The following is a 49,119-nucleotide window of genomic DNA, read 5'->3' on the forward strand; positions in this document are numbered from 1 at the left end:
TCTTCACGGAGATGTGAAACAGTTCAAATTAAAACCCAATGACTCGATGACCATTAAAACGTGGTTAGAAGTACCCGAAGATGGAGCGGTAGGCTCACACTCCGACTCTCTTCGCATTGTGGCTGATGGGGGCGAAGTGAACAAAGCCGCCATTGAAGCCGTTGTCATCTATGAAGTCAAAGAAGGTCCTTTTTGGGTGAAGATAACATCTGCTTCTTCCAATGGTTCGAGTGTTGTAGCCACAGCCGGAGGATTTTTGGTTCTCCTAGTAGGAGTGGGAGTTGTTGCATTCTTCGTGTTCAAACGTCGTAAAGAAGGATACACTCCAAAAATCAAAACTCCGAAAGCACCGAAGCAACCACTTTCTCCAACCAAGTCAAATCTACTTCAAGATGATTCGATGTATTACACCGCTCCTTCTATCCCTTACCCTCCTCAACCTCACTATCCCGTGTATCAACCAGTCACTCCGCAGGTCATGTATGGTCCTCAGCCTATGGCTCAAGAAGAAGAGTCTGTTCAAACTCCAGAAGTCTCTACGGCACCGTCTGTTCCATCATCCCCTTCATCGTATCTTCCAGTTCCAACCCAAGAAGCCCCACGAGGATCTTTAGTAGAAAGGTTCTACAACCAATCGAAATAGGTTCAACTCTTAATAGAACAAGGGAATGATTGTATAATAAAGGTATAAAAAACATTCCCTTTGTTTCTATTTGTTCAACAAGTTGTGCATTTTGGGAACAGGAAATCTCCTCCTTATCTCGAACATGAGAGAAATGAGGGCCTTTACACGATCATTCTACTAAAGCAGATGGCTGGTATCTGAATTCGAATTTCTTGTAAAAGAATTTTGACATTCCTACGGTTGTCTGCTTTTTTATTCGGCACTTTTCTTCTAGCGAATCAGCCGCTCTGAATGTCTGTTTCGCATGGTAGACGGGATGCCTTTTCATTTGGGTACAGGAAGACATTGTCTTCAGAATATAGAATCCACGAAGCAGAAGGCATTCACTTCCTTTGTATCATCACTAATTTCATTAATTTGTAGGAGAGTGAAAGAATGAGAGGATTAAAATGGTTGTTGGTAACACTTGTCGCATTTGTCATGTTTTCTGGTGGGTTGTCGGTGGATGCAGGATTTTTCCCATCCAAAACGGTGTTTAGTCAAAAGCAGCAGGAAGCCTTGTCACTAGCCAAGAGTCACGATTACACACAAGCGTTGAAAACCTATACGCTCTATAACAAAGGAGAGAAATGGGCGATCATTGGAAAAGCGTCTCCTGAAGACCAAAAAAGAGGCGTGTTGCATGTTGTGGCCTTTGACCCAAACGACCCAAAGAAGGATGTGTATGTAAACATCCAAATCCCGAAAAATGGTCAAGTTCAATTTGCGTTTTCGACTCCAAAGATTAGTCATAAAAATGGATTTGTCATTCTCATGGATGGTTCGGGATCCTACAAACTAACCTTTGCTGAATCCTTCTTAAACCCAACGTACATGGCTCCAAGCACCGATAAGGCGATGGTTGATTTGGCTAAGAAAATTACCAAGGATAAGAAAACGCCACTGGATAAATCGAAAGCCATCTTCTATTGGGTGACGCAGAATATTGCCTATGACTGGAACAAAGGTCAAGCCAAAATATACAACGCCACGGAAACCTTAAAGAACAAAAAGGCTCAATGTACGGGGTACTCCAATCTGGTCGCAGCCCTTCACCGAGCAGTAGGCATTGAAGCCAGTGTTGTGTATGGCCAAAAGATGGAACACGTTTGGAACGAAATCTACATTGGGGACAAAACGTACTTTGTCGATGCAACGTGGGGTGCAGGATACGCTGATAAGAAAGGCAAATTCATCAAGAAATACAACCCGAACTACTATTCTTCAACACTCTGGAAATCTCACAAGAAAGACGAAGTGTGGTGCTTCTAGCATCCATTAGAAATCCCTAGAAGAGCGAGGCGAACCTTGCTCTTCTTTATGTCTAACGATGGTTAGGAGGATGACCATGGATATTCAAGAACTCAAATCTTTACTTAAACCTGGTGACCTCGTCACCGTACAAACCCCTATGTTTCAAGGCGATGGGGTGGTGTTTGCTATTTTCCCCAAAGAGCGGTTTCCGATTCAACTGGAATTAACTCAACCAGACGGGGATGGTCATGCCATGAAGCGAGTCGCATGGGCAGAAATCAAATTCTGGCAACCAAATTGAATACCTTGTCACTTGAATGAATAACGGTATCATGGTATACTAATGGTATGCTTCATTAGCCATCCTATCGTGAAAGTAGAGTAGTAGATGCTAGCGGGAAACTAGAAGTCTACAGGAATCTAGCGGGAACTAGGTTCCATTATCTCTCCCATGCCCTCTCAACGAAGAGGGAGGGTGTTTATAGGAATCTTTTTATGAGAACCAGATGACGACTATTGTACAGTGAAGCGGGTGCAAAGAATAGGCAAAGCCGAGATTCTGAGCGGAGGCGACACGACCCGTGGGTATCCTTAAGTGTTCCCTCGCCTTGATCCATGGTCGTTCCATTTCGGGCAAGAGTTCTGGTTCTTTTATTTGGAATGTTGAGGTGAAAACCTTTGAAACGATATACATGCGAATGTTGTGGATTCGAAAGCAGTCAATACAAAAAACGATTTGTCGGTCACGTCCGAGTGGAAATCAAAAGCGTGAAAGCCTGTAAAAAGTGCAACTGGTTTTTAACCGATGATGAGGAAGAGAAAAAACAGGTCATGGAACTCTACCACCTAAAAGTCTAAGGAGGCTCAGAGAATGGATATTCGGTACGGAAAATCAAGAAGATGGTATACCTCCGCGTCCTTTCGATTGATGAAACGAGTTCGTCTTCTTCTTGTCATTCTTCTTTCTCCCCTTTGGCTTCCGCTTTACGCGTTAGCCACCATCGGAGATTGGTCAGGAAGGGTAGTAGACCAACTGGATAGTGGGTTGCAAAGAATACTAGATCATATCATTCCCCAGAAGAAGTGAAACTCATAACGAACTAATCTATTTCTCTCTCTTTTAGCGGAAGGAAAGAGAGGGGTTGGGACTCGCTCCCCCGCACATTCCGAAATCTCTACGGGAGAATTCGGATATAGAGTGCATGCTTCCGCTTTTATGTAACTCGGGAAAGGGTGTTTCTCATGCTGTTAGGTTCATTCATTTTTACCATTTCTCTCATTGCTTCTGTCTCGTGTGGGGTCATCTTGGTCTTAAACCTAGAGGATTTTTGGGGAAAGAATCGAGTGTGGAAAAAGCGACTTCAAGCCGTCTTGGGAATCTTCGTCCTGAGTACCCTATCTCTGGTTGGGATCACGATGTTGTTCATCGACTACCTGAATTAAGGAGGAGGATTTTAGTATGACCACCTTGAGCCATGAATCAAAGGTTCCAAAAGAAGATACAAAACAATTAGTAGAGAGGGATCAAGAGATTCGAAAACGAATTGCCCGTACGATCCTCATTCAACAAACCCTCAAAGACAACAGAGAAGCCTTAAAACGATTAGGGGATAGGTAATGTGAAGACCATAAAACTTTCAGAATTACAACAACAGATTCGAAAAAACCAAGAAACACACCAAGAAGCCCTCACGCTTCACCAGCAGATTTTAGAAGAACGTGGGTTAAAAAAGGGAAGAGTTCGTCCACGAGATCCAGAGGAGCAAAAGATATTGGATTCCTTTACCCGAAAGTGAGCGATTACCATGGTCATTTGTCCGTATTGTCAAAACCAAGCCAAACTCTTGAGTTTTTCGGATTAATGGATACAGGACTCGATGAATCTGACCCGTGAAGAGGCTCATATCGGCTGTTTCAATGAGGAACAGTGCGAAGAAATCATCTTTTTAGCGAAAGAATACCGATACTTACACGAAAGGAACGAAAGAACTCAATGAAACCCACCACTACATCGCTAAGACTACAACGACAAGTCCGTATAAAACGTCGGCTCTTGGCTTGTTCTGTTCTGGTCCTGTTGGCTGGGGCTTATTTCGGAATCACACTCACCAAACAATACTTCCAACTCAAAGAAGCCCATAAAGAGCAAAAAAGCCTTCACCTTGCCTTAAAAGAGGTAAAGCGGGAAGAGCAGCGTTTACAAGAAGAATTGGTTCGCTTAAACGACGATGAATACATTGCCGACCTTGCAAGAATTGAGTTTTTCTTTTCAAAAGAACAAGAAATCTTGTTTGTCTTGCCAAAATCGAAGAAACCATAGGAGGAAAACTATGAACTCAACCTCATCTACCTCATTGCACGACTTCCAAGAAGGGGAGTATGTGTATAGCACCCAATATCGCTCCGTGTTTACCATAGAAAAAGTGTTTACCTCTCATCTTTACATCTGTGATGAAAAAGGAAAGAAGCATGGCTATTCGAATTACGGAGACTTGAGACGTGCCACATGCGAGGAAATCCAAGCCTTTCAAATCAAACGTCATTCCGCTCACACTCTGGTTGAATCTCCATCTATCTCTCACCCTATATCCCTGTAATCCATAGAGAGGAAAACTCCTCTCTTTTTTCATTTCCATACTTGGTAGATTCTGTAATAATAGAATCATAGAAATTTAAAGGAGAATACCTATGAAAGGTTGTTTCAGTCTATTATTTGGAGTCATAGTGGTGTCGATGTTATTCAGCACTCCTGCTTATGCTCATCCAGGGAATACCGATTCAAGCGGAGGGCATACGTGCCGAACCAACTGTCACGAGTGGGGACTCAATTACGGAGACTACCATTACCACGATTCATACGGAGGTGGTGGGGGAACCTATGAAGAAGGCTACGATTTGGGCTATGAATATTCCTATTCTTACACCTCGGAGTGTGAGGAGGAGTACGAATGGTGGTGGGAAGGTTCTCAAGCGTTTGGAGATGGCTATGAACAAGGAATTGCGGATGGCCACGAAGAAGGGCTAGAGGTCTGCTACATGAATAGTTACAACTCAGGTTACGAGTGGGGCTACTCCGATTACCAAGAGGGTCTTGAGTATGATGGCACCACCGTCATCTATGACGAAATTACTTTTGAAGAAGGCTATGCCGATGGCTGGAATGATTCCGAAAGCGAAGACACTGCACAAGCGGAAGAAACAGAAGAAGTCGTCTCGGTCACTTCCAATTCCACCGATAACGATTCGGATAACGATCATGTGCTGAACTCTTCCCAAGAGCAAACCGTCTATGAGAAAGGGTATTCGGAAGGGCATTGGGATGCCACGAATGAGTACATCTTTGAAGACTATGAACGAGGCTTTACCGAAGAGGAACTCTCACTCTTTCAAAAAGGCTACTATGCTGGATGGGTGGAAGGGGGAGGTGGTGGATCCCTTGAAACGATTTGGTATGAAGGTATAACATTTTTCACAAGCCATCCGTTGCTCGTGATCCTCTCACTGATTGGAGTCCTTTGGGGGATTCGAACACTCCTCCAAAAGAAACCGAACACCGCACATACGAATATAGCAAGCAAGGTGGTAAACATATTGCTTTGGACTGGTTTCCTCGTCCTGCTTTATTATCTAGTAAGTTAGAGATAACCTTTTTTCTGTTTTTGAAATCCGCTTGGATTCAAAAAGGAGAAGGGTTTTTCTTTTCTTCCAAAACTTTTTTAAAAAAAATCCATTTCACCGCTTGACTGAATATCGGTATTAATGTAGTATAAAGGTATACCAAATGAAAAGGAGTTGAAAGACATGTTCGGAATGATTGGAAAGAACACAACACATGAACAACCGATTTACGTTGACATGGTCTCTTTGACTCTATTTGAGAATACTTAATCCCGATTCTTTTTCCCTCAACTATCCCTGTTGTCTGTTGGCTGGTTTTGTGGCAAAAGTGTATATCGTTTATGGGAATGTATTCTCTGCCCCCCTTCAGAGAGTGCATTCCCCTTTTTTGTTCATTTTGCCGGTGTAGTTCAATTGGTAGAACGTCTCACTTGTAATGAGGGTGTTTGCGGGTTCAAGTCCTGTCACCGGCTCTTATGTTTGACCTACATACCTTGAGAAATGAGGAATGAAAACATGAGTCAAGTACAAATCGAAAAAGAAAAAGACATAACGAACATTGTCATCTTGTACTCCGATGGAACCAAAGAGGAGATCCAAAAGGGATTTGTCGCTCAAGTGGTTCAAGAGGAGGACGAAACGACCATGAAAATGAAGTTTGTGAATACTTCTGGTCCTGAATTGATGGATATGGCGTATGCGGTTTGTGTAGGGATGGCTCAGTTCATTCCGCCTCACATGTTAGAGGAAGAAGAAGAATAGAAGGGTAATAGATTCCCCCTACAAGGATGCGTCCTGTTTAAGTAGGTTAAAACTCTTGAGTGGCTTAGTCATACGGGTTCAAGCACTCTTCTATCCGAATTTCTTTTTGAAAGAATTTCGGACTAATCATTGCGGTGGGCTAGGCGTGGTCGTCTGATAGGTCTCATAAGCCTGTAACGAGGGTTCAATTCCCTACTCCGCAACCAAATTCTATGAGGCATTGGTCAAGTGGTGAAGACACCGTCCTTTCACGGCGGGATCGGGGGTTCAATTCCCCCATGCCTTACCAAATGGACAGGTTTCTCGACGGTTCGGGAGTATGGTCTGCAAAACCATATGAAAAGGGTTCGAGTCCCTTCCTGTTCTCCAACATCCTATACCGATGTAGCTCAGGGGCAGAGCGTTCTCTTGATAAGGGAGGGGTCGCAAGTTCGAATCTTGCCATCGGTACCAATTTCAATCACATCTTGCCCTTAGCTCAGTGGGTAGAGCGTTCGGCTGTTAACCGAAATGTCACCGGTTCAAATCCGGTAGGGTAAGCCAAATGGAGCAGTAGCAATGATGGTTCATGACAGCCTAACGGCTGGCACGAAAACGATTTTCAATCGTTTCCGCACAACTCATTCAAAAGAATGAGTTTCGAGGCGGGCAGAGCCCATCATGCAGAGGACTGAAAATCCTCGGATGTTGGTTCGATCCCAACCTTCTCCACCAAATTCGGAGGTATGGTCTAGTGGCTATGACGCTGCACTGTCCATGCAGAGACCGGGGTTCAATTCCCTGTGCCTTCGCCAAAAAGAATGCAAAGGCACGATATAATCAATCCGAAATCATAGAATTCGGAAGCCTTTCGCCAACTATAGCCCGTTGATTCCATTGGTTACGAGTTCTTCCTTACAAGAAGAATAAGAAGGTTCGATTCCTTCACGGGCTACCAATCTGAAATCTTCAACAAGGAGGAATACACATGAACAAGAAAAAAGTAGGAATCATTGGTGGACTATCTGCTTTAGTGTTAGTGCCTGTTGCCATTCTAGTCAAGCACAAGATCAGCAAACAAAAAGCCTAACCTTAAATCATAGATTGAACAGGAAAATAGAACACCCCTCTATTCTTCTGTTGAGGCTATGGCGTATGGGTAACGCGTCGGTCTGTGGAACCGATTAAGAGGGTTCGAGTCCCTCTAGTCTCCCCAAAATGACGGGATGTAGCTCAGTTTGGTAGAGCACTTGGTTTGGGACCAAGGGGTCGCAGGTTCAATTCCTGTCATTCCGATTATATGTCTAAAGGAGGAAATACCAATGGGATTATCAGGCTGGTTAGATCCAGAAGGACAATTTCACCCATGTTCGTATGGGAGACATCATGAATTTGCTCAAGACGAAATGGAACGTCTAGCGAATTTAGGAGACTATCCGTACGAAAGCGTGGACCAGTTACGAGAACGATCTTACATTCCGATGGGAGGAAGTTCTACAGGCTGGTACGTATTTCTCCCTATTAATCATGAAACCTATAAACCTATGGTATCAAAAGCCCAATATGCATGGTTTCAAACCCACTGGCATGAATTGGATGCCGAGCAACAAGAAATGGTATCCGATTGGTTAGAAGGTTTCCCTACATTAACAGAAAGGAAGAGAAGAAATGGGAGTAGCAAGTAAAGTACGATTCATTGGAACCGATGATGTCGATGCATTTTTAGAGCCAATGAACCGAGAAACCGAGTACGAGATTGTAAAAGACAATCAACACCTATACGTATTGGCTCCAGTTGGCACAAAACCGGAAGTGTTAAAAAACGAACTTCGTGTGGTATCAAAGTCCGATGTAGAGCCTTGGCAAGAGTAACCTTCTTGCTTTATGAGGAATCATTCCTCGCCTTTTCTTCTGGGAGGATAGACCGTAAGTGGAAGCGGGGCGGTCTGTAAAACCGTTGTCATCGACCTTGGATGTTCGATTCATCCTCCTCCCACCAAATATATGGGCATGGTGTAGTGGAAACACGTCGGTCTCCAAAACCGAAGCCGGAGGTTCAATTCCTCCTGTCTGTGCCAAATCTTTAAATATGGGGTCATGATGTAGTGGCTAACATAGCCGACTTTTAATCGGTCTACCCTGGTTCGAATCCAGGTGGTCCCACTTATTTGAATTCATTTGAATTCATTTGAATTCATCTATCTGAATTTCTTTAGGTATCCGAATTTCCACTGAATTTCGGACTAATTCAGACTATATGGGCCTTAAGTGTTAACGGGTTCGCACGTTTGCTTTGCAAGCAAGTAGAGGGGGTTCAATTCCCCCAAGGTCCACCAAATTCCTTTAGGGAAATACCCTCATCATACATCCTACGTTATTTGCAGATGTCCCCCCAAACAGAAGCCGTACCCAACTTTCGGGTCACGCGTTGTGAGCTGAGACTCACCATCTGCACTTTTTCCTTGTACCCCCGTAGCATAACGGTTAATGCAACGGACTTTGACTCCGTTGAAGGTGGTTCAATTCCATCCGGGGGCGCCATTAATCTGAATGATCCGAATTCCCATGCGATTTCGGAACTTGAACAAGAATTCAGAATCATGCCCCTTTGGTGTAACGGATAGCATGCAAGACTACGGATCTTGCGATAGAGGTTCGATTCCTCTAGGGGGCACCATCTGAATCAACCTATTTGGAGAGTTACTCAAGAGGCTGAAGAGATTCCGTTGCTAACGGAACAGGCGAGAAATCGTGCGGGGGTTCGAATCCCTCACTCTCCACCATATACGGAGGCATACCCAAGTCTGGCTATAAGGGAACAGTCTTGAAAACTGCTAGGGGTGTAACAGCCTGCGGGGGTTCGAATCCCTCTGCCTCCGCCATATTGCCCTTTGGTGAAACTGGTTGAACAGTCCGAATTCTGTTAAAACAGATTTCGGATAACACGCCTTTCACGCGTGGATGTACGGGTTCGAATCCCGTAAGGGTCATTTATCTGAATTCCATAGAATTTCAGACTATGAATAAGAGCATACACAAGTATGTGGAATCTCCCGAGGGAAACGAAAGAAGTACCGAAGTCTTATTCTTTCTCAAGACGGTAGTGGCGGAATAGGTAAACGCTCATGAAGTGTAAGAGTAGATACATGGGTGGAGTGTTAAAAAGAAAACACATAAAAATGGAACCAATCCATGTCACAACATGCTACTCCTATAAGGTGCAAATCCTTATCTACTGTCTTTATCTTACTTTGACTCCTTCTGTGAGGACACTCCTCGTGAATGGTCGAGTAAGAAAACCCGGTCGAGCAAGTTGTGGTTGAATGCGACCGAATAGGAGCGGAAAAAGCGCACCCGTCACCCTATTGAAAACGCTCTTTGGGTGCCACAACACCCGAAATTAACAGGACCAAGCGAAGGGTTAGGAGGTCCAGTTTTTATCGCTCTTCCTTATACACGCCAGAGTCTTCTTACACTTCCCTCTCGTTTCTTGGTATCCACGGCACTACTAGATGGGGGAGCGGAAGAGAAAGAGTGATTCCCGTGGGCGTGTTTTATCTGAAATTCTTAAACAAGAATTTCGGTTCTGATATTCTAACGAAAATCAGATTTTAGTCCGATTTTCTTGCAGAAATTCGGATTGATTCCGAAATCCCAAAGGGAATTCGGATTATCACACGTATGGCTAGGATAACATTAGGTTCGAGTCCTAACTCCCCTTTCCAATCTGATTTCTTACCCTGGGCTATGAGAAAAAGGGGCGGGAAGGTTTAGACACGGTTCAATTCCGTGGACGTGTGACTTATAAAAAAAGGGGTGAAGTAGGATGAAAGTAGGTTTTGTCGTCGAAGGATTCAACGATGAAACACTCGTCAAGCAGTTGTTTCCTGATAGTGTGGTCGTGGTCGCAAAAGGCACACGGGTTAACAACCGAGTGAAACAGGAGATTCAATCCGCTTTAGACGTATGTGATCAAGTGTTTTTACTCACCGATCCAGACCCAGCCGGGGATTGGCTCGCCAATAAAGTGCAAGAAACCTTTCCTCACCTCACTCGAATCCCGATTGCCCCTCAAAAAGCCTCGTGCTACCGTCATCATAAGTGGAAAATCGGTGTAGAGCATTGCGATCCTTCCTATTTGCTTTCTCAAATTTCTCTCTACTTGAATATGGGTGTGACGACATAACTTCACCCTCTTATCGGCTGGTATCTGAACTTCCAGTGGAAAGGCAGATACCGGATTCCGTAAGAATTGACAGGAGGGAAAATCATGTTCATTCCAACTGTAACGCTTTTGAAAGCCGAAGTAGCGTATCGCCAAGAGCGAGTATCTCGATTCTTTAATCCGAATTTCTTTACAAGAATTTCGGAACGGAGACAAAAAGGGAGGTAGTATGATCCCTTTATGTCTGAATGTTGTATTCAGATCTTTTTTGCCCCAATAGTCCAATCGGCAGGAGACAATGGACTTAAAATCCATCCAGTGCAGGTTCGAGTCCTGCTTGGGGTATATCAGTATGCGGGCTTGGTCTAGCGGTTAAGATGGCTGGCTTCCAACCAGTTGACACGGGTTCGATTCCCGTAGTCCGCTCCAATTTTGCCCCCGTAGCCCAATTAGGCAGAGGCACACGGTTTAGGCCCGTGACAGTGTTGAGTTCGAGTCTCACCGGGGGTATCTTATAATCTTATCTCCCAAAGGGAAATAAGACTCAATCTTTTTTCCTAAAGGGAAATAAGACTCAATCTTTTTTCCTAAAGGGAAATAAGACTCCCAACCTTGAAAGGAGGGATTCCGATGAATAGGTATATCGTCGAGTGGTGCAGCCATCACGGAACCGAGGAACCGCTATGTGTTCGCTCCCTAGTCAAAGCCTCTTCTCCTGAAGAAGCCGCCGTAAAGATTCTTCAAGAACGTTCGAGAGTGTTTCGTCTGAGCCAATCCATGATTACGATTCTTGGAGTCTATCCTTTCCCATATCCTGTTTAATACAGTCTGAATTCACCGAATGATTTCAGATTATGTACCTTTGTTTTAGTACCAGCCCAAAGTAAGGGGGGTGTGTGGAGGTGCGAGTCCTCGCATTCAGGTAACCTTGAATGGCAAGTGCAGCGTAGGGAAGACCCACCCTAGAGAGAGGTGCAAATCCTCTGAAGGTACATTTTCAAAAAGGAGTGGTTCAAATGGGAGCCAAATTGAAACCTTAAAAGTAACCTACAAACAACTCGTTGATTTCTCCGATTCCATGCAAAAATCCAATTTCAAATTCGTGGATCACTACATTCGGAGGCAAACCAAAAAGAAGGAAGTTGGATGGGAAAAAGAGGTGGAATCGTTCTTACGAGATGTCATCGAGATTCACCAGAGGTTCTTGCTTCAACGAGAGGCAACCTTCAACCGATTGAAAGCATAAGGGGAGTACCCCTTGATGGAGTTCGCCTTGATAAGGTCGCAGACCAATAGAAGAAAGCAAGAAAAACTCTCCAAGCAATCTGCGTTGGAGAGTCTTTTTTTGGTCTTTGTTTATCGTTTGGCTTTTCGGTACCCGGCATTCTTCGCTTCTTGTTCCGTTTTGAAACACGCTTCTGGTTTCACGCTGTTGTAAGAAGCACCGCCTTTGATGTGGTAGATCTTTTCTCCACTGGAGGCGATGTTTCCTTTCACCACGCAGCTAGAAGAAGGGGATGTCTTAGGGGTGGAGGTTTTCTTCTTGATCACCTCTGGATGAAACCCATCTTCTTGCACATAGTTTTCAATGGAGTAAATGCCCACGCCTTTTTTCATCGCTTCTTTCTGGAGGCTGCGGTACTTGTCGACGTACTTCGTATTCGGGGCGTACACATACGCCACTCGAACCAACCCACGCTTTAGGAGCTCTTCTTGAACACTTTTCCCGTCTGCATATACGTAAGCCAGAAGTCTTCCGTACTTATCCCGCTCACTCACATCAAACTCAAGTTCCAGTTTCTTTGCCTTTTGAACCACAGAAGCATTAAAGTCTTTTGCCTCTTTTCCAAACGGCTGAACCCCTAACTTCGGGTGAGACGTTTCAGGAGCGTCGACTAACAAGTAGCGTACCTTTTCGGTCTTTTTCCCGATGACGACCTCAATCGTATCGCCATCAATCGGTTTAGACAATTTCACGTTTACTCGTTTCGAAGACGGTTCTTCTGCATAGGCGGTCTCACTAGAATCGAGTGACACCGACGGAGCCGAGCAACCGACCAATACCAAAGACAGAAGAACAAACAACCATTTTTTCATATTCCTTCCTCCTCATGCTATTCTTTTTTCCTTAAAGGAAAAAAGATTGAAAGTGATAGACTTGTCTTTAGTATAGCATGTTTATTACGAATAAAGGAATATGTCATTACCAAAGGAACCTATTATAAGAAAGCATGAGCCTGCATCATGTACATCTCTTCACAGCCGTCATCCTCTGGAAACTTTCCATTGGGATCCGGCAGAATCACTCTAAGCAGCTCCCGCTCATCCTCTTCCACTCGTTTCATTTCGACTTCAAAACCGGTTATCACCCGGGCATAACGTTTGCCTTCTTGAAACACAGTCCCTTCGGCCACTAAATCAACTAAGCGACTGAAGATTTCTTGTGGAATCCGTGGGTCCACATCAAGCACGAGCTGAAAGTCATCATGATCAAAGTTTTCGGCAAGACCGTGCGTATGATGATTCGCGGTTTTCCCGTCTGGTGAATCCTCATGGTGAGCAATCCATCCATAATCCTGCAGCTGAGACTCAAGTTCCAGCATCGCATCCATTGAAAAGTTCTTCATATCATTTCCCCCTTTTGCACACAACTTACCTCTTTTACCTTTTAGTATAGCGCACACACGTTCTCTCATGTAAGGAAAATAGACTGTTAGTTTCATTGATGAGAACATCGGAATTATGGTATAATATATGCATTATTAACTCGTACAAAGGAGGGTTCTTCATGCTGCCAAATGCCAGACTTGCTGATACCTGTATTTACTGCGAACATCAGACTTTCCGTATGAGAGGAAATATTCGTTGCTCCAAACACCGAGCGGAACTTCCAGTACAATCGGTGTGTGATGATTTTACGCCTGTATCCTCTAGTCCCCACCGTGTAAGAGGGAAAGTTCAAACCGAAGAACGTATCCCAAAGAGATTACGCTCATGAAGAACTCCTCTTTTAAAAGAAGAGTTTCTACTAGACTGCTTCGCTCCGCAGGAGGAAAAGCGGAGTGGCCATTCCTCCCTCAAATGAATTCTTCGAAGGTATCCAAGGTCACGGTCATGAACAGCAAATATCGCTTGTTGCTTCATCCGTTGCTCATTCCTTGTTGGATTCTAGGCATCCTCAATCTATTTGTCTTTCATGTAGACCTAGAAATGCTTTTGTTGTTCATCAGTCTTTTGTTTCTCGGTGCCTACTCGCTTTGGAAACGATTAAAGGTCGCCTATCGAATCTGGAAAGGGCGGAAGGAACTTTCTATGAGGGAAATCGCTGAAATGGAGCATGCAACCAGACAACTCAAGAACAATCCCGAAGTAGGCGTCTGTTTTCTCTTGCTCCTGATCAACCTCCTCCTTACCTATATTCAAGTAACCTTTTAATCCGAATCATCCGAAGGGATCCCTTTACTAGACTAAGATGAAGAAAGAAGGAAATCTCATGATCCTTGAAAAAATCGCCAAACGTATTGAGGACTATCAATCCTTACAAATGATTCACCCTTTAACCTGTAATCTGAAATTGTAGATTTCAGAACAGAAACCAGCACACATCAAAACCTTGAACCCAAAATCGAGGGAGAACAGGTCATTTTGGTTTGCAAAGACTGTACGTACCGTCAATCCGAATTTCTGAAAGAAAATCGGACTCAAACACATCTTCCGGATATGTTCTTTGATGATTCGTTTGATGAATTAGTCTTAAATTCTCTCAAGGAGAAATTAAGATATTTGGAACAACAACAGGCATTTGAAGCAGATTTTTTAGGAAAAAGGAAGAGGTGAACCTTTTTAATGGGTTCACTTTTTTACGTTTAAAATAAAGCCTATTATCCTTGATTGAATATCGGTATTTTGATAGAATAGTAACATGATATACTTTGCGGTTGTGGTGGAAAGGCAGACACGCCATCTTGAGGGGGTGGTGTCCATCGTGACGTACGGGTTCAAGTCCCGTCAACCGCACCAAACGCCGGCATAGCTCCAATGGTAGAGCAATTCCATGGTAAGGAAGAGGTTACGAGTTCGAGTCTCGTTGTCGGCATTATTTTCTAAGGGGAAGTAGGGATTTCTTGTGTTACATGACTTAAAAACAAAATACCATGACGCAGGACTATTCGATAAAATCTGTATCTTGTGGTATCTCGTGAACATGGTAGAAGCCCCGTTTGAAGCCATTAAAGGAAACGTAGGCGCCTTCTGCGGAAATGCCTTGTTTGCCCTCGGTTTAGCCTACTACTTAAAGAAGCGTTACCAAACAGCGTAGCCCATCTACGAATCTCTTAGAAGAAAGGGGAACATTCAATGTGGAATGACTTGATGAAGATGTATCATTCAAGAGGATTACTGGTGAAACTCATCATCATTTTCTATGTATTCAACATGGTGGAAGCCCCACTTCTTGCTTTTACGGGAGATTGGAATGGTTTCCTCTTTGATGCGACGCTTGCTTCCTTGTATGCCTACTTATTGCAGAAGTGGCATCTCGAATCCGCCGATCCGAATTCTCACTAACATTCGAGAAGGGGGCTTCGGTTATGTGCGTTTAAGGGAGGGGTTTTCCATGTTTGTGATTTGGTTTGTCTTTGGGATTCTCACCTTGACAGCAGAGCTCGCCACGGGCGCCTTTGTCCTTTTATGGTTCTCGCTCGGTGCCTTTGCTGCAAGTGTTTCCACCTTTCTCACCGATTCTTTTGCTATTCAAGGAATCATCTTCATCCTTTCTTCTCTCATTCTCTTTTTGACCCTCAAGTCTTACATAAAAAACAAAACCCACAAGGAAACAAAAAAATAGCACAAGAGGAATTCCTCTTGTACTCTCTTATGATTCTATATACTCAAACTGACCACGAACCGGCTTTTGAATAGAAGGGTTTAGTTTCATGATTCGCTTGATAAAGTGGTCAAAGTTTGAGGTATTCAGGAGTCCTTTCTCTTCAAGTATCCGCTTGAAATCTTTTTGTTGAATCTTGCCTCCTGCTTTCTTTAACACTTGAGCCACTTGAGATGCCAAGTCTTCATCAATCCCAAGGAAGCGTGAACTTCGTTTAGGCTTCTCATCCTTTGAAACAGCTACTTCTTCTACGTTTTGGTGAAGGGAGATCAATTGGTCTATAGGTGTTTCTTCTGTCTCTGGTTTTTTTTCTATCTTTTCCACTGTTTCTTTAACGGCTTCTTTTATGGGCAATGCGTGTTCATACGACGGGAAAGGGTTGGCTTGTTGCTTTCGAACGTACTCTCGCTCATCCAACTCTCGTAATCTTTGAAACAACTGTTGATACTCTTCTTGTAGCATTTCTCGTTCTTGCATGATTTGTTGCATTCTCATTTGAATCGCATAACGCTCTGTAAACACGAGAATTCCTCCTGGGTATTGAAAAATCACACTCTGTTTTCAATATACAAGAAGTGGTAATGGTGGGGAAGAGTGGAAATCGTAACACTTTATGAACATTTATTCCTCAACGACTCCGACATTCCGAATTCTGTTTAACAGATCTTTTTTCCCATAGGGAAATAAGACTCGATTTCGGATCATTCTTAGAAATTGCTGTAGAGAGAGGGAGTCAAAACAGAAAGGAAGGTGAAGCGTTTGATGATTCCATATGGATTGGTTCACTAAGGGTGATGGTTTCGGCTTCTGTTGACATTCGTTTGAACAGAAAATCATGCCCCCACACTCTAGGGATACTATGATCAATCAAGAAGAAAACATTCAATGGGAAGAAGAACAACTTCAAAAGGCTCACGCAAGATACGTGAATCCAAAAGGAAGAGCCTTCGACCCACGAAAAGATGCACTCATTCGCCATCGAAAACGAGAGCACACCCGCACGTCTCCCGGACATGAAGATACGTGGATGAAAAAAGTCACGCAGCGAAAATTCCGGAGAAAAATGAAACAACATCTCTATAGGGAAGAATACGTCAATCCCGTGCCTCACGATTACAAAACGTACGGGTATATGACCTGGTAGAGAGAACATAGGGAACGAAGGTCAAGTAGAACGGGGACCATCGCACGTGCCTAGACGGGGTTAGAGGCACACCATTTTTAGGAAAGGAGTGTTTATCGTGTCTGACAAACGAACAGCAGAATGGCTATTAGGCTTAGGCGTGTTGTTGCTATTGGCTTCGGTAGGATTTTTGCTCTTTTTAAAAGAAACTCCTAAACAAACAGATACCGCCCAATTCCCGGTGGAAACCATTCAAGGATCAGGGGTATGCGGCGTCAAGGAGCAAATTCCGTTTACGAAAGAAACCGCTCACCCAGCACTATTGGACTATGATTGGCAATCCAACGGGAAAGACCGAAACTATCTAGTGAGAGCCTACAAGGGAACCGTTCAAGCGGGCAAAGGAGTTGTGTTGTCGGATGAGAATTGTCTTCCTGACAAGGAGGGATTAAGCCATTGCCTCAATGAAATTCGTGTGAGCAAAGAAACCTTCACGGTTCTCATGACACACAACCTAAAAGAAAGTCGTTGCTTAAACCAAGGGGAAACCGTTCACATTACCCTATTAGAAGACGACTATGCGATGCTCACTATCTCTAAAAAGAAATAACTCATTAGCCTAGCAACTGAACACGAATCAACGCTTCCAACTCCACTTTCTCCAACTCCTCTTCCGTTTTGAGTTCCAGTATTTGTTCGTGGGTTCTCACTCCCCGAATCCAGCCTTCCACATCTCTTTCAAATCCTCTTTCGTGCAGGGTCAATCTTACTTTCCAGCGATTAAGCAGAGCTGTTTGAATCGTTTCGTTCATTTCCTGCATTTCGTATTCATCCAACAGAGGTTTCTTTGTTTCTTTCATCTCCATCTCCATCTCCCTTAACGCTCGAATATGTTCAGGCATGAAAAACCCTTGCCATTTCATCTTTCCACGATCTCGTAACATTGCTCCCACCTCTTTAAAATCGAATGTATGTTCTGATTTTAACACTTAAGGGTAAGAAACTCAATTCAAATATGGAGGTTTTCCCTATGTCCTATGTTGCCCCGTCACACCCCAAACAGTCAACTGTTGACTTAATCCCCCTCATGAAAGAAGTTTTCCCTTGCCACCTACCTTCCTCTCAAATCGCCTTTGTATGCATTGGCACCGATCGTGCGACAGGGGATTGCCTCGGTCCATTGGTCGGCACATTCCTTAAAGAAAAAGGGTACCCTCATGTGTACGGAACGTTAGATTCTCCGGTTCATTTCAAGAATATCCAACAGATCGTGTCTTCCATTCCGAAAGGTAAAACCGTAATCGCGATTGACTGTACACTAGGAAAGACCTCAGAAGTGGGGGATATTCGTCTCTTTAAAGGAAGTGTTTCAGCAGGAGCGATTACTCAAAAACAAGGCATTGTGGTAGGAGATTACGGACTCCTTGGAGTGGTCAACATTGGAGGATACATGGAACCCTTCATGCTGCAATGTACGCCACTGAACTTGGTCATGAATATGGCTAAAACTATCGCAGAGACCATTTCGAAAGCCATTGTGACTAACCGCTCTTCCTTGACTCAAAGGAGGAGTGTATCATGACAGGTGCATTTGCTCTCATTTTAATCATTGCGTTGTGCATGCTTGCTCATGAATACAGCAAGGAGTACGAAAAACAAGAGAAACAAAAGAAAAAACAAAACGGTTTGGAAACAGATGACATCTGGCCAGGCAATCCTTCGTAAAGGGAGGGAAGAAACATGGATGGAAGAAAACGGGCTTGTGTGAAGCCCGGAATGACCGTAGACATTGTGTTAAAAAAGGACCAGCCGACAGGAATCCTCACAAGAGGAGTGGTAAAAGACCTGTTAACAAACAGCTCCTATCACCCCAGAGGCATCAAGGTGCGCCTAGAATCCAATCAAATTGGGAGAGTTCAGCATATCCTACAACAGAGTGAAAATACGAGTGCCAGCCAGCCGAACGCACTATATGGGTATTGTGAAGAGGAGTAGTCAACCTCTTCTTTTTTTATGTGTTCATCCCTCGAAACACAATGAATATCGTGATATAATATGAATATAACGGACAGATATGGAGGTTTCTCATGCCGAAATTGACTCGTGAACAACTCATTACGCATTGTGTCCATGGATTACAAGATTTTGGCTATTCGGCTGTTAACCAAGAGAACATCTTTACCGATTTCGTGTATAGCCAATTTTTCATACGCATGCTAAAAAACGGATTAGGAGAGGGGTATGATGATCTTATCCAATCCCTCATTCAAGAAGTAGAAGAAAAACAATCAAAAACACTATAAATCTTAATTCCTTAATCTTTTTTCATGTAAGGAAAAAAGATTGAAAGGATTTAAGACTAAGGAGGAGATATTTGTGAACACTCAAACCGTTGCATCATTCCCGGAGATTCAAGAAGGCTTAACTGTCTATGTAGTAGATCCGTCGTACATCTGGTGTCCGATTCAACCGTGGACCTTGAAGAAAAACGACAAGTACGAATCTGGGTACTGCTTAAAAACCACGATTGAACACCTTTCCTACTACACGCTTGCTTGGCCGGTTACGTGGGAAAAACATGTAGGCTCCCTCTACTTCTTTTCAAAAGAAGAAGCGGAACAACACCTTGAACAGCAAATCAACAAGTGGAAGAGCATGCTTCAAACAAAAGAAGGGCTCATCCAATCCTTGTTTACGGGATGGCAAGGAGAAGAAACACACCCTGAAGTGGTAAAAGAAGCGAAACGTCGCATCCTTGAAGAATTCGGCGTTGTCGTAGAATAGGAGGGGATGTCATGCCATTTTACGAAACCCCTGAGTATACTCTTTGGTCTATGACCGATTTGGGTTTTGTCATGTACGTGGGAGATAAAAAGACAAAACAAGTCTACCCTTGCACCCTTGAGTGGGGAGAGGTAGACGGAAGTTACGAGCTCCATGCCAAAGAAGGAGAAGAGGTATTCCTCGTCATTGAGATGGATGGCGATGAGATGGATGCTTTTTTAACCCAAAGTGAAGCCGAACGGTTTGTTCAAACGTCTTACACCCTTCAGCTAGAAAAGGAGGAATACTCTTGATTGCTCACTGTCAATTTTGTGATACCGAGTTTCTATCCATAGAACAAGAAAGTTGCCCAAAATGTGGGACGGAAGATTTCATTCCGATTACACCACCGACACACACGTTCATTCTTCGTTTAAAAGACGATAGAATCGAAGAAGACGAAAAGAATCTCCTTCAGTACGGAACCATTTCCTATCAAAGTAAAATCCTACCCATTTTCTTCTTAGAAACCACTCATCCCTTGTCTGTCATCCGAGCTCTTCCCTATGTTGAAAGAGCCAATGTTCCTCGAACCGGGAGACTCCTATGAAAGAATGCCAACTATTTGTTCCAGTTAAAACCTTCTTAGAACAAGCGGGTTACACGGTTTATTCCGAAGTATGCCCGTTTGGAGGCGGTTGGAGAGCCGATGTGGTAGGGATTTCAGGTAAGATAGTCACCGTGGTTGAAATGAAAAAAAGCCTCAACTTTGAGGTTATTCATCAAGCCCTACAGTGGAAACCCTATGCTCATCACGTCTACATTGCTATACCAAGAGGGAGGAAGTGGATTCATCCTTACGTCAAAAAACTATTGCTACAAGAAGGGATTGGGTTGATAGAAGTTCATCCACCGAACCATCTAACATCAGAACCTTTTGCTGCTGGTTACCTCACTCCGAAACTAACTCGCTCCATTCAATCTGACCTTCGTGACTTTATTGGTCACGATGTATTAGCCAATCCAGTAGGCGGAACGAATGAAGGGGGCTATGTGACTCCTTACAAACGAACCATGGAGCAAGTTAAAACACTATTAAGGAGAAAGCCTCGCAAATGGTTTTCCTTAAACGAAATCATCGAGGAGGTTCATACCCACTATCATTCCCCAAAGTCCTCCTTGGCTCAAGCCCTGCTTTCCCTTGAAAAGGATTGGTGTGAAACCAAGTTGGAAAACCGAAGACGATACTATCGTTACAAGGAGGGATCCCAATGACCTTTTTCAGGCAATATGAATACACCATCTTCTTTGACCGTTCCCATGAATCCACAGTGAAAAACATTTTAGAAGGAATAGGGGGTGTGTCAAAATCTCCGTTCATCGCCTGTTTTTACTTGAAAACTGCGAAGTTACAACCCCGGCTCTCTCGCATTCGAGGGGTCACAGGAGTTTTTTTAATCTCATCTCCCACCGAAAGGAGAATTCCCCATGCAACCTTTTAACCTACAACCGAAATACCCCAATGCTCAACTGCTGGAACAAGATTTACTGAACAAAGGCTTTCGATACGATATGAACATGAAAGCAAAAGGATTTGTTGTTCTCGAAAAAGCCAATGTCTGCAAACTCTACCTCGACTACCACACGAATATTTGGATTTTGTACCCCATGGGAGAGAAAGAATCATTGGAAGGAAAAGTCGAAAACATTTCTGAACTCATGGATTGGCTTTCAAACTCAAAAAGGACATAAAGAAACCACTTCTATGAAGTGGTTTTCTTCTTTCATCTCTTATTCTGAACATGTCTCGGTTTCTCAGCCAATCGATTCTCGACAAAGCAAACTGGCGTGAGTGCGTAATCCGAAAAGGCAAAGGAATCTTCATATCCATACAAACAAGTCTCTTGCCGCTTCAAAGAATCTTCTCGGTTTTCTCGGTACACGAGTAACCTTCCATTAAGGTCGGAGGCCACAATATCACCGGTTCGATACTCAAACACCCTTCTTCCGGCTGCTTCAAAAATAGGGCGAAGAAGTTCTTTTTTCACCTCTCTGTACTCGGCTTTTCGGACTTGATCCCACCGAACTCTTCCTTCTTTCACCTTTTTATGTAAATCGGTCACAACAAACGTTTCTTCATGGACATCCGAAGCGAGTACGTACCCAATGCTTCCTGCTAGGTAGGTATGTTCTTTGAGGATGCCTACTTTTACTTTTGTGTCTTGCAAAAAGACGACAAAATGACCTTGCTGAAGGTAGTGACGGTCTTTTTCACGTTTAATCTCTTCTCTTAATGACTTGATTTCCGCTTCTTCCTTTTTTCGCAACTCCGTTAGTTGCAGCAAGGAGGTTTCTCGGTCTTTCAATCGAGATTCCAGTTCTTGAATCTTGTTCATCTTCATCACGCTCCAACGTTTTGTATATCTTTATTATACATGAATATCGGAATTTATGTTACAATATTGGTATGTATCTCTCTATCTCCTTCCATGGAAGATAGATATTTGTTCGATTGATATAGAAGGAGGAGTGACCATGAATGTCACATCATCAAAAGAAAAAATAGACACGATTGCAAGGAAACGTCAGCAGATCCTAGAGACTTTCTTTACGCATAACTGGAAACCCAATCGAGCCTATTGTTCTCGAATTGACTCGGTGACGGGAGAGTTTGAAGGGGAATTTTACTTGATTTCGCCTTGTAAAGAATTTGCGGTGACAATTAAGAAACGAGTCATCCATGTTCATGAATGCAGACGCCAATTTGCGAAAGTGTTAAACCTTGAGATTTTGACAGCCGTGATTTCAGACGATGGAATTGCGAATGGTCTCATTCAGTTGAAATGGCAGTAAAAAAGGAGAGAGAAAACGATGACGAAGGCAAAGGAAAAACGAAAACAAATCATTGAAGCCTTGCTGTCGAACGGCTATCAGGCAAATGAAGCCTATTTAGCCAATTGGCGACCTGACTACATCATGGATCCTCGAACCGGAGAAACGACGCTCGGAGAAAACTACCTCATCCATAAGGATGGCTCCACCGCCATAACGGTGAAGAAAAGCGTACTCACCGTTCATCAAGAAAGTCGTGGGTTCTGTAAAGGGATTTCCATGCAACTCAATCACATTGAGATGACTCCACAAGGGTTAAAAAGCGGGAAGATTCTATTGCTTTACTAAAACTAGGGGGAATGACAGTGACCATCTATCATCTTTTTACGACGGAACAAGAGTTTTCTTCAGCCTTAGAAGAGTATATGTCTGGTAGTCATACAGCCAAGCGTGTTTCAGAAGAGGAAGCCCGAAAGAGTGGTGGGATACCCATTACGCGCGAGTTTACCATTGAAACAAGAGATTTGCGTGAATGTGATGATAAATATTCGCTACTTGGGCATTGTTCTATTCAAATTGAGCATGTCTTTTGCAACACCGTCCTAGAACATCGAATCCAAGCATTTACAGGGTACACCATTACAACCTTACCCGATGTATTGGGTTTTACATTCCGGGTGTCCACCATTCTTGTTCCAAGGCAATAATCATCAAAAATATCCAAGGGGGATTCATAATGAGACCAAAACGAAAATTTCAATACTTACTGCATTACCTCATCCAATCACCTAGCGGATCAACAGGAAACGGAAATATTACGGTAACCCGCAACACCCCATTAAGACCTAAAGACATTCCTATCATTGAAGGAGAAATCAAAGAAAGAGAAAACGGAAGACGTGTCATCATCCTATCATTCTCTAAATTTGAATAAGGGGGATTTTAATCATGAATGTTCAAGCCTATATCCAAGAGTTAGAAAAACAATTTCCGAACTGGATGTTCCGTGAAAAAGGAATTGTCTATGGATTCAAAAACCTCACTTCGAAGATTTGGGAAGGAGAAGCGTCACCCGAAAACTCGATGAAAGTGGCGGTTCGAGTAAGTGTAGAAGGCATTTTCTTGTTCTCGAAAAAAGAGAACCCGAATATTGCGTACCTCAATCCCAATACGTATCTTTCTCTTGAAGAAATGAAAGGGTTAAACTGCAAGGGTTTCTACCCGATTCAAGTCGGTTGGTGCCGGATTGACGGAAGCATTGCCTACTCAGATGGCGTCTTTGAACCAGGTCTTCATCCCCATGACTTCATGGAACTAAAGAGCGTCACTGAAACACTCATTCAACCATTTTTAAGGGGGTAACGTCATTGGAGTTCAAACTCTACGATCCTATCGAGCAAGTCTACTATGAACCTCACCACATTCAACACATTGACTTCAAGGAACAAAAAGTGGAGGTGCTCTTTCGAGGACATCTCACGAACACCTTTACCTTTGATGAAGTCGAATTCCACCCTCCATCCGCTCAATATCACCTAGAAGTAAAAGCCTTCTTTGAGTCTCTTTCACGAGAAGAACTGATTTCTCTCCTAGAAGAAAGCGGATTTAAAGTGACGGATGGAACGGGTCAAATCATATTTGAGGAGGAAACGGAATGACACCCATTTACGGAAAAATCTTTGTGGTGGCGACGCTCTATCTGTTCATGAACGTTCTATTAAAACGCACCTTAGTCAAACGGAATCCTAAATTACCACCCACGAATAAACATACGGTCTTCAAAGGTCTTCTCCTCATGTATGGAGGACTCATTCTGAATCTAGCGGAAACCAAGTATTACGGCTGGAACCGATTCCCGGAAAGTACAGGCGAATGGATCATGGACATCATCACCTCTATTCTTTACTTGGTGGGAGCATTGGTTCTTCATAAAGGCTTTTTCCCAACCGTCAAGCGAGGTGTAACCCATGCCTAAAACGAACCTTACCCCTTACGTAACCTTCGTGGAGAACCAAAAGGATGTTCTCCGCCTTTCTTGGAATAAACAGTCAAAGGGATGGCAAATTACAGCACCCGATGTGAAAGAGGCGAAATTCCTTTGTCATGAATTCTTGCAGACGATTGAAATCATGGCTATGCTCTTCAAGGAACTAGAGGAGCGAGAATACGACCTCACCACTTTGCAACTCACGGTTAAAAAAGAAAAGCCGAAACGTCATCGCTTGCTGGATTGGTCTGACACGCTTGGTGTCGTTTGGGGCAAAGATAGCGATGGATGTGGTCCGGATTGGATTGTGTGCTACCCACGAAGACCTGATGGATGGCTCATCCATAGTGACTTGGTGCAAACCGATGTGTTTAATCGATTCATCAAGGGGCTTCCAGCTCTAGGTTACGAGCCAAACAGTCTTCGTTTTTCCATTAAACGAAAAGCAAAACCATAGAAGGAGAGGTTTCTCTCTTTCTTTATTTGATTGAATAACGGAATGAATGTATAATAAAGATATGAATTTGTTTTTTGTTTCACGATAAAGAAGGACTAAAAATAGGGGGATTGAACCATGACTCAAACCATTCTTAGCACGACTACGCTAGACCTTCAAACGGCTTGCCGCAAGAAGCACCCGATTCGAGAGGCTGCTCAACTGACCAAACCTCTTCACACCAAACCCATGAGTCAAGATTGGTTAAACACCATCGCAGAACGCAATCATTTTTGGTACACAGGCTTTCAAGGGAAGTTAGAAGATCAGTTCCGCCCAGAACGTATCGAACATGCCAAACAATTACTGGAGATGCGTGAACGCTTGCTGACGTTTGGAGGCGAACAAGTTTGTTTACCCGCCATTGAAGAGGATTTAGACGCCATCCTAAATCGTGGACAGTTGTGGTACGGGGATCGTTCTCACCTCGTCAAGGGGAGAGATAGTCGATGTCATGAAAATGCGTGTAATCTGTATGAAGCGAACCAAAACAACCCCCTTGTCACCCTGCATATGGCAACCGGCTACGCCTTAACCGAAGACGGGATGTGGCGACAACACTCGTGGCTCATCCAAGAACGACCAAGGGTGAATCGAGTCATTGAAACAACCGTGAAGCGTATCGCTTACTTCGGGTTCGTTATGACCAAGGAAGAAGCCGAGGAATTTTGCTACAACAATTACTAAATCTAGGAGGAAGTCTATGTCACTCTTACAAACCATCAAACAACGATTCTCGAAAAAAGAACAGGATCCTCGATTGGGTACAGCGTGGATCACAGAAGTACGCCCGATCTATTCTGACCGAGCAGGCTCCACCAATAAAAGGATTTGGGTAACAAAAGAATTCCTCTCAGAAGAAGTAGTCACAGCCGTTGATTTAGAACACCCGAATTCCTCGATGTTTGAACAACAAACGGCCTACCCCAAAAACCGACTCTTAACTCAAAACAACGTTCCGATTCGGTTCAACCGAAAAGGAAAACCCATCAACTATGACCCCACATTTGAGAAAGAGGGATACAAGGAAGGACAACTCTATCATTTTGAAGGACTTGGATTCCTTGGAAACATTGAGGGCGTGGAAAAAGTGTGGCTTGTGACAGACACCCTGGTCTTGTTCCGAACGCTTAAGAGCGAATCTCTCCTGACGTATTCCTACAAAGAACTAGAAATCTTAAAGCCAACTCTCAAACAATAATAGGAGGAATAACTATGACAATGACTTCCATTCAAATGATTCCTTTTGTGATTAACGGTGTCTCTCTTCAGGTAGAGACCAATTTTGTAGAAATGCTCGAAACCATCGAACGACTCAAGAAAGAGTGGGAACCAGGTGAAAGTACGGAACTTTGGAGTACGGATGCTGGAGATGTGAAAGAAAAAGATTACTTCCGTGATTTAGACATTGCACGTGACAACATCAAAACCTTCCAAAACCAGCCTGAGCTCTTACAAGACTATGTCCAAAACGTGCGCAAGAAAAAGAACGGAACCTTCTGGAGTCGCTCTGGACTCACCATTCAATTCTATGGATCTGTATCGGAATATCATACCGATTTCACGAATTCTTGGAACGTGCTGCAACTTCGATTAGAAGTGGAAAGCCCGAACGTGTGTCGATTGGTTCTTCGTAAAAAGTTTGAGAATCAATAGAAAATGAGACTTCTGAAAAAGGGAGGCTAATCATGACACCAAATCTATCAAACATGGTAAACACGTTAACCGAAAAAGAGAAACAAGCCTTAACAGAAGCCGTATCCGTCATCTGGCTGAATGATAAAAGTGACTACCTCAATGGATTGTGGGATGTCATACGAGTTCTTGTTGGAGAAGATCTTTTCCATCATAAAGATTGGGATATTAACCAGTTGTACAAGGTCCTAAAGCCAAGAGAAACGGAAGAAGAGTAATCCATTAAATGTTTTGAGAGATTGTTCTCTCAAAACTAGGGGGAAATGAGCATGTTACTAGAGCGAAATTTAACGGGTGTAGACCTAAGTGAAACGTACGAAATCATGTGTGAAAAAGCAGGAGAGGACCTATCGAGATATTGGGACCGTCGGTATGGAGATGTTTGTGCTGGAACGAATGGTTCCCGCTTGGTTGTCACGAACGGCAGAACGTTTGTTGATAACAAAGAACCTTACCGATTTGAGATCACGAATGTTACCTGTGTTTTTAATGAGGATTGCTGGCAAGGTCACCCGCAAAAGATTTCCAGTCTATCCCTAGAGCATTTTACGTGGTTGCCTAGAGTGGATCAATTGCTTTGTCTCATCTGGAAGCGAAATGAGGCACCCACGAGCATCATACTAAATGCACCACAAGCAAAAGAAGCCATTCACACCCATGATGAGATGTTTGTTCCGGAAACACCCGAACAGCAACTCCTTCTTCAGTTCATGGAAATCCAATATAAAAAGAAATGGGATTCTATAAAAGAAGAGTGGGTTTACTAGAATCACGACCGAGATTGGGAGATTTTTCTTCTCCCTTTCGTTATGGTTTAGAAAATTTTGGTATACTAATAGAAAACATTCATAGATTAATAGGGGGAAGGACATGCCCATCAATGAACAACAGATTCTTACCAATATCCAAAATCGAACCGGTTATGGCCAAAAAGCCAACCAAGACCCGCTAACCAGACAGCAGTTAGGGTTTACTTTTTCGGATTCCAAGCAACAACTCGAACAACAAAACGTCGAACTCATGCTGCCGTTTGTTCTATGGAATGACATATGGAACCGCTACGGCACATTTGGAACGAGAAGAAATCAACTCCGAAATGGCTTTTCTGGCCGTAAATACGCAAGAGGGCGAAAAGTGTTCGTGGACTTTGGGTACAACATTGGAAGAGAGGCTTCGATGAAGCATCCAGCCATTGTCGTCGCTCAGTTTAAAGAGCTCCTGATTGTCGCACCTGAAACGAGTGACGACGGAAGACCGTTTTCACCCGACATCGAAAAAGTCGTGATCAAATGCCCGAAAGATGGGTCGGTTTTTATGAAAGATACCATTGTGGAGCTACACCAGTTGCGTTGCATCGCCAAAAATCGAATCATCAAAGACCTCGGCGTTTCAGCGAAGAATTATGTGTTGCCGAATCCGCTCGTGGATCAACTCAATCTTGGGTTTCCGCGTCCCATGCTCTCTTACGGAACCGATTTGGAAAAAACCATTGAACTCAAAGTGGCTTGGCACTATGCACCTGATGTGTTTCATCACATGATGCACCTCATGAATCAAGTGGAAGCGCTAGAGGAGGAGAATGCGGAGTTAAAAGCGCAACTGGCGGAGTTGCAGCGACCGATCCTGGAAGCCGCCGTCGGCGAGAGGGGCGAAAAAGACCCGAGTTCCGGCGAATAGGTGTCAACAAGGTGTTGACAGTTTGTACGCCCATTGGTAAGATATGAGTAAGAAATACATAATCTTCCACGATGGAAGACATACATTTGCCCGATCCCTTGTGGATTCGTGGTCACGCTGGTTTCCAGCGACTACCTGACATTTACACCACGGAACGTACATATTCCTTTTCCGTGTGTGCCTTGAGCCTATTCGCCTAGAATAGGCTCTTTTCCATTTAAAGACCTTCTAACTCTTGGTGTGACAGCCAAGAGTTTGTTGTTTTTTTAACAGTTCTACATCCACATCCAACTTCATAGAATCTTAACAAATCCCAAATTGGGTTTTGAAAGTGAAATTTTGATTTTAACTACAACAGAGGATATTCAAAAGGAGGAAGTAGGATGGCGATGGAAGGCTACCCAAAAGGCATGATTGATGTAGAAACATTGGTGTTGGTGACAGGGCTTTCGAAAAACACGATCTGGAGCAAAATCAAAGCGAGAAACATTCCGGAGTACCGATTCAAAGGATACGGGAAAACCCATTTCGTACGCATTCAGGACATCAAAGACATCTTAGAGGAGGAACCTCACGTGATTCAACTCGCAAAAAGCAAATTGGAACCCATTTTGGCGATGAAAAAGATTTTAGAGCATAGCCTAGACATTCAAGCCTCCTTTATGGAAACCCATCAGCACGAACCCGATTCGAAAGAATACATCATGGCGTGGTCTCGCCATTCTGCAGCCGAATACTACCTGATGTGCGTCAAGAAAATCCTGGCGACCGTGGATGTGCTAGATTACCAGGAACAAGTATCCCTAACGACCGTGAATCCGAACGACATTGAAGAAGATTTGAAGACCTTACTAGGCGACACATTTGCCAAGAGGTGGATCTAACCTTTCATTCATTTATTCTCTATCCATTCAAACGTTCACGAATTTGTCATTGGATATAAGAGATTTTTCAAGATACAATCAAGATGTTATTTCTTAGTTGAACTTTTCATTGTTTATTCTCAAACTCCCAATTTGAGAAGACAAAACCCCTTTAAATGTATAAAAAAAGAGAGTCTGTTTCATCCCATATCTGAAATTCGAAACGAAATTCAGAAACCGGAGAGAAGCAGGCTCTTTTTGTGTTTAGACGCAAGCCGGAAGGTTCAATAGCTGGTGCTTCTTCTCTTCTGCCCATTGGTGAAGGCTCATATGAGCGACCTCTCGACTGGTCACAATCAGCACTCTTCCTCCGACAAAGGTGAGGGTTTCATGGCCAATATCAAACAACACAAACACTTCATCATCCGGGAGATGGGGCTGGATGAACGCTTCGAGATTGTAGAGCTCCTCGTCGTACTCATCTTCCTCACCATGAACAAAGACACAAGACAGCGTATCGTACCCGCCGATTGCAAACCGAACCACTCCATTTTCATCGGTTTCTTCAAACACCTGAAGGTCTTTGGTGCGAATTTGCTTCAGGCTCTTCCGGAACGCTTCTTTGTCTTTCACTCTGAAAAACCCACTCTTCGATACCCATTGAAACTGTAAATCACCCATTCGGTCTTCCTCCTTTTGGTCTTCCTATGAAGATTATATGTTGAATATCGGAATATATGATATAATAAAGGTATCTTTTTAGAATTTCACGACAAATGAAGGAATCTTACAATAAGGGGAGATTACGATGAACTTAAACAAAACTCAAGCAGACAAAGTGTTAATTCTATCATTCTTAGGAATCAAGGAAAGCCAACTCATCGAGATGGAGGATTACGACAAAATCGCCATTCAAGAGTCGTTTTTAGAACCAAGAGAATGTTCTCCAACTCAAAACGGGGAAGATGCACTGGATCTGTTAGCCAAACTTCGTGAATCCTATTCGGTTGAAATCTTCCGTGTACTTGGCAGCAACGAATGGAGTGTGAAGTTAGCCAAAGAGAACGATTCTTACCTTGCGGGTCACAGCGACTTAAATCTAGCGATTTGTTTTGCAGCCTTGCTTAGTCTTAACCTTGATTACGCTGACACGATTCTTGCATCTGATGGATTCGCTGAAGTGAAACAAAAGGGGAAATACATCACCTTTACTCCGAAGAAAGATTGGGACCTGTTCGATGATACTGGATTTCAAGATACCGATGGAAAAGCCATCTTAGTAGGCGAGAACTATCGGGATACCGAAAGTGCCTACAACATCTATCAAATCCGTATTCGTCAAAACCAACCTGTCATTCATTGGGGAGGCGGCTTCATGATCCTAACGGAGAATAAAGCCCGTCAGTTGAAACATGCTCCACTGGCTTCTATGTTGCCAGGTGCGTCACTGTTCAACTCAAAAATCATTGATTAGGGGGAAAGTTCATGATTACAGAACAAGAATTTTTACCAGAACTGGAGCGGATTGCTCAAGAGGAAGTCGAACGGTTTTCCAAAACCTTTGGGGTTCCGCTTACCATCAAGGAAATCATCAAGGATGAAAAGATGGGACAATGGAAAGTCTTCACAAACGAAATTGAAGAAACCAACACTCCTCAGAAATACATCATCTCTTCTTGGTATTTGAGAATCTTACTCGCTCCGAATACCGCTCGAAAAGATTGCCAAGATGTCTTCGTCGCTTGTGCCATTCACTTAAACTATCACCCAACCACCAAAGGCTTGCAAGAATATGAGTTTACAGGCAGCAAACACATCAAGATTGACGACCCTCATACGCATCGAAGCCTTGGGTTCTTCCAACGAGATTTACACTAAAACAAAATCATATTTAGGGGGAATTGGAATGAGTACAACCATCTATAACGGCTATCAATTGAATGTGGAAAACGGAATTTACGGAGTTCAATCGTTCTGGGCAAACCTTCATGACCGATTAGAGACATTCCGAAAAGAACTCTTCATCAAAAGGATAGTGGAGTTTTCCAAGAACTCGAGCCAAAGCGTCTACGAGACCTATGATTTGCTGAAAGAAGAGTACGAAGAAGACATGAAAAAAGGCTACCGAAGTCCGTTTGCCGACTTTGATTTCAAAGCCTCGTTTTTCGTGTGTCAAAACAGTCGTGTCTTGCTTCTTCTTTACGCAGAGCAACGGGAATTACATGAGTTCTTTGAATCTCACCCAGAGGTTTCCTACTACGGCTACTGGAACAATACGGAACCAGACGAAGAAGTGTCTGAAGAAGAATGGGAACAAAGAAAAGCGGATTGGGATGAAGCGTTGCCTGGCATTGGCGTACCGAGACACTCCATGATGCAGTTCCCAGATTTCACCGGGCTTCCGATTCATCGTTACCAGTTGAAACGGACCGTTAAACAATACTTCCCAGAAATCGAAGAGTCACTTCTTGTTGATCCGAAATCCTCTTAAGTTTCCGAAATCCTTTTGGAATTCGGATGATTCGGACTGATCCGAAAAGAAACGATTAATCTACCAATCTCAAATCATCATTAAACCATAAAGGAGAGATGTTTGCATGAATATCATTGACCAATACCGTAAGGATCTGTTTGAAAAGGGTAGTTTCACCTCCAATAGCCTCATCAGTTTGCTTGATGTATGTCCAGGCTCCGAATATTTAGGTCTTCTCACACAGATTTTAGGCGAAAAACCTACAGATCCTCGTCTGTTTGGAGCCTACAATCTTTTAGGGCAAATCTATGTGACCATGCAAAACCCAGATGGTTCCCTGACCTACCAAAAAGCCGATGAGAACCTAGCGGAAATCATCCTGAAGAAGTGCAACATCGGACCTTACGGGTTGTATTTTGCGGTCGTGACCGATGGAGGTATCATTCAGCCTCCGACGTTTGGCAATGACCTTCTTGAGTTGGTCGAAAACATGCGACTGGAACTCGATGATTGTTTCAACTATGAAAAAGATGACGCTCGTATTTACAACATGGGCTCTCGTGAAGAAGTGTATTCCTTTACGGAATCTTGCTACTTACACGATGAAAACTTGGTCGAAGTTTTTGAGAATGGTCGTGTCTTTACCATTACTCGGGGTGAATTGACCGATGAACACCAAGTCGTCTTTGATCCTCAAGCGATTGAGGAAGATGAGGAAGAAGAAAACGAAACCGAGAGAGTTTAAGACTCTCTCGATCATTCTTTAAACATTCTAAAGGGGGAAACCAAGTTGAAGATTACGATCAAAATTGATGAACCAGTCCTTGAAGCCTTAATCGTTGCCCATACGCCTCTGTATGTGGCTGATTGTGCCAACCTAAAAATCGAAAACGGATTTTTACGGAAAACCGGTCGGGGCTATGTAGTCGCCCTTGATAAAGGGTGTTACCCGCTTGGGGAAAGTCAACTTGCTTTCTTCTATACTTCTCAAATAGAAGCCGAAAGAATGCTCAACGAACATCTGAAAATGGAAATGAGACACCGCCTGAACACGAAAACGGCTATCATCGAGGAACTCTGGAAAGGCTATATCAAAGAACCTCATCCGGTTCATGTGCTGGAAGGCATGAAGGAAATCATTCATACGGGGTTTAACGTAATGGTAACCATTCCTACTGAGGAGGCGAAATCATGAATCAAAACGAGCATCAAGCACTAAAACTAGAACTCGAAACCGTCAAACGCCAACGAGATGAACTCTTTCAGATGCTCAAAGAACTCGATGACACCATTGACTTCAAAGAAGCGTTTGAGTCACTCGATGACGAACCACATCCTTACAATGAGGTACTAGGCAAAGCGAAAGACTTGCTTACTCGAATGGAACAGGAAATCTAGTAATAGAGGGGCTACAAGAACCCCCTCTTTGTTCACTTGTCTATTAATCTCTTAAACAAAAAAACGAAGAATAGGAGAGAATACGATGACTCAGGTGTTAGAATGCTCCTCTAAAGGAGACAAGCGATTTAGTGCGTTTTTTGCATGGGTAACGATTTTTGGAGTAAACAACTCCATTGAAAATCACTACCAACTCTCAAAACGCTTTGGAACGGACCCCGCTCCGAAGCACTGGAAAGAGTGTAAAGGCAAAAAACCCACGCATTTTGTTGTAAACGGGGAACCGTTTGACATGGAACTCTTTAGCCTATGGTATAAGTATCTATGGCTCGTGTTCCTCGATAAGCGACCAGACCTTGTGGCATTCGCTTCACAGTTTGAAGACTTTACGGATATGTTCCGTGGCAAAAGTGTCAACTGTCAAGCAGACGTGATCAAGCAGTATGTCAAAGAGGGGAGAGCGTCACTACTCCGTGACATCGAACCACTTCTTACGGCTTTTCAGGAACAAGGGTTTCGGGTGTAATTTCCACCAAGAGAGAATTCTCTTGGTTATGAAACTTTTTTTCTCTAAACCTTTTAAAACACTTGAAATGAATATCGGAATGATAGTACAATGTAAGTGTAGTGTTGTGAACATCGTTTCGTTTATCTCTTCCTAATCGTATCAAGGTTATGGCTCGCTGAGCCCAAATTTTGATTAGGAGTGGTAATCATGAACAAAATGACAAAAAAATTCGGTGCCATCATGATGACAGGTGCGTTACTAGCTGCAATTGGATTTGCAGGAGGAGCCTCAGCAGACAAACAAGAGACGGCAAGTGCGGGTGGCGGCGGAGCAGTCATCCAAGCAAAAAAAGTGGAAGCACTATAATCTTACTAGAATCTGAACTCCATTCGTGGAATTCAGAAATGAGGGCGGGTCTCCGCTCTTTTTCTTTATTCTCTTCTCTTCTCTTTTCGTTATTTTAGAACGACGAACGGTTATGACTCCTTCGAGGGTCAACGATCTTAATTCCGAAGGGAATTAAGAATAGAAAGGAGAAGATGCTTGTGGCAAAACGTTCAAAGAAAGTCATGGCGATGCTTTTAACAGGAGCATTGGTAGCAAGTTTAGGTTTTACCTCTGGAGCAAGTGCAGCAAAGCCAACAGCGATGAAGATTGGGACACATGCTGGGAAGGGCGTTCAAAAAACAGGCTTTAGCAACGGTTCTTCGGCTAAAGTTGCTCTAGCCGGCTCAAGCACTGGAAAAGCCAAGAGTTACCTTGGCTCTAGCACAGGGAAATCCAGTGCAAAAGGGTACTCTAGCAGCAAGAAAAAGGCTTCCAATGCTAAGAAAACCAACAAGTTTGGTGGCTCTGGTGCTTCAAAAGCAAAGGGCGGATCTAGCACTGGCAAAGCCAAAGCAAAAGGTTAATCCATCGCTGCGAACTAAGAGTGGGAGACATCTGAAATCCTGGTTAGGATTCAAGACCATCCCGCTCTTTTGCTTGTTATGGGACTCAATTAGAGACCCAAACATCGAAGGAGGTGAATCCATGAAACGAAAGAAATTAGGCGCCATTGCCTTAACCGGGATGTTGCTTGCGAGCATTGGACTTGCTTCAGGAGCCTATGCTGCCGAAACCCCAAAAGGGAGCAGTTCCAAAACGGTAGCGAAGGAAAAAGGTTCAAAGGAACGCTTTGAAAAAGAAAAGAAAATGAAACTAGAAAAAGAAGCACGAGAAAAAGCAGCGAAATCAAAAGTCGATCAACAACGTGCGGAACGAGCCAAGCAAGAGCAAGAACGAGTGGCCAAGATGAAAGAAGAAAAGATGCGCCAATTGGAAACCAAAGCCCGTCAACTGGAAGAGAAAAACAAGGCTCTTCAAAATCGGGTGAAACAGTTAGAAGCACAAGTCGCTGAGCTCGAGGCGAAATTAGGCTCTCAATCTCCTGACGCTCCCTATGAAGTAGAACGAGAAGAAGACCTGTAAGCGGATGCCCATGATGCATCCGTTTTTTTAATTCCGTTATTCTTTAAATATTCTTGAATTCAACACTCAAGATGTTCTATGGTTAGGGTAGATCTGAAATTTTATTCGATAATAGAAGGAGTGTTGAAATCATGACTAAAAACATGACTAATCAAAACGTAAGACAGGCTCAATTAGGTTCTATCTGGAGTTTTCCTGAACGTGGTCCTTGGGGTAAATCTTCGTACCGTGGCAATTGTAGTGGACACGTCATCAAAGAACTCTTGCAGTTCTTTAAGCCGAAACGCTTTGTGGAAGTGTTTGCTGGAAGTGGTACGGGTCGTGATGTCGCCAAAGAAATGGGCTTCTCAAACTCGGTTCACTTAGACCTTCGACCTGAGTTTGGAGGCTGGAACGCTCTTGCCGATGAGATTCCTGTTGGTTCTGATTTTGCGTTTAGCCATCCTCCATATGACCGAATGGTGGTGTATTCAGGTGAACAATGGGGTCAACCAAACCCACATGATTTGTCTCGCTGCTCCAGTTGGGATGAATTCATTCACAAGTTGAACCTCGTGAATGAAAAAATCTACCACTCACTGGTACGAGGCGGTCGACATGCCATTCTGGTTGGAGATTGGAAACAAAACGGGAAAATGTACAGCATGCAAAAAGATATGGCGTGGTTTGGGGATTTAGAATATCACCTCATTAAAAACCAACACAACACCATGAGTGAACGCAAGGTTTACAACGGCAACTTCATTCCGACCACACACGAGCATTTACTCGTGTTCAAAAAGAATGAAATCTGGATGTTCCCGGTGAAAGTCACGAAGAAATTTGACTTTGACATTCGTTCCGTGGAAACCGCTACTTGGAGAGACCTGGTTCAAGCGGCTCTTCAGCATTTAGGCGGGAAAGCCGTGTTGTCCGACATCTACAAACTGCTTCAATCGACGAAGAAGGCTCTTGGCAATCAAAACTGGCAAGCCAAGATTCGTCAAACCCTTCAAATCTGCGAGAATTTCAAACCTCTTGCAAGAGGCGAATGGGCATTAAGTGTGTAAGTTGTTTCTGTGCATTCGAATCAGTGGATTCGGATGCAACTTATTCGTTTACCCCATCTTCTTCTTGCCTACACTGATAAGGAAATTCGGATGGTCCAAATTTCTTAAGTGAAAGGAAGTGGGAAGTTGTTTTTACCGATGATGCTCCTTGAGGCCCGAACGGAACCCTTTAACCACGAGGATTACATGTTTGAGCCGAAGTTTAATGGCATTCGTTTGCAATGGATTCAGCGAAACGGAGAGATTTCCCTCTACACGAGACATGAGACCCTGATCACGAACCGTTTTCCTGAGCTCACGGAGTCTCTCTTTCCGTTTGATTCCCTCACCCTCGACGGGGAATTGATTGCGATGAATCCTGAAACGGGTTTAGAAGATTTTGAACTCATCATGAGGCGATTCCATTTGCGTTCGCCCGACCGCTCCATTCCAGTTGCGTTTATGGTCTTTGATTGTTTGTGGCAAGACGGAGACATTCGGCGTGCTCCCCACTATGAACGAAGACAACTCTTAGAACATCTCCCGCTTCTTCCCCCGTTTCAACTGGTGCCATCCCTAGAGGAAGAGGGGATTCGGATTTGGGAAGCGGTCACCGAACGGGACATGGAAGGCATGGTCGCGAAACGAAAGAATAGTACGTATGTGGGAAAAAGAAGTGGAGACTGGCTCAAAGTGATTCGCTGGAAGATGGTGAATGCCTTCATTGTGAGTGTTAGAACGTATCCATTCGCCGTCTATTGCGTAAGTGAAGAAGGGGAAGGACTCGGGCTGGTCGAGTTTGGGTTTGACCCCGTCCATAAAAAAGCCCTTCGAGGCATTTTGCCTTCGATTACGAAACATCAAAACGAGGATTGGATTCAACTCACCACCGGAATTCCGTGTGTATTAAAGAGCAGGGGCTATACCTCAAGTGGAAAACTATTCACCCCTGTATTCGAAGATTTTATCCTTTAGAAAAATGTACCAAGTATGATTTTGGGATGATCCGGTAATGTTACAGGACAAGGGAAGAAGGGAACTCCGACTTCTCAAAATCATCTTAGGAGGTTTTCACCATGGCAAGAAGCAACAATTCAAATCAAGTATTAGTGAACGGAGCAGAGCAAGCGCTTGACCAAATGAAAGTGGAAATCGCAAGAGAATTTGGCGTGAACTTAGGAGCTGAAACCACTTCTCGTTCGAACGGATCGGTAGGTGGCGAGATCACCAAGCGTCTTGTATCGATGGCACAGCAACAACTTAGTTAATAAGCCATAATCATGTTAGTCGGTTTGATTTTGGTTTGGCGTCTGAAACCGTAGGTTTTTAGATGATTGATTTCCTCCCTTAATCCTTCATATAAGAGAGAGCCTTTTATCCGAAATTCTTTTCGGGTGAATGGGCTCTCTTTTTTTCGACGTATTTCTCTTTTTATTCCTTGATTTCCTCCCTCTTTATCTGATAAACTATGAATATCGGTATTTTACACGAACAATAATAAAATAACACGAATAAGAGGAGGAAATACACATGAAAGTGATTACGTTAGCCGAAGCCCTACCCCTAAGAGGAGTCATCTCTCGTCGTATTCAAGAATTGATTCAAGAGCGTCAATCGGTAGCGATTGTAGAAGTGGAAAAAGGGGAGACCCCAGAACCATGTGAACGCACTTTCGAGGAAGTATCGCTTGAGCTGGAGCAAGTTCGAAAAGATTTCCGTACGCTGGATTACTGGATGCAAAACTTTAACGTGAACACTCGTATTGAGTGGAACGGAGAAGACATGACGGTGACAGAGGCTTTAGAACTTGCAAAACAACTTCGAGGAGAAATTCAATCGCTAAAATCCTTTGGTAATCGTAAAAAGACTGAGCGTGTGTCTCGTGGAGGCATTCTTGGTCAAAAAACGGAATTGCTGGCCATTGCTCAGTACGATCCGAAAGCGATTAAGCAACAAGCGATGAAACTAGAGCGTCAAGTGACTCGCCTGTCTGCCTTGATTGAAAAAACCAATCACACCTATACGATTCCATTCGATGCGAGTTGCTATATGGGAGAGGAGTAATGCCTCTCCCTCTCAGTCTGAAATTCTCTGGAAATTCAGATAGGGAGAAGAGCAGCACTTCTCCCTTGGGAGAGGAATAAAAACCTCTTCCTTTATGGCGGTTTACCGCCTAGCAGGAAAGTGTGGACACCGTTTTTAAGAGAGTATTGCTCTCTCGGGTATCAATGATGTCCGGTGTTTTGAACGTATCAAAACCGAAACATGTAGGATTGACAAGTCCAACACAGACCAATTTGGGTATGCGAACGCCAAACGGTTGACGGATCACGCGATTGACGGCTTACCTGTAACGTGTTACGGACTCCCTTTGTAGAAGAGATATTCTTCGTCCCGTTTCCTGCTTATTTTATCCATAAAGGAGGGCTTCTCCCATGAAACAATCTTTGGCTTCACTTCATTTTTTCCTTCTCCACCTTGCTTACTTCGCTTCATTTCTCATCAAACACTCCTTCCAAACTCAACCTCACAACAGAAACTCCTATGTTGGCTGGTAAGAAGCCACTCGATATTCGGGTGGTTTATTAACCTTTAAAAGGAGGAATGTCCATGCATTCAACTGCACATCCGGCTGGTTTTTGGTGGAGGGTACTTGCTTACTTCATTGATACAGCCATTGTTTCATTTGCGAGTTCTATTGTTAGTGTGATTTTACAGTTCATCTTGATGATTCCCCTCGCGTTTGTTGCAATCCCCCTTGTGGAGGAAGGATCATTCGCAGAATTCCTCGTATTCCTGTTCATGCTCTGTATCTATGTTGCAGGCTTTTTGACCATCTACTGGTTGTATTACGCCCTGTTGGAGAAATCCCATTTGCAAGGAACCCTTGGAAAACGAGCATTGGGCATGAAAGTCGTAAGGCTCGACGGGGAGCCGGTTACCTTTAAATTGGCAACTAAACGTTTTTTTGCTCGTCTGATTCCGTTTGGCTACGTTACTGCCTTGTTCACCCCGCAAACTCAAGCCCTTCATGATGTCCTCAGCAAATGCATCGTCACGAAAGAATAGCCTTTTCCTCTCTCGATTTTCTTCTCACATCCTCATTCTGAAAGGAGCAACCCCGATGGCCAAAATCGTCATTGTAGATGATTCTCGCTTCCTCCGTACTCAACTTCGTCACCTTCTCATGAAACACGGTCATGATGTGGTAGCTGCAGGTGAAGACGGGAAACAAGGTGTGGAGCTCTACAAACGTCATCGACCTGATATTCACTTCACCGACATCACCATGCCAGGTATGACTGGCATCCAATCCCTCGAAAGTATTCTCAGGCTCGACCCGAAAGCCAAAGTCGTCATGGTCAGTGCGATGGGAGAGCGAGGGATGGTGAAAGAAGCCCTCAAGATTGGGGCGAAAGACTTCATCATCAAACCCTTCAAAGACGAGCGTATCCTAGAAGCCATAGACCGACTGATGATTTAATCTCCTCTGCCGATTCTCGGCAGTTATCTCCTTTTCGTATTTGTTATCCCTGAATACAGGGAACCAGCACAAGGATGTGTTTGGTTTTAACAGTCTGAAATCCAATTGGAATTCAGATAAACACAAGGAGGTAACACCCACATGAGAATCTCTCACAACATTTCCGCACTGAATACGTACGGACAGCTACAAAAAAATGCCAATGCTGCATCGAAATCCATGGAAAAACTGTCTTCAGGGTTCCGAATCAACCGAGCTGGAGATGACGCCGCAGGACTTGCGATTTCCGAGAAAATGCGAGCCCAAATCCGAGGATTAAATCAAGCCTCCCGCAATGCCCAAGACGGGATTTCCTTGATTCAAACCGCAGAAGGCGCGATGGGGCAAACCCATGACATCTTGCAACGCATCCGAGAGTTAGGGGTTCAAGGTTCCAGTGAATCCTATGACACGAATGACCTGAGCATGATCCAAGCCGAAGTGGATGATTTGATTGATGAAATCGGAAACATCGGAAGCAAAACAGAGTTTAACGGCAGCAAACTGTTAGATGGTACGGCCAACTTCGATATTTCCATTGACCAAAATGGAAGTGCGTTAAACATCACCATTGGAAACATGCAGGCAACGGCTTTAGGTGGAACGAACACGCTAGATACGTTCAAAACCGGTGGAACGAATGCTTTAGCTGCGAACACCAATGCGAGAGACTTGATTACCGCAGCAGAAGAAGCCATCAAAACCGTAAGCACGGAGCGTTCTAAACTTGGGGCAAAGCAAAACCGCCTCGAGTACACCATCAACAATCTTTCAACAGCAAGTGAGAACTTAACGGCTGCCGAATCACGTATTCGTGATACCGATATGGCCAAAGAGATGATGGAGTTCACCAAGAACAACATCCTACAACAAGCCGCTCAAGCGATGATGGCTCAAGCAAATCAACAACCTCAAAACGTCTTAAACCTTCTTCGTTAACCCTCTTTAAAACCGAATTCTGTCAAAAGCAGATTTCGGTCTTATGGACTTCGACTTGTTTCTGACATAAGCGGAGATCCTTTTTTCAGAATCTCTCGGTCTTATCTCGAGCAAAGACCAGAAGAAGATACGGGGTTTCCCGTTCTTGATTCAGTTCAAGGGCTGTAGATGGGGCACTTCATCAGTCTGAAATTCGTTCGTTCGAATTCAGATGGAAGTTCGCCACAAGCCGTCTTCTTCGAGAGATTCTGATTATCCCTGTTCATTTCAGATGAAAGGGCAAAAGGAGGGTAACCATGAAAAACAAAATGGAATGGCATCATTTCCAAGAAGCCCAATTTTTACGCACCATCACCAAATACATCCGAGAAGCCTTGCTTCATGACATTACCGCAGGAGAAGCCTTCAATGTTACGTTAAGCCTGGTAGAGGAAAACGGAGTCCTTCAAATGAAAAAGATTGAACACCTCATGAACACTTCTACCACACTAGACCTTGCGAACCAGTTGCTTGCCAACCGACTTCAGGTAGACATCTCTTCCATGGAAAACTCGAAGGTGACTTACGAATGCCTAAAAAAAGAGATTCAAGTCAAAAAAGAGTATGAACCGGAAGAATGGAGTGCATTGTTAAAACAGATTCGAAATGAACAGGAAGTGACGGTATGAAAAAACTCCTCTTGTTGATGAGCCTTTGTTTTCTTGTGCTAGCGGGGTGCAATCAAGAAAAGGGAGGGTCTTCCTACAGCGAAGTGAACGTGAAAACCCCTTCTATGGCAGATGTCCTCGAGCAAAAAGAAACGGAATACCTGGTTTACTTCTGGCAAACGAATTGTGCCTATTGCAAGGAGTTTCATCCTATTCTTGAAACGTACACCCATTCAGATGGTGCTTTACACGTATATGGATTTAATCTTGCTACCGAAGGGTATTCCTTCTACACCCAGCAACTCGGGCTTCAAGGAACCCCTACCTTGTTCAAAGTGAAAGAAAAAGACGGGAAACGGGAAATCGTACTTGCTGCGGTGGGCGTGTTAACGCTTGAAGAACTAAACGAGTTTGCGTCCCTCGATGAATCAAAAGAGTAGCCCTGTATGAGAGAGCGACTTGCTCTCTTTTTTCTTGAATCGACGTATACGTGACGTACACCATTCGCCTTCCGAAGACGCGAAAACGTACACGTACTGTTTACACATTGAGGAGAATTGGAGATTACATGTTTCCAAGATTCCATCTTCCTTCTAGTACCTACTTAAAAAAACAAGAGAAAAACGCAGCATCAACGGGACAATAGGGGGAAAACGGGGGAAATTCGCTTCTAGCGGCGACTGAGGGCGATTTTCGCTGGATTTTGACCCAATAGGTCCTCATTCCTCCGTTCTTTTCCTGATTATTCTAGTTATGTTCTAAAGGAACGTACGAATCCAGAATTGCTAAACCAACTTTTTTCGAGAAAGTCTGATAAAACCCTTACTTTGAACATCGGAATTCTGATATAATGATGGTACTTAATAAAATCGAATGGAAAGGAGTTTTTCTCTTGAAACCATACCGCACTACGTTGGATACTGGATTTAGTCTCGACCGATTTACGTTAAAACCGAAGAAAAACGTGAGAATCTATGAGGAAACGAGAGATAATCACAATCCGAACATGGTGCGAGTTACTTCAGAGGGAGAATTTCCCGTTCCAACTTGTTTGTATCTCGTGTTTGAGGTTCCTTGTCATTTGATTTCCAAAGAAGATCTAAACGATCTAACAAAGCCTCTGCACCAATGGCTTTCGGGAACGGTTGTAAAAAAAGATTCCTTCTATGAGATGACGGTCTATCATCGTCAAGCCTTTCATAGCGGTTTCGTTTCCCAATTAGCCAGACTCGGGCTCATTCATTTGACTTGGTTTACGGAATCAGATGACGGAGAGAAGGGATATGTGAATGCAAAAGGGTGGAAGATGCTCTATAACCTTTACAGTCTATCCTTCTATACTCTCAAAAAAGCCTTAACAAAAGAGAAAAACGTAGAAAACAAGAGGAAACCAGACTCTCCTTAATCCATTCATCGCTTTCCTTTTATGAGAATGGGCAAAAGCCTGATTCTCCGCTTTATCTGAAGACCTTTAGGAATTCAGAATAAGAAAAGGAGGGTTTCAACCATGGAACACATCGCCTTAGCACCTCACGTAGAAGAAAAACTGAAGAGTATTCTGGAAGAATCCCCAACGCTTGAAAAACCGAGAAAAACGAAGCGTAGCCGAGCCTACTATCGCTCACAAGCCCGCACGAAGTACCAGCACCGAAAACGAGAAGCCGTTCAAGTCTTTCAAGAAGAACCTGAGTTTCAAGGGTTCAGCCGTCATCACTGTTTAGGGTGTTCGTGCTATATGTGTAAATGGGGGAAGAAGTTAGGGCTTGAAAAAGCCAAATACATCCTCCCACCATACGACGCTTTCCTTCTCCAATACTCTACTGATACCATTCTGAAAGAAACGGAACCTCTTGTTTAAGCCCTGAAATAAAAGGAGTGAATACCTCTTTGCAAGACCTTGAAGTGGGTACTGCCCACATTGTCATCGCCCTCATCAGTCTTTGGCTACTGGTTCAACACCATAGCATCCTATACTTTAAAAAACGAAAGGAAAAACACCGATGAAGTGGAATCTTCATTTTACCTTCGCCTCCCTGTTTTTTGTTCTCTCTTTCTTTCCGATTCCTCAATCAATTCGGTTCTCAAGCATTCTCGTCATGCTCATTGCTCTCCTTGTAGGACTCTGGCAGGACATGGATGATGAACCCAACCCCAACCATCCCCCGAGGTGATATTCATGAAAAGACTATCCGCACTCAAAAATCAGTTTTTTCCGCCTGCTGCCTTTTCCCATTTGATTCTAGGTGTCATATTTTTAGGCGTCGCTTACATGCCCGTCTTTAACACCACCGCTCGCATGTCTTTCCTCCTCCTTACATTCATTGCCTTTTCGATGTATATGCACCACATGATGCTCAAAAAAGCCTATGAAACGGGCAAGAAGATTCAACAAGCCCTGCAAACACCTCCTGCATTGTGGGAGATGGTAGATGCCACCGTATCCCTAGAGCAATCAAACACGTATGCTCCAGATTACGTCAATGTGTCGGCTTTCTTTAGTCAAGGCGGAAATGTACGGTGTGAAACATTTCTGCTTCCTGAAAAAGAAGTCTTGAAAGATCTCCATTTAGGCTCGATGGAGCTCCGATTGTTTCTCGTGGAGAACGTCATTGTGAAAGTGGAGCGAAAACGGTATTAGAGGTTAGGTACTCCGCTTAATCCGAATTCTCGTAAAGAAATTCGGAATCTTTAGCGTGACATATAAGAGGAGGAAGGCAAATGAAATACACCGAACAAAAACAGGATTTGTTTACCGTCTCTCGTGATTACACCCTTGCTCACTGTATTAGTACGGATTGCAAAATGGGAGCGGGGATTGCGAAGACCTTTCGTGACCTCTACCCGAAAATCCCGAAGGTGTTACTAGCACTCTATCCGAAAATCGGGCAAGCCGTGTGCTACCGTACGTCAAGTGGGCAACGAATCTACCATCTCATCACAAAACGCCTCTATTGGGAAAAACCGACTTACGAATCCTTACGAGCGACCTTGCTTGATTTAAAGAAGCAGATGGTGAATCGTGGGGAAGGAAAGTTAGCAATTCCTCAGATTGGATGTGGGTTAGACCGATTGGAGTGGAATCAGGTGAGCATCATGATTCAAGACATCTTTCAAGACACGGATATTGATATTCTGGTGTGTAGATTGAAGTGAAAATCCTCGTGTTAGATCCCGTTGGGTCTAGCACCTTATCTCTGAATTTCTTCACCGTTCTTCGGTACTAGAAGTTCAGAACATTTTTTTGTGCAAAGGAGAACATGCATAGTGAAAACCATGAAACTAAGAAGTCGTATGCTCTTTTGGATGATGCTGCTTACAATGATCCCTCTTTTGGTTCTTGGAACTCTATCCTACATCACAGCCAAATCCACCATTCTTTCCATGGCTCAAGAAGATTTGAGTCAATTGGTCAAATCCAACAGCCACATTTTGAAGCCTTACATGAAATCCGAACAAATCGTCAACCATGACAAAGAAAAGATGGGGAGAACGTTCTATGAACTTCAAACCGAATACTTTGAAGCCAATAAACATCATGGAGAAGCGTGGATCATCGACCGGAAAGGGAAAATCCTCGTTCACTCCAAGCGTGTGAACGGTGAAAGAAAGGGTGACTATGTCGATGAGATGAGGAAAATGAAAAAAGGATTTCTCACCTTTACTCATCAAGGGAAAACACAATATGCAGCCTTTCACACCTTTTCCAACGGAGCACTTTTTGCCATTACCACACATGAAGAGGATTTCTTAAAAGAAACCAAACACATGGAAATGATTTTGCTCGGAACCGTGGTTCTAACCGGTGTAGTCGTCTTGTTGTTCTCTCTTCGCTTTGTGAGTCTCATGACGAAACCTATTCTTGCCCTAACAAAAGCAGCCGAGCAAGCCGCTCGTGGAGACTTAACCGTCACCATCCCGAAGGCAAGAAAAGACGAGATTGGATCACTTGGGGATTCTTTCCTCAGCCTCATTCATGAAATCCGTAACCTCCTTCATTCCTTACAAGATGTGAGTACTCGTCTTCAATCATCTTCCACCGAATTCCTCGTGAACGTAGAAGATACCAAAGAAGTGAATCATGGTATTTTAAAGAACATGCAACAAACTCACGAGAATATGATTCAGCAGACGCAAGCCACAGAAGAAAATGCTTCTTCCATGGAAGAGATCGCGAAAAGCACGATGTACGTAAGCGAAAAAACGATGGCGATTACCGAACTCTCTCAAGATTCTCAAGAAAAAGCCGAAAAAGGAGAGGTCCTCATTGGTTCGTCTATTGACCAAATGAAACACATTCAATCCTCGTTCTCTTCCCTCACCCAAAGCATTGAATCTCTCTCTGCTCGTTCGAAAGACATTGAAGCAATGGTCACCCTCATCAACCAAGTCAATGAACAAACCGATTTGCTCGCGTTGAATGCAGCGATTGAAGCCGCTCGAGCGGGAGAAGCCGGGCGTGGATTTGCAGTGGTAGCCGATGAGGTACGTAAACTCGCGGAGCAATCCCGAAAATCAGGGGAAGAAATTGTCTCCCTCGTCTCCAAAATCCAAGAAGAAGTGAAAAACAGCGTCAAAGCCGTGAGGTTCACCACTAGAGACATTCAAAAAGGGGTGGGAATGGTGGAAGATGCCGGAAATCAGTTCTCTTTCATTTCGGAATCCGTGTCACACATCCATGAAAACATTCAAGAAATTTCTGCCTTCACCGAGCAAATGAGTGCAAGCGTCGAGGAGATGACCGCAAACTCTGAAACGATTTCCATCCATACGAAACAAACCGCTACTCAAGCGAAAGAAGTCACAGAAGCAATGGAAGAACAACTTTCCCACCTTCAAGACATGAAAGAGGGAAGTGTAGAACTCAAAAACATGGCAGATGAAATCAATGCCATTACCAAACCATTCCAAGTGTAAACCATTCAAGAGCGGAAAATCTCCGCTCTTAAACAGAAAGGATGAACGTTCATGAGCATTACCGTACAAGGATTTTGGAAAACCATTGTGACCTATGCAGGGCTTACGCAAGACCATTTGGATGTGTTACACCGAAACAAAGCGTTTTTTGAACACCACGCCGAAGAAGTGATAGGGGTGTTCTATGACCGAATGGGGCAAGTGCCAGATCTAAAACGCATCGCCGAAGAGCATTCCAGTTTTGACCGACTAAAGAAAACCCAAGTGGAATACTTCAAAATGCTGTTTTCCGATTCCATTGATGAAAAGTACGTCAAAACACTCTCTCACATTGGTACGGTTCACGCTCGTATCAATTTGTCCCCCCAATATTACATGGGAGGCATTAGCGTGTATCTCGATGAGATGTTCCGTTTGTGCCAAACACACGAAGAGGGGCTTACTCTGTTCAACGCGTTTAGCAAACGAATCTTCTTTGATGCGAAAATCATCTTAGAACAGTACGACAAAGACAAGGAACATATGGCCTATAAAGAAACGATGCAAACCCTCTCTTCTGACCTCGCTCAATCGCTTTCCTCCATTACCCAAGTAGCCGACTCGTACTCACAAAGTGCAGTAAACCTTCATGAACACCAAGAAGTCATTGTGAATGCCATCGACACCCTAAAGGCTGGTTCCCAAAAGATTAGCAAACTATCAGACTTTGTGATGCAAGTGTCTTCCAAAACCAACTTGCTCGGGTTGAATGCAGCAATTGAAGCCGCTCGAGCAGGAGAGGCGGGGCGTGGATTCTCCGTGGTCGCTCAAGAGGTACGCAAACTGGCAGATGAAGCCAAAGGGTCTTCTCAGGAAATCCAAGAGATGATTGCGTCAATTACAAACCAAATTGAGAACATCTCCTCACAAGTTCAAGAGACGATGAACATTTCTCAAGATCAAGCCGCAAGTGCAGAAGAAGTCGCCGCTCTCATTCAAGATGTAAAAGAAGTGGCCGTGCGTTTGAAAGCACAAGCCCATTAAGGAGGAACGTACATGAATACGTATGTCGTGTTTCGAGTCGGGGAATCCTGGTATGGGGTTCCCGTGTTAGACGCTCAAGCCATTGAGGAAGCAAAACCCGTGGATAAAATCCCGAAATCCCCCGTGCATGTAGAGGGAATCTACTCCTTTCGTGACCAGTTCTGTGCGGTCATCAATACAGGGATTCTATTTGGCCAAGACCCCACTCAACTCCATCCTCCATCCCGCTTCATTCTCATGGAGAAAGATGGAAAGCCTCTTGCTTTCTTTGTGGATGAAGTTCAAACGATTGTAGAATGGGAAGAACACAAGATTCAAAGCCTCATGGTGCCTCTTGCTGGAGGCGGATTGCAGAAGGTGAGTGTGTATCACGACGAAGAACGAGCAGTGGTTCTGCTTTCTCTTGTGACGGCTTTAGAACTCTATCAATCTCAAGTATAGGCAATGGAGTAATCTAACACGTCCTCTAATCCAATTTGGAAAAGGGGGGCGTGTTTTTTTATTTTCTATCTATTACTAAGAATATCGGTATTATGGTATAATAAATGTATGTAAAACATTAAAGAAAAGGAAGGGATGAACGTGGGGAAAACCTATGTATGTAGCGATTTACACGGACAGTTTTTAGCCTTTCAAAAAGCCATCCAAGTATCGGGATTTTCCCTTGAAAAAGGAGACCATCTTTGGTACCTGGGGGATGCGATTGATCGCTGGGGTCATTCAAAAGCCTGTTTTGAAACCATCTACAACTGGAGAGAACAATATCCTGAACAAGTGAAGTTTCACATGGGCAACCATGAGAAGATGCTCCTTGATTTCCTGGCTTCTCCGAACGAACTCAGTCTATCGATGAATGGGCAGTTGTGGCTTCAAAACGGGGGGATGCAGACCTGTTTTTCTTTCTTGAACGAATTCTACGACCAAATGCCTCCCACTTTCATGGATTTGCAACAAGCCTTTCTGACGCACTATCCAAATCTCATCCAACAACTTCGAAGCCTTACCCTCTATCATGAAACCGATGACGCCATTTTTACCCATGCAGGACTGTACCCACATGTCCCCCTAGAAGAACAAACGATGGATGATTTCCTCTGGGTACGAGATGAATTCTTCGAACACTACAACGGAAAACTCGTGGTGCATGGACATACGCAAACCTTCACGATTCCCGATTACAGTAAACCGATTCGAGATCGTTACGGGCGAATTGAAAAGTACGGCACACGAGAAGGGCTTCATATCACCCCTCACCGTATCGGGATTGACGGTGGTTGTGCTTCCAGACATGAATTCTACTTCATTGAGTGGCCAACGCTCAAAACGTACGTCATTCCGTGTGAACGCATCCATGATTGGGATGTAAAAGAATACAAGTTACAACCCATTGTTTAAAAATCGGTCTTAATCCAAGGAGGAGCAAACATGAAAAAAACCTTTCTATTACTCTATTTACTCGTCTTTGTATTCGCCTTAATCGCCTGTAGCAATGGTTCTGAAGAATATCCAAACGCTGTCGTCGAAGGAGATTCTTCATTTGTCCGGGTAAACGGGGCAATCGACATCCTCATGGACACTCGTTCGGGGTGTTACTACTTAGAAGAACCAAATGGCCATGGTGCGGCGATCACGACGGTTCTTTACAAGTGGGATGAGGAAAAACGGATGGGGGTTCCTGATTGTGACCCCGCTCGGATTCAAAAAGGAGGCACGAAATGAGTGAACTGAAACCCTTCGTCATACGGTATCGCATGAATCAAGCCTTGGACCAACTCGCTTTGCTAGAGCAAGAATGGTTGGGTCTTGATTGGATTGAAGCAGAAACCGAACTCCCTTTGCCTGTGATCTGGAAGTACCTCATCCAGCAGCAACAAGAAGGCATTCTTCAGTTTTCTTGCTTTCATATTTGCCGAAAGGAAGAGAAGACCTGTCACACGTTTAAGGAGTATCCGTTTGTTCAACTCCCACAAGGGATCGGATTTAACACCTCAGAAGACTTTGGAGCGGTGAAAACGTGTCCGAATTGTGGAAGTGAGGTGCCTGTGGATCCTGCGCACTTGTGGCTCTTGTTCCGCTTCACAGAAGAATACAAACAACTCGTGAAAGAGGCAGAGGCGAAAAAAGGAAATGGAAGGATGTTTCCGAAATCTGTACAGCAGAATTCGGATAGATTGAATCTTCATGGATAGGAGTATAGAGGAAAAAGACGTTGTTGTAGGAAAAACCTATCATAACGGAGGGACGAGACGAAGAACGGTCGTTGGATTTCACGGTTCCTTTGTCTTGTACCGAACACCCTCTCACAAAAAACAAGTCTTAGGCGTATCCCTTTGGAATTTTGTGAGCTGGGCAAAAGGAATTGTCGGAGAGGGGAAAAAACGATGAGATACCAAGTGGTACCGATGGAGATGTCACGGTTTCAAAGATTACTAA

Annotated in this window: 84 protein-coding genes, 23 tRNA genes and 3 pseudogenes (2 of these 110 only partly in view); 103 read left to right on the plus strand and 7 right to left on the minus strand. The window is 43.7% G+C overall.

Translation table 11 applies throughout. The features are described from left to right. From ACFYKX_RS10420 to ACFYKX_RS10610, 39 genes are all read left to right on the plus strand, one after another. Window positions 1–643 carry the 3' portion of a hypothetical protein gene (locus ACFYKX_RS10420; RefSeq protein ID WP_389360792.1) on the plus strand. It extends 314 nt beyond the left edge of the window, so only the last 643 of its 957 coding nucleotides appear in the window; its start codon lies beyond the left edge, outside the window; the stop codon is at window positions 641–643. A gap of 438 nt (window positions 644–1,081) precedes the next feature. Continuing rightward, the gene (locus ACFYKX_RS10425; protein ID WP_389360794.1) at window positions 1,082–1,936 is read left to right on the plus strand and encodes a transglutaminase domain-containing protein; all 855 of its coding nucleotides are present in this window, start codon (window positions 1,082–1,084) and stop codon (window positions 1,934–1,936) included. A 76-nt stretch (window positions 1,937–2,012) separates the two neighbouring features. Further along, window positions 2,013–2,219 (plus strand): hypothetical protein, encoded by a 207-nt coding sequence (locus tag ACFYKX_RS10430; protein ID WP_389360795.1) that lies wholly within the window; start codon window positions 2,013–2,015, stop codon window positions 2,217–2,219. Window positions 2,220–2,596: 377 nt separating this feature from the next. Beyond that, window positions 2,597–2,776, plus strand: coding sequence for a hypothetical protein (locus tag ACFYKX_RS10435; protein ID WP_389360797.1), 180 nt, complete (start codon window positions 2,597–2,599; stop codon window positions 2,774–2,776). 13 nt (window positions 2,777–2,789) lie between these two features. Next, the gene (locus tag ACFYKX_RS10440; protein WP_389360799.1) at window positions 2,790–3,005 is read left to right on the plus strand and encodes a hypothetical protein; all 216 of its coding nucleotides are present in this window, start codon (window positions 2,790–2,792) and stop codon (window positions 3,003–3,005) included. A 241-nt stretch (window positions 3,006–3,246) separates the two neighbouring features. Further along, window positions 3,247–3,381 (plus strand): hypothetical protein, encoded by a 135-nt coding sequence (locus ACFYKX_RS10445; protein WP_389360801.1) that lies wholly within the window; start codon window positions 3,247–3,249, stop codon window positions 3,379–3,381. Beyond that, complete coding sequence (locus ACFYKX_RS10450; RefSeq protein ID WP_389360803.1) at window positions 3,378–3,536, plus strand: hypothetical protein; 159 nt, start codon at window positions 3,378–3,380, stop codon at window positions 3,534–3,536. Before ACFYKX_RS10445 ends, ACFYKX_RS10450 begins: the two co-directional genes overlap by 4 nt. A gap of 1 nt (window position 3,537) precedes the next feature. Next, entirely contained in the window at window positions 3,538–3,714 is a 177-nt protein-coding gene (locus ACFYKX_RS10455) for a hypothetical protein (RefSeq protein ID WP_389360805.1), read from the plus strand. Window positions 3,715–3,911: 197 nt separating this feature from the next. Then, the gene (locus ACFYKX_RS10460) at window positions 3,912–4,238 is read left to right on the plus strand and encodes an FtsB family cell division protein (RefSeq protein ID WP_389360807.1); all 327 of its coding nucleotides are present in this window, start codon (window positions 3,912–3,914) and stop codon (window positions 4,236–4,238) included. Window positions 4,239–4,248: 10 nt separating this feature from the next. Next, window positions 4,249–4,515, plus strand: coding sequence for a hypothetical protein (locus ACFYKX_RS10465; RefSeq protein WP_389360809.1), 267 nt, complete (start codon window positions 4,249–4,251; stop codon window positions 4,513–4,515). A gap of 91 nt (window positions 4,516–4,606) precedes the next feature. Continuing rightward, a complete protein-coding gene (locus ACFYKX_RS10470) occupies window positions 4,607–5,557 on the plus strand; it encodes a YHYH domain-containing protein (RefSeq protein ID WP_389360811.1) in 951 nt (316 codons plus the stop codon). A 378-nt stretch (window positions 5,558–5,935) separates the two neighbouring features. Then, window positions 5,936–6,009, plus strand: a tRNA-Thr gene (locus ACFYKX_RS10475). 43 nt (window positions 6,010–6,052) lie between these two features. Continuing rightward, window positions 6,053–6,298: a hypothetical protein gene (locus tag ACFYKX_RS10480; protein WP_389360812.1), complete on the plus strand. Its 246-nt coding sequence runs from the start codon at window positions 6,053–6,055 to the stop codon at window positions 6,296–6,298. 214 nt (window positions 6,299–6,512) lie between these two features. Beyond that, window positions 6,513–6,587, plus strand: a tRNA-Glu gene (locus ACFYKX_RS10485). A gap of 3 nt (window positions 6,588–6,590) precedes the next feature. Beyond that, window positions 6,591–6,667, plus strand: a tRNA-Cys gene (locus ACFYKX_RS10490). Window positions 6,668–6,676: 9 nt separating this feature from the next. Continuing rightward, window positions 6,677–6,751 (plus strand) — tRNA-Ile (locus ACFYKX_RS10495). A 14-nt stretch (window positions 6,752–6,765) separates the two neighbouring features. Next, window positions 6,766–6,841: transfer RNA gene (locus tag ACFYKX_RS10500), tRNA-Asn, on the plus strand. A gap of 3 nt (window positions 6,842–6,844) precedes the next feature. Then, window positions 6,845–7,012: transfer RNA gene (locus ACFYKX_RS10505), tRNA-Phe, on the plus strand. Window positions 7,013–7,017: 5 nt separating this feature from the next. Further along, window positions 7,018–7,092: transfer RNA gene (locus tag ACFYKX_RS10510), tRNA-Asp, on the plus strand. Between the two features lie 67 nt (window positions 7,093–7,159). Beyond that, window positions 7,160–7,235 (plus strand) — tRNA-Val (locus ACFYKX_RS10515). 184 nt (window positions 7,236–7,419) lie between these two features. Further along, a tRNA-His gene (locus tag ACFYKX_RS10520) sits at window positions 7,420–7,493 on the plus strand. Window positions 7,494–7,499: 6 nt separating this feature from the next. Then, window positions 7,500–7,573 (plus strand) — tRNA-Pro (locus ACFYKX_RS10525). Window positions 7,574–7,599: 26 nt separating this feature from the next. Further along, window positions 7,600–7,962, plus strand: coding sequence for a hypothetical protein (locus ACFYKX_RS10530; RefSeq protein ID WP_389360814.1), 363 nt, complete (start codon window positions 7,600–7,602; stop codon window positions 7,960–7,962). Continuing rightward, window positions 7,946–8,149: a hypothetical protein gene (locus tag ACFYKX_RS10535; RefSeq protein ID WP_389360816.1), complete on the plus strand. Its 204-nt coding sequence runs from the start codon at window positions 7,946–7,948 to the stop codon at window positions 8,147–8,149. The genes ACFYKX_RS10530 and ACFYKX_RS10535 overlap by 17 nt, the downstream gene beginning before the upstream one ends. A 41-nt stretch (window positions 8,150–8,190) precedes the next feature. Continuing rightward, window positions 8,191–8,276, plus strand: a tRNA-Tyr gene (locus ACFYKX_RS10540). A gap of 5 nt (window positions 8,277–8,281) precedes the next feature. Then, a tRNA-Trp gene (locus ACFYKX_RS10545) sits at window positions 8,282–8,355 on the plus strand. A 13-nt stretch (window positions 8,356–8,368) separates the two neighbouring features. After that, window positions 8,369–8,440: transfer RNA gene (locus ACFYKX_RS10550), tRNA-Lys, on the plus strand. 96 nt (window positions 8,441–8,536) lie between these two features. Continuing rightward, a tRNA-Ala gene (locus ACFYKX_RS10555) sits at window positions 8,537–8,613 on the plus strand. Between the two features lie 266 nt (window positions 8,614–8,879). Then, window positions 8,880–8,954: transfer RNA gene (locus tag ACFYKX_RS10560), tRNA-Arg, on the plus strand. Between the two features lie 17 nt (window positions 8,955–8,971). Then, a tRNA-Ser gene (locus tag ACFYKX_RS10565) sits at window positions 8,972–9,060 on the plus strand. Between the two features lie 5 nt (window positions 9,061–9,065). After that, window positions 9,066–9,159, plus strand: a tRNA-Ser gene (locus ACFYKX_RS10570). A 4-nt stretch (window positions 9,160–9,163) separates the two neighbouring features. Continuing rightward, a tRNA-OTHER gene (locus ACFYKX_RS10575) sits at window positions 9,164–9,267 on the plus strand. Window positions 9,268–10,103: 836 nt separating this feature from the next. Beyond that, the gene (locus ACFYKX_RS10580) at window positions 10,104–10,463 is read left to right on the plus strand and encodes a toprim domain-containing protein (RefSeq protein WP_389360818.1); all 360 of its coding nucleotides are present in this window, start codon (window positions 10,104–10,106) and stop codon (window positions 10,461–10,463) included. Between the two features lie 84 nt (window positions 10,464–10,547). Then, window positions 10,548–10,670 carry a hypothetical protein gene (locus ACFYKX_RS10585; protein ID WP_389360820.1) on the plus strand — a complete coding sequence of 41 codons (123 nt, stop codon included), beginning with the start codon at window positions 10,548–10,550 and terminating at the stop codon, window positions 10,668–10,670. Between the two features lie 42 nt (window positions 10,671–10,712). Next, window positions 10,713–10,787 (plus strand) — tRNA-Leu (locus ACFYKX_RS10590). 9 nt (window positions 10,788–10,796) lie between these two features. Next, a tRNA-Gly gene (locus ACFYKX_RS10595) sits at window positions 10,797–10,871 on the plus strand. Window positions 10,872–10,876: 5 nt separating this feature from the next. Beyond that, window positions 10,877–10,952, plus strand: a tRNA-Leu gene (locus tag ACFYKX_RS10600). A gap of 120 nt (window positions 10,953–11,072) precedes the next feature. Continuing rightward, window positions 11,073–11,264 carry a hypothetical protein gene (locus ACFYKX_RS10605; RefSeq protein ID WP_389360822.1) on the plus strand — a complete coding sequence of 64 codons (192 nt, stop codon included), beginning with the start codon at window positions 11,073–11,075 and terminating at the stop codon, window positions 11,262–11,264. 324 nt (window positions 11,265–11,588) lie between these two features. Next, window positions 11,589–11,738, plus strand: a complete 150-nt coding sequence (locus tag ACFYKX_RS10610) for a hypothetical protein (RefSeq protein ID WP_389360824.1) — start codon at window positions 11,589–11,591, stop codon at window positions 11,736–11,738. 60 nt (window positions 11,739–11,798) lie between these two features. Here ACFYKX_RS10610 and ACFYKX_RS10615 read toward each other — a convergent pair whose 3' ends face one another. Together ACFYKX_RS10615 and ACFYKX_RS10620 are read right to left on the minus strand one after the other, a co-directional pair. Next, a complete protein-coding gene (locus ACFYKX_RS10615) occupies window positions 11,799–12,479 on the minus strand; it encodes a thermonuclease family protein (protein ID WP_389360826.1) in 681 nt (226 codons plus the stop codon). Window positions 12,480–12,661: 182 nt separating this feature from the next. Next, window positions 12,662–13,069 carry a DUF4262 domain-containing protein gene (locus ACFYKX_RS10620; protein ID WP_389360828.1) on the minus strand — a complete coding sequence of 136 codons (408 nt, stop codon included), beginning with the start codon at window positions 13,067–13,069 and terminating at the stop codon, window positions 12,662–12,664. Window positions 13,070–13,230: 161 nt separating this feature from the next. On the opposite strand from ACFYKX_RS10620, the gene ACFYKX_RS10625 reads away from it, so the two are divergent. The 7 genes from ACFYKX_RS10625 to ACFYKX_RS10655 all read left to right on the plus strand — a co-directional run bounded on the left by ACFYKX_RS10625 (window position 13,231) and on the right by ACFYKX_RS10655 (window position 15,288). Beyond that, a complete protein-coding gene (locus tag ACFYKX_RS10625; protein WP_389360830.1) occupies window positions 13,231–13,440 on the plus strand; it encodes a hypothetical protein in 210 nt (69 codons plus the stop codon). Next, window positions 13,437–13,877, plus strand: coding sequence for a hypothetical protein (locus tag ACFYKX_RS10630; RefSeq protein WP_389360832.1), 441 nt, complete (start codon window positions 13,437–13,439; stop codon window positions 13,875–13,877). The genes ACFYKX_RS10625 and ACFYKX_RS10630 overlap by 4 nt, the downstream gene beginning before the upstream one ends. Before the next feature lie 499 nt (window positions 13,878–14,376). Beyond that, window positions 14,377–14,462: transfer RNA gene (locus ACFYKX_RS10635), tRNA-Leu, on the plus strand. Between the two features lie 3 nt (window positions 14,463–14,465). After that, window positions 14,466–14,538 (plus strand) — tRNA-Thr (locus ACFYKX_RS10640). A 30-nt stretch (window positions 14,539–14,568) separates the two neighbouring features. Beyond that, the gene (locus ACFYKX_RS10645; RefSeq protein ID WP_389360834.1) at window positions 14,569–14,760 is read left to right on the plus strand and encodes a hypothetical protein; all 192 of its coding nucleotides are present in this window, start codon (window positions 14,569–14,571) and stop codon (window positions 14,758–14,760) included. A gap of 38 nt (window positions 14,761–14,798) precedes the next feature. Further along, on the plus strand, window positions 14,799–15,008 hold the full coding sequence (locus ACFYKX_RS10650) for a hypothetical protein (RefSeq protein WP_389360836.1): 210 nt from the start codon (window positions 14,799–14,801) through the stop codon (window positions 15,006–15,008). A 49-nt stretch (window positions 15,009–15,057) separates the two neighbouring features. Further along, on the plus strand, window positions 15,058–15,288 hold the full coding sequence (locus tag ACFYKX_RS10655) for an NfeD family protein (protein ID WP_389360838.1): 231 nt from the start codon (window positions 15,058–15,060) through the stop codon (window positions 15,286–15,288). Window positions 15,289–15,315: 27 nt separating this feature from the next. Here ACFYKX_RS10655 and ACFYKX_RS10660 read toward each other — a convergent pair whose 3' ends face one another. Further along, complete coding sequence (locus tag ACFYKX_RS10660) at window positions 15,316–15,849, minus strand: Rok-like winged helix domain-containing protein (protein WP_389360840.1); 534 nt, start codon at window positions 15,847–15,849, stop codon at window positions 15,316–15,318. 719 nt (window positions 15,850–16,568) lie between these two features. Here ACFYKX_RS10660 and ACFYKX_RS10665 point away from each other — a divergent pair. After that, window positions 16,569–17,060: a hypothetical protein gene (locus tag ACFYKX_RS10665; protein WP_389360842.1), complete on the plus strand. Its 492-nt coding sequence runs from the start codon at window positions 16,569–16,571 to the stop codon at window positions 17,058–17,060. Between the two features lie 4 nt (window positions 17,061–17,064). On the opposite strand, the gene ACFYKX_RS10670 is transcribed toward ACFYKX_RS10665, so the two are convergent. Then, window positions 17,065–17,394 carry a YolD-like family protein gene (locus tag ACFYKX_RS10670; RefSeq protein ID WP_389360844.1) on the minus strand — a complete coding sequence of 110 codons (330 nt, stop codon included), beginning with the start codon at window positions 17,392–17,394 and terminating at the stop codon, window positions 17,065–17,067. Window positions 17,395–17,480: 86 nt separating this feature from the next. Between ACFYKX_RS10670 and yyaC the strand changes: the two genes are divergently transcribed. From yyaC to ACFYKX_RS10715, 9 genes and pseudogenes are all read left to right on the plus strand, one after another. Then, window positions 17,481–18,032: a spore protease YyaC gene (gene yyaC, locus ACFYKX_RS10675; RefSeq protein ID WP_389360846.1), complete on the plus strand. Its 552-nt coding sequence runs from the start codon at window positions 17,481–17,483 to the stop codon at window positions 18,030–18,032. Further along, entirely contained in the window at window positions 18,029–18,175 is a 147-nt protein-coding gene (locus tag ACFYKX_RS10680) for a hypothetical protein (RefSeq protein ID WP_389360848.1), read from the plus strand. Before yyaC ends, ACFYKX_RS10680 begins: the two co-directional genes overlap by 4 nt. Window positions 18,176–18,190: 15 nt before the next feature. Next, window positions 18,191–18,382, plus strand: a pseudogene (locus ACFYKX_RS10685) (YwbE family protein); the annotation flags it as partial. 155 nt (window positions 18,383–18,537) lie between these two features. Beyond that, window positions 18,538–18,753 (plus strand): hypothetical protein, encoded by a 216-nt coding sequence (locus tag ACFYKX_RS10690; RefSeq protein WP_389360849.1) that lies wholly within the window; start codon window positions 18,538–18,540, stop codon window positions 18,751–18,753. A 73-nt stretch (window positions 18,754–18,826) separates the two neighbouring features. Further along, window positions 18,827–19,234: a hypothetical protein gene (locus ACFYKX_RS10695; protein ID WP_389360851.1), complete on the plus strand. Its 408-nt coding sequence runs from the start codon at window positions 18,827–18,829 to the stop codon at window positions 19,232–19,234. 11 nt (window positions 19,235–19,245) lie between these two features. After that, on the plus strand, window positions 19,246–19,527 hold the full coding sequence (locus tag ACFYKX_RS10700) for a hypothetical protein (RefSeq protein ID WP_389360853.1): 282 nt from the start codon (window positions 19,246–19,248) through the stop codon (window positions 19,525–19,527). Then, complete coding sequence (locus tag ACFYKX_RS10705) at window positions 19,524–19,823, plus strand: hypothetical protein (RefSeq protein ID WP_389360854.1); 300 nt, start codon at window positions 19,524–19,526, stop codon at window positions 19,821–19,823. The genes ACFYKX_RS10700 and ACFYKX_RS10705 overlap by 4 nt, the downstream gene beginning before the upstream one ends. Continuing rightward, window positions 19,820–20,488: a hypothetical protein gene (locus tag ACFYKX_RS10710; protein WP_389360856.1), complete on the plus strand. Its 669-nt coding sequence runs from the start codon at window positions 19,820–19,822 to the stop codon at window positions 20,486–20,488. Before ACFYKX_RS10705 ends, ACFYKX_RS10710 begins: the two co-directional genes overlap by 4 nt. 213 nt (window positions 20,489–20,701) lie before the next feature. Continuing rightward, complete coding sequence (locus ACFYKX_RS10715) at window positions 20,702–20,965, plus strand: hypothetical protein (protein ID WP_389360858.1); 264 nt, start codon at window positions 20,702–20,704, stop codon at window positions 20,963–20,965. Window positions 20,966–20,997: 32 nt separating this feature from the next. On the opposite strand, the gene ACFYKX_RS10720 is transcribed toward ACFYKX_RS10715, so the two are convergent. Further along, the gene (locus tag ACFYKX_RS10720; protein WP_389360860.1) at window positions 20,998–21,609 is read right to left on the minus strand and encodes a hypothetical protein; all 612 of its coding nucleotides are present in this window, start codon (window positions 21,607–21,609) and stop codon (window positions 20,998–21,000) included. Window positions 21,610–21,748: 139 nt separating this feature from the next. Here ACFYKX_RS10720 and ACFYKX_RS10725 point away from each other — a divergent pair, with 139 nt between their 5' ends. The 15 genes from ACFYKX_RS10725 (at window position 21,749) to ACFYKX_RS10795 (ending at window position 28,784) form a co-directional block, all read left to right on the plus strand. Continuing rightward, window positions 21,749–22,066 carry a hypothetical protein gene (locus ACFYKX_RS10725; RefSeq protein WP_389360862.1) on the plus strand — a complete coding sequence of 106 codons (318 nt, stop codon included), beginning with the start codon at window positions 21,749–21,751 and terminating at the stop codon, window positions 22,064–22,066. A gap of 18 nt (window positions 22,067–22,084) precedes the next feature. Beyond that, window positions 22,085–22,393, plus strand: coding sequence for a hypothetical protein (locus ACFYKX_RS10730; RefSeq protein ID WP_389360864.1), 309 nt, complete (start codon window positions 22,085–22,087; stop codon window positions 22,391–22,393). Between the two features lie 17 nt (window positions 22,394–22,410). Then, window positions 22,411–22,752 (plus strand): hypothetical protein, encoded by a 342-nt coding sequence (locus tag ACFYKX_RS10735; protein WP_389360866.1) that lies wholly within the window; start codon window positions 22,411–22,413, stop codon window positions 22,750–22,752. 29 nt (window positions 22,753–22,781) lie between these two features. Continuing rightward, on the plus strand, window positions 22,782–22,979 hold the full coding sequence (locus ACFYKX_RS10740; protein ID WP_389360868.1) for a hypothetical protein: 198 nt from the start codon (window positions 22,782–22,784) through the stop codon (window positions 22,977–22,979). 14 nt (window positions 22,980–22,993) lie between these two features. Next, complete coding sequence (locus tag ACFYKX_RS10745) at window positions 22,994–23,407, plus strand: hypothetical protein (protein ID WP_389360870.1); 414 nt, start codon at window positions 22,994–22,996, stop codon at window positions 23,405–23,407. Window positions 23,408–23,412: 5 nt separating this feature from the next. Next, window positions 23,413–23,703, plus strand: coding sequence for a hypothetical protein (locus ACFYKX_RS10750; RefSeq protein WP_389360872.1), 291 nt, complete (start codon window positions 23,413–23,415; stop codon window positions 23,701–23,703). Beyond that, the gene (locus ACFYKX_RS10755) at window positions 23,700–24,020 is read left to right on the plus strand and encodes a hypothetical protein (protein WP_389360874.1); all 321 of its coding nucleotides are present in this window, start codon (window positions 23,700–23,702) and stop codon (window positions 24,018–24,020) included. The genes ACFYKX_RS10750 and ACFYKX_RS10755 overlap by 4 nt, the downstream gene beginning before the upstream one ends. Further along, window positions 24,013–24,489 (plus strand): hypothetical protein, encoded by a 477-nt coding sequence (locus ACFYKX_RS10760; RefSeq protein ID WP_389360876.1) that lies wholly within the window; start codon window positions 24,013–24,015, stop codon window positions 24,487–24,489. The genes ACFYKX_RS10755 and ACFYKX_RS10760 overlap by 8 nt, the downstream gene beginning before the upstream one ends. Before the next feature lie 117 nt (window positions 24,490–24,606). Beyond that, window positions 24,607–25,215: a hypothetical protein gene (locus tag ACFYKX_RS10765; RefSeq protein WP_389360878.1), complete on the plus strand. Its 609-nt coding sequence runs from the start codon at window positions 24,607–24,609 to the stop codon at window positions 25,213–25,215. Window positions 25,216–25,231: 16 nt separating this feature from the next. Then, window positions 25,232–25,729 carry a hypothetical protein gene (locus tag ACFYKX_RS10770; RefSeq protein ID WP_389360880.1) on the plus strand — a complete coding sequence of 166 codons (498 nt, stop codon included), beginning with the start codon at window positions 25,232–25,234 and terminating at the stop codon, window positions 25,727–25,729. A gap of 14 nt (window positions 25,730–25,743) precedes the next feature. Further along, window positions 25,744–26,184, plus strand: coding sequence for a hypothetical protein (locus ACFYKX_RS10775; RefSeq protein ID WP_389360882.1), 441 nt, complete (start codon window positions 25,744–25,746; stop codon window positions 26,182–26,184). Between the two features lie 32 nt (window positions 26,185–26,216). Then, window positions 26,217–26,441, plus strand: coding sequence for a hypothetical protein (locus ACFYKX_RS10780; RefSeq protein WP_389360884.1), 225 nt, complete (start codon window positions 26,217–26,219; stop codon window positions 26,439–26,441). Window positions 26,442–26,492: 51 nt separating this feature from the next. Then, window positions 26,493–26,990, plus strand: a complete 498-nt coding sequence (locus tag ACFYKX_RS10785; RefSeq protein ID WP_389360886.1) for a hypothetical protein — start codon at window positions 26,493–26,495, stop codon at window positions 26,988–26,990. A 103-nt stretch (window positions 26,991–27,093) separates the two neighbouring features. Beyond that, a complete protein-coding gene (locus ACFYKX_RS10790; RefSeq protein WP_389360888.1) occupies window positions 27,094–27,900 on the plus strand; it encodes a type II toxin-antitoxin system PemK/MazF family toxin in 807 nt (268 codons plus the stop codon). A 383-nt stretch (window positions 27,901–28,283) separates the two neighbouring features. After that, entirely contained in the window at window positions 28,284–28,784 is a 501-nt protein-coding gene (locus ACFYKX_RS10795; protein WP_389360890.1) for a hypothetical protein, read from the plus strand. A gap of 243 nt (window positions 28,785–29,027) precedes the next feature. Here ACFYKX_RS10795 and ACFYKX_RS10800 read toward each other — a convergent pair whose 3' ends face one another. After that, a complete protein-coding gene (locus ACFYKX_RS10800; RefSeq protein ID WP_389360892.1) occupies window positions 29,028–29,444 on the minus strand; it encodes a hypothetical protein in 417 nt (138 codons plus the stop codon). A 127-nt stretch (window positions 29,445–29,571) separates the two neighbouring features. Here ACFYKX_RS10800 and ACFYKX_RS10805 point away from each other — a divergent pair, with 127 nt between their 5' ends. From ACFYKX_RS10805 to ACFYKX_RS10870, 14 genes are all read left to right on the plus strand, one after another. Beyond that, window positions 29,572–30,237 (plus strand): hypothetical protein, encoded by a 666-nt coding sequence (locus ACFYKX_RS10805; protein ID WP_389360894.1) that lies wholly within the window; start codon window positions 29,572–29,574, stop codon window positions 30,235–30,237. 11 nt (window positions 30,238–30,248) lie between these two features. Further along, complete coding sequence (locus ACFYKX_RS10810; RefSeq protein ID WP_389360895.1) at window positions 30,249–30,641, plus strand: hypothetical protein; 393 nt, start codon at window positions 30,249–30,251, stop codon at window positions 30,639–30,641. A gap of 28 nt (window positions 30,642–30,669) precedes the next feature. Next, on the plus strand, window positions 30,670–31,254 hold the full coding sequence (locus ACFYKX_RS10815; protein ID WP_389360897.1) for a hypothetical protein: 585 nt from the start codon (window positions 30,670–30,672) through the stop codon (window positions 31,252–31,254). Window positions 31,255–31,360: 106 nt separating this feature from the next. Continuing rightward, window positions 31,361–31,981: a hypothetical protein gene (locus ACFYKX_RS10820; protein ID WP_389360899.1), complete on the plus strand. Its 621-nt coding sequence runs from the start codon at window positions 31,361–31,363 to the stop codon at window positions 31,979–31,981. 45 nt (window positions 31,982–32,026) lie between these two features. Continuing rightward, window positions 32,027–32,431, plus strand: a complete 405-nt coding sequence (locus ACFYKX_RS10825) for a hypothetical protein (RefSeq protein ID WP_389360901.1) — start codon at window positions 32,027–32,029, stop codon at window positions 32,429–32,431. Continuing rightward, complete coding sequence (locus ACFYKX_RS10830) at window positions 32,428–32,634, plus strand: hypothetical protein (RefSeq protein ID WP_389360903.1); 207 nt, start codon at window positions 32,428–32,430, stop codon at window positions 32,632–32,634. The genes ACFYKX_RS10825 and ACFYKX_RS10830 overlap by 4 nt, the downstream gene beginning before the upstream one ends. 85 nt (window positions 32,635–32,719) lie before the next feature. Then, window positions 32,720–33,160 carry a DarT1-associated NADAR antitoxin family protein gene (locus ACFYKX_RS10835; RefSeq protein ID WP_389360905.1) on the plus strand — a complete coding sequence of 147 codons (441 nt, stop codon included), beginning with the start codon at window positions 32,720–32,722 and terminating at the stop codon, window positions 33,158–33,160. 189 nt (window positions 33,161–33,349) lie between these two features. Then, window positions 33,350–33,508: a hypothetical protein gene (locus tag ACFYKX_RS10840; RefSeq protein WP_389360907.1), complete on the plus strand. Its 159-nt coding sequence runs from the start codon at window positions 33,350–33,352 to the stop codon at window positions 33,506–33,508. Between the two features lie 179 nt (window positions 33,509–33,687). Next, window positions 33,688–34,053: a hypothetical protein gene (locus ACFYKX_RS10845; protein ID WP_389360909.1), complete on the plus strand. Its 366-nt coding sequence runs from the start codon at window positions 33,688–33,690 to the stop codon at window positions 34,051–34,053. A 121-nt stretch (window positions 34,054–34,174) separates the two neighbouring features. After that, window positions 34,175–34,612 (plus strand): hypothetical protein, encoded by a 438-nt coding sequence (locus tag ACFYKX_RS10850; RefSeq protein WP_389360911.1) that lies wholly within the window; start codon window positions 34,175–34,177, stop codon window positions 34,610–34,612. 131 nt (window positions 34,613–34,743) lie between these two features. Continuing rightward, complete coding sequence (locus ACFYKX_RS10855) at window positions 34,744–35,661, plus strand: DNA methylase N-4/N-6 (RefSeq protein WP_389360913.1); 918 nt, start codon at window positions 34,744–34,746, stop codon at window positions 35,659–35,661. A 126-nt stretch (window positions 35,662–35,787) separates the two neighbouring features. Beyond that, entirely contained in the window at window positions 35,788–36,615 is an 828-nt protein-coding gene (locus ACFYKX_RS10860) for an ATP-dependent DNA ligase (RefSeq protein WP_389360915.1), read from the plus strand. Window positions 36,616–36,716: 101 nt separating this feature from the next. Next, window positions 36,717–36,908, plus strand: a complete 192-nt coding sequence (locus ACFYKX_RS10865; RefSeq protein ID WP_389360917.1) for a small, acid-soluble spore protein, alpha/beta type — start codon at window positions 36,717–36,719, stop codon at window positions 36,906–36,908. A 262-nt stretch (window positions 36,909–37,170) separates the two neighbouring features. Next, the gene (locus ACFYKX_RS10870) at window positions 37,171–37,704 is read left to right on the plus strand and encodes a DIP1984 family protein (protein WP_389360919.1); all 534 of its coding nucleotides are present in this window, start codon (window positions 37,171–37,173) and stop codon (window positions 37,702–37,704) included. A gap of 294 nt (window positions 37,705–37,998) precedes the next feature. Here ACFYKX_RS10870 and ACFYKX_RS10875 read toward each other — a convergent pair whose 3' ends face one another. Next, window positions 37,999–38,136, minus strand: a complete 138-nt coding sequence (locus ACFYKX_RS10875; protein WP_389360921.1) for a hypothetical protein — start codon at window positions 38,134–38,136, stop codon at window positions 37,999–38,001. 114 nt (window positions 38,137–38,250) lie between these two features. Between ACFYKX_RS10875 and ACFYKX_RS10880 the strand changes: the two genes are divergently transcribed. From ACFYKX_RS10880 to ACFYKX_RS10965, 18 genes and pseudogenes are all read left to right on the plus strand, one after another. Beyond that, entirely contained in the window at window positions 38,251–38,709 is a 459-nt protein-coding gene (locus tag ACFYKX_RS10880; protein WP_389360923.1) for an RDD family protein, read from the plus strand. A gap of 55 nt (window positions 38,710–38,764) precedes the next feature. Continuing rightward, complete coding sequence (locus tag ACFYKX_RS10885; RefSeq protein ID WP_389360924.1) at window positions 38,765–39,124, plus strand: response regulator; 360 nt, start codon at window positions 38,765–38,767, stop codon at window positions 39,122–39,124. A 141-nt stretch (window positions 39,125–39,265) separates the two neighbouring features. Further along, window positions 39,266–40,102: a flagellin N-terminal helical domain-containing protein gene (locus ACFYKX_RS10890; protein WP_389360926.1), complete on the plus strand. Its 837-nt coding sequence runs from the start codon at window positions 39,266–39,268 to the stop codon at window positions 40,100–40,102. 296 nt (window positions 40,103–40,398) lie between these two features. Beyond that, window positions 40,399–40,770 carry a hypothetical protein gene (locus ACFYKX_RS10895; RefSeq protein WP_389360928.1) on the plus strand — a complete coding sequence of 124 codons (372 nt, stop codon included), beginning with the start codon at window positions 40,399–40,401 and terminating at the stop codon, window positions 40,768–40,770. Then, the gene (locus ACFYKX_RS10900; RefSeq protein ID WP_389360930.1) at window positions 40,767–41,189 is read left to right on the plus strand and encodes a thioredoxin family protein; all 423 of its coding nucleotides are present in this window, start codon (window positions 40,767–40,769) and stop codon (window positions 41,187–41,189) included. Before ACFYKX_RS10895 ends, ACFYKX_RS10900 begins: the two co-directional genes overlap by 4 nt. 452 nt (window positions 41,190–41,641) lie before the next feature. Then, window positions 41,642–42,154 (plus strand): hypothetical protein, encoded by a 513-nt coding sequence (locus ACFYKX_RS10905; RefSeq protein WP_389360932.1) that lies wholly within the window; start codon window positions 41,642–41,644, stop codon window positions 42,152–42,154. A gap of 102 nt (window positions 42,155–42,256) precedes the next feature. Then, a complete protein-coding gene (locus ACFYKX_RS10910) occupies window positions 42,257–42,607 on the plus strand; it encodes a hypothetical protein (RefSeq protein WP_389360933.1) in 351 nt (116 codons plus the stop codon). Window positions 42,608–42,925: 318 nt separating this feature from the next. Beyond that, window positions 42,926–43,387, plus strand: coding sequence for a hypothetical protein (locus tag ACFYKX_RS10915; RefSeq protein WP_389360935.1), 462 nt, complete (start codon window positions 42,926–42,928; stop codon window positions 43,385–43,387). Between the two features lie 80 nt (window positions 43,388–43,467). After that, window positions 43,468–43,902 carry a macro domain-containing protein gene (locus ACFYKX_RS10920; RefSeq protein ID WP_389360936.1) on the plus strand — a complete coding sequence of 145 codons (435 nt, stop codon included), beginning with the start codon at window positions 43,468–43,470 and terminating at the stop codon, window positions 43,900–43,902. 693 nt (window positions 43,903–44,595) lie between these two features. Next, window positions 44,596–45,447: pseudogene (locus tag ACFYKX_RS10925) on the plus strand (methyl-accepting chemotaxis protein); the annotation flags it as partial. 267 nt (window positions 45,448–45,714) lie between these two features. Beyond that, window positions 45,715–46,170: pseudogene (locus tag ACFYKX_RS10930) on the plus strand (protoglobin domain-containing protein); the annotation flags it as partial. 33 nt (window positions 46,171–46,203) lie between these two features. Then, a complete protein-coding gene (locus ACFYKX_RS10935) occupies window positions 46,204–46,686 on the plus strand; it encodes a methyl-accepting chemotaxis protein (protein WP_389361196.1) in 483 nt (160 codons plus the stop codon). 12 nt (window positions 46,687–46,698) lie between these two features. Beyond that, a complete protein-coding gene (locus ACFYKX_RS10940) occupies window positions 46,699–47,127 on the plus strand; it encodes a chemotaxis protein CheW (RefSeq protein WP_389360938.1) in 429 nt (142 codons plus the stop codon). A 141-nt stretch (window positions 47,128–47,268) separates the two neighbouring features. Continuing rightward, window positions 47,269–48,081: a metallophosphoesterase gene (locus ACFYKX_RS10945; RefSeq protein WP_389360940.1), complete on the plus strand. Its 813-nt coding sequence runs from the start codon at window positions 47,269–47,271 to the stop codon at window positions 48,079–48,081. A gap of 30 nt (window positions 48,082–48,111) precedes the next feature. Further along, a complete protein-coding gene (locus ACFYKX_RS10950; RefSeq protein WP_389360942.1) occupies window positions 48,112–48,405 on the plus strand; it encodes a hypothetical protein in 294 nt (97 codons plus the stop codon). Continuing rightward, a complete protein-coding gene (locus ACFYKX_RS10955; protein WP_389360944.1) occupies window positions 48,402–48,875 on the plus strand; it encodes a hypothetical protein in 474 nt (157 codons plus the stop codon). The genes ACFYKX_RS10950 and ACFYKX_RS10955 overlap by 4 nt, the downstream gene beginning before the upstream one ends. Further along, window positions 48,868–49,071 (plus strand): hypothetical protein, encoded by a 204-nt coding sequence (locus ACFYKX_RS10960; RefSeq protein ID WP_389360946.1) that lies wholly within the window; start codon window positions 48,868–48,870, stop codon window positions 49,069–49,071. Before ACFYKX_RS10955 ends, ACFYKX_RS10960 begins: the two co-directional genes overlap by 8 nt. Further along, window positions 49,068–49,119: the start of a DUF3850 domain-containing protein gene (locus ACFYKX_RS10965; protein WP_389360948.1), read on the plus strand. Its footprint extends 272 nt past the window's final position; only the first 52 of its 324 coding nucleotides appear in the window; it begins with the start codon at window positions 49,068–49,070; its stop codon lies off the right edge, out of view. The genes ACFYKX_RS10960 and ACFYKX_RS10965 overlap by 4 nt, the downstream gene beginning before the upstream one ends.

The organism is Cytobacillus spartinae (assembly GCF_042865285.1).
In the GTDB taxonomy this organism is placed as follows: domain Bacteria; phylum Bacillota; class Bacilli; order Bacillales; family Cytobacillaceae; genus Robertmurraya_A; species Robertmurraya_A spartinae.

Excerpts from the sequence above, each read along its gene's own strand:
- ACFYKX_RS10430 (WP_389360795.1), top strand. The coding sequence starts at position 2,013 with ATGGATATTCAAGAACTCAAATCTTTACTTAAACCTGGTGACCTCGTC.
- ACFYKX_RS10440 (WP_389360799.1), top strand. The coding sequence starts at position 2,790 with ATGGATATTCGGTACGGAAAATCAAGAAGATGGTATACCTCCGCGTCC.
- ACFYKX_RS10450 (WP_389360803.1), top strand. The coding sequence starts at position 3,378 with ATGACCACCTTGAGCCATGAATCAAAGGTTCCAAAAGAAGATACAAAA.
- ACFYKX_RS10460 (WP_389360807.1), top strand. The coding sequence starts at position 3,912 with ATGAAACCCACCACTACATCGCTAAGACTACAACGACAAGTCCGTATA.
- ACFYKX_RS10465 (WP_389360809.1), top strand. The coding sequence starts at position 4,249 with ATGAACTCAACCTCATCTACCTCATTGCACGACTTCCAAGAAGGGGAG.
- ACFYKX_RS10470 (WP_389360811.1), top strand. The coding sequence starts at position 4,607 with ATGAAAGGTTGTTTCAGTCTATTATTTGGAGTCATAGTGGTGTCGATG.
- ACFYKX_RS10480 (WP_389360812.1), top strand. The coding sequence starts at position 6,053 with ATGAGTCAAGTACAAATCGAAAAAGAAAAAGACATAACGAACATTGTC.
- ACFYKX_RS10530 (WP_389360814.1), top strand. The coding sequence starts at position 7,600 with ATGGGATTATCAGGCTGGTTAGATCCAGAAGGACAATTTCACCCATGT.
- ACFYKX_RS10535 (WP_389360816.1), top strand. The coding sequence starts at position 7,946 with ATGGGAGTAGCAAGTAAAGTACGATTCATTGGAACCGATGATGTCGAT.
- ACFYKX_RS10580 (WP_389360818.1), top strand. The coding sequence starts at position 10,104 with ATGAAAGTAGGTTTTGTCGTCGAAGGATTCAACGATGAAACACTCGTC.
- ACFYKX_RS10585 (WP_389360820.1), top strand. The coding sequence starts at position 10,548 with ATGTTCATTCCAACTGTAACGCTTTTGAAAGCCGAAGTAGCGTATCGC.
- ACFYKX_RS10605 (WP_389360822.1), top strand. The coding sequence starts at position 11,073 with ATGAATAGGTATATCGTCGAGTGGTGCAGCCATCACGGAACCGAGGAA.
- ACFYKX_RS10610 (WP_389360824.1), top strand. The coding sequence starts at position 11,589 with ATGGGAAAAAGAGGTGGAATCGTTCTTACGAGATGTCATCGAGATTCA.
- ACFYKX_RS10620 (WP_389360828.1), bottom strand. The coding sequence starts at position 13,069 with ATGAAGAACTTTTCAATGGATGCGATGCTGGAACTTGAGTCTCAGCTG.
- ACFYKX_RS10625 (WP_389360830.1), top strand. The coding sequence starts at position 13,231 with ATGCTGCCAAATGCCAGACTTGCTGATACCTGTATTTACTGCGAACAT.
- ACFYKX_RS10630 (WP_389360832.1), top strand. The coding sequence starts at position 13,437 with ATGAAGAACTCCTCTTTTAAAAGAAGAGTTTCTACTAGACTGCTTCGC.
- ACFYKX_RS10650 (WP_389360836.1), top strand. The coding sequence starts at position 14,799 with ATGTGGAATGACTTGATGAAGATGTATCATTCAAGAGGATTACTGGTG.
- ACFYKX_RS10655 (WP_389360838.1), top strand. The coding sequence starts at position 15,058 with ATGTTTGTGATTTGGTTTGTCTTTGGGATTCTCACCTTGACAGCAGAG.
- ACFYKX_RS10670 (WP_389360844.1), bottom strand. The coding sequence starts at position 17,394 with ATGTTACGAGATCGTGGAAAGATGAAATGGCAAGGGTTTTTCATGCCT.
- yyaC (WP_389360846.1), top strand. The coding sequence starts at position 17,481 with ATGTCCTATGTTGCCCCGTCACACCCCAAACAGTCAACTGTTGACTTA.
- ACFYKX_RS10680 (WP_389360848.1), top strand. The coding sequence starts at position 18,029 with ATGACAGGTGCATTTGCTCTCATTTTAATCATTGCGTTGTGCATGCTT.
- ACFYKX_RS10690 (WP_389360849.1), top strand. The coding sequence starts at position 18,538 with ATGCCGAAATTGACTCGTGAACAACTCATTACGCATTGTGTCCATGGA.
- ACFYKX_RS10700 (WP_389360853.1), top strand. The coding sequence starts at position 19,246 with ATGCCATTTTACGAAACCCCTGAGTATACTCTTTGGTCTATGACCGAT.
- ACFYKX_RS10710 (WP_389360856.1), top strand. The coding sequence starts at position 19,820 with ATGAAAGAATGCCAACTATTTGTTCCAGTTAAAACCTTCTTAGAACAA.
- ACFYKX_RS10715 (WP_389360858.1), top strand. The coding sequence starts at position 20,702 with ATGCAACCTTTTAACCTACAACCGAAATACCCCAATGCTCAACTGCTG.
- ACFYKX_RS10720 (WP_389360860.1), bottom strand. The coding sequence starts at position 21,609 with ATGAACAAGATTCAAGAACTGGAATCTCGATTGAAAGACCGAGAAACC.
- ACFYKX_RS10725 (WP_389360862.1), top strand. The coding sequence starts at position 21,749 with ATGAATGTCACATCATCAAAAGAAAAAATAGACACGATTGCAAGGAAA.
- ACFYKX_RS10730 (WP_389360864.1), top strand. The coding sequence starts at position 22,085 with ATGACGAAGGCAAAGGAAAAACGAAAACAAATCATTGAAGCCTTGCTG.
- ACFYKX_RS10740 (WP_389360868.1), top strand. The coding sequence starts at position 22,782 with ATGAGACCAAAACGAAAATTTCAATACTTACTGCATTACCTCATCCAA.
- ACFYKX_RS10745 (WP_389360870.1), top strand. The coding sequence starts at position 22,994 with ATGAATGTTCAAGCCTATATCCAAGAGTTAGAAAAACAATTTCCGAAC.
- ACFYKX_RS10755 (WP_389360874.1), top strand. The coding sequence starts at position 23,700 with ATGACACCCATTTACGGAAAAATCTTTGTGGTGGCGACGCTCTATCTG.
- ACFYKX_RS10760 (WP_389360876.1), top strand. The coding sequence starts at position 24,013 with ATGCCTAAAACGAACCTTACCCCTTACGTAACCTTCGTGGAGAACCAA.
- ACFYKX_RS10765 (WP_389360878.1), top strand. The coding sequence starts at position 24,607 with ATGACTCAAACCATTCTTAGCACGACTACGCTAGACCTTCAAACGGCT.
- ACFYKX_RS10770 (WP_389360880.1), top strand. The coding sequence starts at position 25,232 with ATGTCACTCTTACAAACCATCAAACAACGATTCTCGAAAAAAGAACAG.
- ACFYKX_RS10775 (WP_389360882.1), top strand. The coding sequence starts at position 25,744 with ATGACAATGACTTCCATTCAAATGATTCCTTTTGTGATTAACGGTGTC.
- ACFYKX_RS10780 (WP_389360884.1), top strand. The coding sequence starts at position 26,217 with ATGACACCAAATCTATCAAACATGGTAAACACGTTAACCGAAAAAGAG.
- ACFYKX_RS10785 (WP_389360886.1), top strand. The coding sequence starts at position 26,493 with ATGTTACTAGAGCGAAATTTAACGGGTGTAGACCTAAGTGAAACGTAC.
- ACFYKX_RS10790 (WP_389360888.1), top strand. The coding sequence starts at position 27,094 with ATGCCCATCAATGAACAACAGATTCTTACCAATATCCAAAATCGAACC.
- ACFYKX_RS10795 (WP_389360890.1), top strand. The coding sequence starts at position 28,284 with ATGGCGATGGAAGGCTACCCAAAAGGCATGATTGATGTAGAAACATTG.
- ACFYKX_RS10800 (WP_389360892.1), bottom strand. The coding sequence starts at position 29,444 with ATGGGTGATTTACAGTTTCAATGGGTATCGAAGAGTGGGTTTTTCAGA.
- ACFYKX_RS10805 (WP_389360894.1), top strand. The coding sequence starts at position 29,572 with ATGAACTTAAACAAAACTCAAGCAGACAAAGTGTTAATTCTATCATTC.
- ACFYKX_RS10810 (WP_389360895.1), top strand. The coding sequence starts at position 30,249 with ATGATTACAGAACAAGAATTTTTACCAGAACTGGAGCGGATTGCTCAA.
- ACFYKX_RS10815 (WP_389360897.1), top strand. The coding sequence starts at position 30,670 with ATGAGTACAACCATCTATAACGGCTATCAATTGAATGTGGAAAACGGA.
- ACFYKX_RS10820 (WP_389360899.1), top strand. The coding sequence starts at position 31,361 with ATGAATATCATTGACCAATACCGTAAGGATCTGTTTGAAAAGGGTAGT.
- ACFYKX_RS10830 (WP_389360903.1), top strand. The coding sequence starts at position 32,428 with ATGAATCAAAACGAGCATCAAGCACTAAAACTAGAACTCGAAACCGTC.
- ACFYKX_RS10835 (WP_389360905.1), top strand. The coding sequence starts at position 32,720 with ATGACTCAGGTGTTAGAATGCTCCTCTAAAGGAGACAAGCGATTTAGT.
- ACFYKX_RS10840 (WP_389360907.1), top strand. The coding sequence starts at position 33,350 with ATGAACAAAATGACAAAAAAATTCGGTGCCATCATGATGACAGGTGCG.
- ACFYKX_RS10850 (WP_389360911.1), top strand. The coding sequence starts at position 34,175 with ATGAAACGAAAGAAATTAGGCGCCATTGCCTTAACCGGGATGTTGCTT.
- ACFYKX_RS10855 (WP_389360913.1), top strand. The coding sequence starts at position 34,744 with ATGACTAAAAACATGACTAATCAAAACGTAAGACAGGCTCAATTAGGT.
- ACFYKX_RS10865 (WP_389360917.1), top strand. The coding sequence starts at position 36,717 with ATGGCAAGAAGCAACAATTCAAATCAAGTATTAGTGAACGGAGCAGAG.
- ACFYKX_RS10870 (WP_389360919.1), top strand. The coding sequence starts at position 37,171 with ATGAAAGTGATTACGTTAGCCGAAGCCCTACCCCTAAGAGGAGTCATC.
- ACFYKX_RS10875 (WP_389360921.1), bottom strand. The coding sequence starts at position 38,136 with ATGAAGCGAAGTAAGCAAGGTGGAGAAGGAAAAAATGAAGTGAAGCCA.
- ACFYKX_RS10880 (WP_389360923.1), top strand. The coding sequence starts at position 38,251 with ATGCATTCAACTGCACATCCGGCTGGTTTTTGGTGGAGGGTACTTGCT.
- ACFYKX_RS10885 (WP_389360924.1), top strand. The coding sequence starts at position 38,765 with ATGGCCAAAATCGTCATTGTAGATGATTCTCGCTTCCTCCGTACTCAA.
- ACFYKX_RS10890 (WP_389360926.1), top strand. The coding sequence starts at position 39,266 with ATGAGAATCTCTCACAACATTTCCGCACTGAATACGTACGGACAGCTA.
- ACFYKX_RS10895 (WP_389360928.1), top strand. The coding sequence starts at position 40,399 with ATGAAAAACAAAATGGAATGGCATCATTTCCAAGAAGCCCAATTTTTA.
- ACFYKX_RS10900 (WP_389360930.1), top strand. The coding sequence starts at position 40,767 with ATGAAAAAACTCCTCTTGTTGATGAGCCTTTGTTTTCTTGTGCTAGCG.
- ACFYKX_RS10910 (WP_389360933.1), top strand. The coding sequence starts at position 42,257 with ATGGAACACATCGCCTTAGCACCTCACGTAGAAGAAAAACTGAAGAGT.
- ACFYKX_RS10915 (WP_389360935.1), top strand. The coding sequence starts at position 42,926 with ATGAAAAGACTATCCGCACTCAAAAATCAGTTTTTTCCGCCTGCTGCC.
- ACFYKX_RS10920 (WP_389360936.1), top strand. The coding sequence starts at position 43,468 with ATGAAATACACCGAACAAAAACAGGATTTGTTTACCGTCTCTCGTGAT.
- ACFYKX_RS10935 (WP_389361196.1), top strand. The coding sequence starts at position 46,204 with ATGCAAACCCTCTCTTCTGACCTCGCTCAATCGCTTTCCTCCATTACC.
- ACFYKX_RS10940 (WP_389360938.1), top strand. The coding sequence starts at position 46,699 with ATGAATACGTATGTCGTGTTTCGAGTCGGGGAATCCTGGTATGGGGTT.
- ACFYKX_RS10950 (WP_389360942.1), top strand. The coding sequence starts at position 48,112 with ATGAAAAAAACCTTTCTATTACTCTATTTACTCGTCTTTGTATTCGCC.
- ACFYKX_RS10955 (WP_389360944.1), top strand. The coding sequence starts at position 48,402 with ATGAGTGAACTGAAACCCTTCGTCATACGGTATCGCATGAATCAAGCC.
- ACFYKX_RS10960 (WP_389360946.1), top strand. The coding sequence starts at position 48,868 with ATGGATAGGAGTATAGAGGAAAAAGACGTTGTTGTAGGAAAAACCTAT.